Here is a 45,917-nt window from a genome sequence, read left to right as displayed (position 1 = left end):
GTGAGACACGTCGAGGTCCTCGTGATGGAACAGCAGTTGGCGCTACTGATCCTCGGGGACCTCGACCCCTACCCACCGACCATCACCCGGCGAGCCTCACCCCCACCAAATGTCCGAAGAGCCGGATTGAGTCCCAGCTCCGGGATCGGCAGAGGGTTCTCACCGGGGTCGAGCTCTGCGATCTGCTCGTCTGACAGCGTCACGCCGCGAGGGAACGGCTCCGGCTCACGCCACGCCTTGTAGACGAGCTCATCCGGGGGATGTGACGTCGAAAGAGTCCCGCAGCGCGAGGACGCTCATTCCAGCGAAGGCTGTGTATTCGGCTGTCAATGCGGGCACGCGAAGGGTGCTGGACCAGTTCGGTGCGAGATTCGTCCCGGGTGTCCAACCCGCGGACGCTAGCACCCCGGCGCTCTTGGAAGTGTGAGGATACGCGCCGGAGGCTTCAGCGTAGATGCGGTCGTTTTCACCTGCGAACTGCACGTATCGGAGCTCGTCTTCGCGGGCGCTAATGATGAGCAACGAGCGCGCGGACAACCCGCGGAACGTGCTGACCAGTCTGTCAGCGAAGGACTGCCAGGTCACAGCTTCAGAGTCCAAGGCGAGCAGCCTCCCGATCAAGTTCGACAGACTGCGGAGTGGCGTAACTAACACTGATTGAACGCCGATTTCGCCGAATGTCCAGTCGGCCACGAGAATCGGTCAGCCAACTTGCGGACTCCCTATCTCCGCTTCGCTCAAACGATGCAGGCCCCAACCGAGCCTCCGCCTCACGCACGAGGGTAGTGAAGTAGTCGCCAAGTTCCGCTTCACCCGTCCGGCTTCCGTCGGGAACCACATCGCACGCACGGAACGAGATCGAGCTCGTTTCCGTATCCGTGCCGACGACAACAACACCTGAGACCGACAACCCGGAGACCGAGTTCCGAACGTAGGTCTTCCCATTCTCCTGATAGGTGGTCCAGCCGAACTGTTCCACGCCCAGAAGCTTCACCTCATCCGCCGGCAACGGCCACGGCTGAGCGAACCAAAAGTCCACGATGTCGAGCACCTCTGCGGGGGGGGCATAGTCTTCCACGTCGGCGACGGCAAAGTACTCGATTCCTCAGTCGTGACGGAGTGCGCCATGTCCGACTCGCTGGACTCACCGCGCCGTCGATTCCAGAACGCCATCACCAGGCCCCCTTATCAAGGCCTCAACTGTACTCTCACCCATCGGAAGGAAGGAGCCCTTCAGAACTTCGGTTTCCCCTCTGGGGTGTACCCGAAACTGGGCTCCGCCGTGGGATGCTCCATTGGCGCGTGGGGCTCGATATCCTCCCATCTCGGATCCCCGGGGTTCTGGAGATCGTAGATCACCGCCCAGTCGCCGGGCTCGCAGGTGGAGTCGAGGTAAATCGTGGTCGAGTCGTAGAGCTCGCCGGGGCTGATGTCGACCGTGATGTGTCCGACGTGCGAGTCCGGCTTCTCTGCTTCGACGACGACATCGGCGATCCCGTCACTGTAGGTGCGGGTCGTGATCTCCGACCATCCGTTTTCGTTCAACCAGTCCGCGAGACGCTGAGCCGCCTCGGCAGGGGTGCCGTCGATCTTCCACTCCGGCGGCGTGGAACGCCCGAACGAGAACTCGTAACCGCCAGCCCCGCACTCGTCTGGGGAATCCCCGTAGTTATCGACCACCCACTCGCCGTCGAAGATCTCGAGCTGCACCTCTGCGACTGCGGATCGGTAATCCAGGTACACCGCTCGTGCTTGATCAAGAAGTTCTTCGCCCGTCATCGCGGGACCTCCGCATCCGGTTGCACTCAACATCGTGCCAAGACAGAGCGCCCCAGCCACGACCCGTACCTGCGCTCTCATCACCGTGCTCTCGTCGTCTCACTCAGCGCATGAATCAGGTCGATAACGGTTTGCTTGAAAGACTGAGAACGAGGATCAAGGTATCCAACGGATTCATCGTCCATGGTGAAAGTGTATGTGGGCGCACCGGTCGACGTGGAGGTCCCCTGCAAGTCCTCGATAAGGTAGTACCACTCGGTGCTCGCCTGAGAGTTGTGTCCTTCAGTGCGTTCACCATAGTTTCCACCGGGTATGTCACTGTACCCGTCGACCACTCCGCCATCAGATTCGAACTCATCGACGCCATAAATGGTTCGCGGGTCGACGGGATGCTCCGACACCGGCCAGCGCCCGATAGGTGCGATCATATCGTCCGTCGCGTGTGTGACGTTCACCGAGATCTGATGATTCCTTATCATCTCTTCGAGCTTCGCGGCAGTCTCCTCGGTGACTCCGGCTGACCCGTACAACCAGACGTTGTCAACAAGGTCAGGATTGTCGACGATCATCTGCGTGCCCGCCGTCGTTCCCAAAGAGTGCAGTCCCAAGTTGCGTTGCCCACCAGGGTTCGTGAGTTCGAAACCTCGTAGCAGTTGAGCCAGTCTCTCTGCCCCAGCGTCAGGACGCTCGATGTTCCAGACGTTGCTTGGGTCGCCGGATTCCCATTCGAAGAACAGCACGGTTGCTGTGGTTGCGCTTGACCCGCTCTTTCCGAGGAGTCGGTCGAGATTGCTCTTGAGGTTGGTCGCACTATCCGACCATTCGCCGAGGCTGCTCATGTCCGTTGCAATACCGTGTGTCAGCGTCGTGATCTGATCCGCGGTATCGACATCACCGAAGCCCACACTCGCGCGCGGGCTCCAGTCATCTGTCGTGTTCAAGAACAACGAGAGGAGAGAGACGTCCAGGCCAGCTTTCTTGGCGTCCTTGAGCACCTTCTTTAGCTGCTCCAACTGTGATCTCTGCGTTTCCGTCAGGTCGCCTTCGAGAAGGTTCTCGAGCGTCTTTCGATTGAACTCGTTCTTCACCGTCGCAGGGATGCCATTGAGATTACCGATCGCTGCTGGTGCGAATGCGAGCAGCGTTGCGAGAGGCCCCAGGTACCATGTGCCGTCTTCCCCGCGAACCGACTCGTTCTCAAACTTCTCGAACAAGTGCCGTGCCCGCTCCGGGTCGACAAAGCCAACTGAAGCTGCGAAGTCCGGATGTGCAAGCAACCACTGTTGTGCGGCACCGCCGTTGGTTGCGCTGAGCCATTCGATCCTGCGAGCCACCGCGTCAGAGATGTTGTCGCGCAAATGCTCTGCGAGTCCCGATCTGGTGACCGGCCCTCCGGGGTACGCAGCGTCGGCTTCGCCCCAGAAAGTCTGCGAGGTGTGAAGCTCGTCACCCCACGCACCGCGGACCACATCCCCGCCTGAGATTCGGCCCAGTTCTCCCGCGATCCATGACTCTTCGGTGTCGATGTCGGATCGGAGCTGTTCGATCTCGCGCCGCACGTCCGATAGTTCCGCGTTCGCTGCTTCGAGGGCATCCGATGCTCTGCTCCGATCGTCCGCAGCGGCGGACGTACCGTCTGAGTCAGGATCGTCCCGGTACTCCGCCCAATAGGCGGAGGTGGCCTCTTCAGACGCAGACACAGCATCGGCGTGCTGCTGATTCACTGTCGCGATACGTTCGATGAGCGCGTCGCGACGAGTCTTCAGCGCGGGCAGCGTGTTCATCGACGCATCGCTGAGGACGCGACGGGCCTCGAGCATCGCCGTGACGAACTCGCTCGCCGCGCCTCGCGCGGGATCGAGCATCGCCGCTGCTCCTTCTGCGCCGCTGACATCGAACACTTCAGGAAGGTGCTGCCATCGATCGCAAGCACTCGCCATCGTCGTTTCTAGGAGACTTGCTGATGTGACGACGCTATCCCCGAGGCTCTCGACAAGCGACGCGTCCAGGACGTTCGGAACCGTCGACGGATCAATCGCACTCATAGTGGCGTGGACACCCCACTTGTGAAGTAGGCCGAAGAGGGAGCAATGCCCCATTCGTCCTCGGCATGCGCCTGCGCTGCTTGTGTGTCCGCGCTCATTTCCTCGTCGCCTGCAACGATTGCCGTTGTCGCCGCTCCGACTCCTGAAGCGGCGGCACTGACCGCGTACATGATCTTCCCTGGCACGAGCGCGCGAGCTTCCATGAACGCGTCCCACGCGTTCGACAGGGTCGTGCGACCGTCAACGGTCAACGTCGATCCGGAGGACGCTGCCTCACTGATTCCGGTCTGCACCGTTTCGAAGTCCGGCCCGAGCTCGTCGATTCCCGCCAGCACCCCGAGTACCCCGTCCGGGGCCACCCACCAGTGGCTCATCAGATGGGGAGTGAGGCGCGGGCCTGGGTGAGGGCCCGCAGCGCGACGTCATCGTTCTGCTCGAGCGCGCCGCGGATCGCGCTGATCACACTGCGAACCTGCGCGCCAGCGGTGTTCCACTGCTGCTCGAGGGCAGCGTACTCGTCGGATACTCCGTCGGCCTGGTAGTCGGCGAGTGCTGCCTTGACGTCCTGGTCGCGGCGCTGCAGCGCGGCTTCCAGACGTGCGGCTGCGTTCTCGAAGTTGGACTGCGCGGACTGGGAAGCCCCGACGCTGTAGTCGTTACGGTCGATCTGGTTACCACTCATGATGAACCCTCCGTGGTCTTCGTTCGTGTCTGGGCTCAGGCGCTGGCCTGGCCGGAGATCCTTGCAAGAACGGCTTCGCTACTGAAGTCCGCGGAACCCTGTGCGGAGTCGTGAGCAGCTGCTCCGTCCTCGGCCGCCGTGACGAACGCGAGGTTCTGGCCGGCGATCGAGCCGACGATTCCCGCGAGCGCGTTGTTCAGCGCTGTCGCGATGTCATCCGTCTTTCGGTGGTCCCTCGTTGGAAAGTTTCACCATCGATAACGCGCGTTCCGAGTGTAGAGTTTCCGCCCTTGAGGTCTCAGCCCGACGCCGTGACGGCGCCGCCTTCGAAGTTCTGGGTGCAGGTGCCGTCGGCGCAGGTCATCGCCGACGTCGGCCACCCGTACCGGCCCGCCGCACCGCCCGCAGCGAAGTACGCATCACGCACCGAGCCGGTCACCGGATACGCCGCCCCCACCCCCGGCTTGTAGAAGATCGCACCGTTGGCGAAACCCTCCGCGAACCCTCCACCGTTGTACGAGTAGTAGAGGAACAAGTTCGTCCGCGCACCCAACGACCCGCCCGCACCGCCCGCCGCCGCATACGCCGCATCGATCGCCGGATCCCCGATCCGCGCACCACCAGCCGACGTCCACAGCACCCATCCGAACTGGAACTGCTGCTGACACGTCGACGCGTTCGCGCACTGCTGCGCACCCGACGGGAAGCCCAGCGCACCGGCCGCACCGCCCTGTGCGAAGTAGCGATCCCGGATCGGACCCGAGACGTGATACACCGCCCCGTCGGATCGGTAATACGCCGAACCGTTCGCGAACGCCTGCCCGAACCCACCCCCGAAATACGGCAACGCCATCAACCCCGACACCGGCACACCCCAAGATCCCGACACCCCGCCAGCGGCATCGAACGCCGCACGCACCGGATCCGTCACGGCGAGCGCACCGCTCGCGGTCACGACGATTCTGCCGCCTTCGAAGTTCTGGGTGCAGGTGCCGTCGGCGCAGGTCATCGCCGACGTCGGCCACCCGTACCGGCCCGCCGCACCGCCCGCAGCGAAGTACGCATCACGCACCGAGCCGGTCACCGGATACGCCGCCCCCACCCCCGGCTTGTAGAAGATCGCACCGTTGGCGAAACCCTCCGCGAACCCTCCACCGTTGTACGAGTAGTAGAGGAACAAGTTCGTCCGCGCACCCAACGACCCGCCCGCACCGCCCGCCGCCGCATACGCCGCATCGATCGCCGGATCCCCGATCCGCGCACCACCAGCCGACGTCCACAGCACCCATCCGAACTGGAACTGCTGCTGACACGTCGACGCGTTCGCGCACTGCTGCGCACCCGACGGGAAGCCCAGCGCACCGGCCGCACCGCCCTGTGCGAAGTAGCGATCCCGGATCGGACCCGAGACGTGATACACCGCCCCGTCGGATCGGTAATACGCCGAACCGTTCGCGAACGCCTGCCCGAACCCACCCCCGAAATACGGCAACGCCATCAACCCCGACACCGGCACACCCCAAGATCCCGACACCCCGCCAGCGGCATCGAACGCCGCACGCACCGGATCCGTCAGCGGGTACACACCGGCGCTCGAAGAGATGACGGCGCCGCTCTGGAACGATTGTCGGCACACGCCCGAGGCACAGCTCTGATCACCCGTCGGCCATCCGAGAGCGCCTGCGGCCCCGTTCAGCGAGAAATAGCCCCCCCGCAGCGGTTCACGGACGATGAACGTGCCGGCCGGTCCCGCGTACAGCGAGCCGCCCGAGAACAGCTGGGCGACGCCGCTTCCGGAAGCCACGTTCAGCGACTCCTGGTTGAGGATCGGCCACCCCATGTCTCCGTCGGCGCCCGATCGTGCGAAGTAGTAGTCCTGCAACGGCCCCACCCGCACCGTCTTCGCACCGGAGCTGTAGTTCCAGTAGATCGAGCCCTTCTCATATGCCCGACCGAAGCCCCCGCCGTTCTGATAGAGCGTGGCGACCGAAGACGTCGGCGCGCCGAGCCCCGAGAGCCCTCCCTGCGCCTGGTACTCCCACTCGATCTCGGCGACCGGGTCGCGTTGCGTCGACCCGAACCAGTCCGTGAAGTAGTTGTAGAAGTTGCGGTTCCCGTAGGCCGAGCACCCGTCGCCTTCACCGTATCCAGCTCGCAGCGCAGCTGCGTTCGGCTGGTACGGCGTGTAGTAGTACAGGTTCGCGGTCGCCTGGTTCTGGATGAACACGGGCGACGAACCGCATCCCTCGTTCGGGTTGTACCGGACGTTCCAGGTGCGGCCCGGCGCATACCACGTGAAGTACTTGCTCGTGCCCGGCGGGTTCCCGTAGCGCTTGAACTGCCAGGCGGCACCCATCACCTGATTGAAGAAGCCGTAGTAGCGTTCGTCGCAGGCCGCGGTGTCGGGGCATCCCTGGCCCATCGCGATCGTGTACCGCCAGTCGCTCGGCCAGACATGCGTGACGAGTCCCTGTTCCTTCTGCAAGGTGGCGAGGATCACCTGCGGGTTGATGCCGCAGGCCTGCGCGACTCTGTAGATGATGCGGGATGCTCGCTCCCGAACGCCGCCGGAGTACGCGCCGCACATCGCGTCGGCCGTGGTCGTGCGCGAGGTGTCGTACCAGTCCTTCAGGCACGTGTAGCCGGACTCGCAACGGGGGACCTTGGACTCGAGGAACGCCTGGATCTGGGCTTCGTCGATGGTGCCGCTGTTGAAGAAGACGGCGTCGCTGATGATGTTGCCGGCCTGGAAGTTCGAGAGGTTCGCAGTCGGCCTGATGCCGGCGGCGGTCTCAGCAAAGCTGCGGGAGGCGACCGACGCGACGGAGCTGTCGGCTGCTGCTGCGTCGGCGTCTCGTGCGGGCGCCACGAGCACTCCCCCCACGGCCACCGAAAGTGCCGCGATGAGTGAAACGAGGTGTCGACGGCGGACGAGAACCCGGCGCCGGGCGGTGCTCATGCGAACAGTGTGGCGGATGTTGTCGACTTTGCCAACCACCTGGACGCCGCATCAGAGGTCTGCGTGCAGGTGCCACACCCGGTCAGCGCAGTCCCGCCACGAGAACGCGCGCCCGCGATCGGAGGCGAGCACGGCGAGCCGTTCGGCCGACTGGGTCGAGCCGAGCGCGGCGGCGAGGGCGGCCCCGAGCCCGTCGGCGGCCGAGCCCGAGGCATCGGCCTGAACCAGCAGTCCGCCCTCGACGACGACCTCGCGGTGCACGCTCGACTCCACGGCCACCACCGGCACGCCGAGCGTGAGCGCATCCAGCACGCGCCACGGAAACGCCGTGCGCGCGGACGGCGCCAGGAACGTGACGGCGCCGCCGAAGACGGCCCCGCGATCCCACATATCGAGCGCGCCGCGCACGTGCAAGCGCCGCTCCGGAAGGCCCTCAGCCGCGGCGAGGTCGGCGATCGCGGGCTCTTCTCCCGCACCCGCGTCGATCACGACCACCGGCAGATCCACCCTCGAGCGCACGACCGCCGCGAAGCCTTCCGCAAGGCCGTCGGACGGCGCGGTCCCGCCGGACAGCAGCACATACCCCTCGGGCAGGCCCGCCGCGCGCCGGCGCCCGATCTCGTCAGACGGCACCGCGAAACCGGTCGGGGCTGCGCCGGGGATCACGCGGAGCCGGTCGGCGAGCGGCCCGAGCTCGGCCAGACGCTCGGCCATCGAGTGCGTCGGCACGACGACGGCATCGGCGTGCTTGACGGCGCGTTTGAGCATGGCGCGCTGCCACGCCGTCTCGGTGCGGCCGAGCTCGTCGGGAGCCTCCCATGCGCGCAGGTCCCACACGGTGACCACGGTCTGGTCATGGTCGTGCACCCTGCTGTGTCGCACGAGCGGGGCGAACAGCGACGGCGCGTGGATCATGCCCGCGCCCGCCCCCGAGGGAAGCCCCAACTGCAGGGCGGCCGAGAGCTCGCGGCGGGGCAGGCCCGCCCGCTGCACGCGCGCGACCCCCGCCAGGAGAGTGTCGAGATCCTGCGCGGGGCCCGAGGGCACGACCGCCTCGACCTCGCATCCCGCCGGGGCGGCCACGACCAGGGAGCGGGCGAGTTCGGCGGACGCCTCGGCGAGTCGGTGATCGGTCGGCGCAACGACCTGGTCCAGCATCACTCGCAGCGTCACGGTCATGGATTCGAGGGTACCGGGGCGGCGACGGGGCACCGTGACGGCGCGGTGTCGTGCGAGCGCGATAACCCGCGCGCGCACGCGCAGCAGACCGAGGCGCGTCACCCGGCCGGCGCGGAGGGCTCCGGAGTCGGCGGGTGCAGCGCGTCGCGGACGATCTGCTGCACGTAGGCGAAGTCCGGCTCGTATTCGTCGATGCCCCCCTCGGGGGTGAGCTCGATCTTCGTGACGGGCTGCTCCTTCGCCTTGAGGGCGAGGTCGACGAAGTACGGCAGGAGCGACTGCGGAAGGTCGGTCTCGACGATCGCGGCACCGGCGCCGGCGACATCCTGGAAGCGGGTGAGCACCACATCGGGCGTGAACTGCGCGAGGATCGCCTCCTGCAGCTCTCGCTGGCGCTTCATGCGGTCGAAGTCGTTGGTGGTGTAGCGCGACCGCGCGTACCACTGCGCGGTGTCGCCGTCCATGTGCTGGGGCCCGGGCTCGATCCACCCGATCGCCCATTCCACGGCGGGCTGGCCGTCGTAGGTCGGCCCCCATCCTTCGGGCAGGCTCTCTTCGACCGTGATGTCGACGCCGCCGAGCGCGTCGATGAGCGCGGCGAACCCGTGCATGTCGAGGAAGACGTAGTACGGGATCTCGATGCCGAGGATCCCTTCGGCCGCATCTTTGGTGGCCTCGACCGCGGGCGAGGAGCCGTTGGCGACGGCATCCGGATACAGCGCGGCGCCGTCCTGGCAGACTTCGACCTCGGTGCTCAGCTGGTTGATGCCGCTCCCCCATCCGCAGGTCTCGTCGTCGTGGCTCTCGTGCCCGTTCGGGTAGCGGTCCTGCATGGGGCCGGGGGCGAACGGGAAGCCCGGCATGTCGCGCGGGATGCCGGTGATGGTGACGGCACCGGTGTCGGCGTTCACCGAAACGACCGAGATCGAGTCGAACCGCATCGAGTCACGGCCTTCGCCGCTGTCGGCGCCCAGCAGCAGGATGTTGTAGTACCCGTCGGAGGGGGCCACGGGCGGCCCGCTCTCGCCGAAGACGATGTCGATCGTGTTGCGCAGCACGCCGACCGCGTTCGCCGCGTACGCCGTCGCGCCGCCACCCACCACCAGCAGCGCCACCGAGGCGAGCGCGATCCCGAACCGCGCGAAGGCGCCGGTCCTCACCAGTCGGACCAGCCGCAGCGTGTCGAGCGTGAGCACCGCCCACAGCACGATGTACGCGAAGAGGACGACCTGGATCACCGTGAGGGCGAACCAGTTCGTCGCGACGGTGACCATGGCGCTGCGCCACAGGGTGGCCCCGAGCACCGCGAGGATCGCGAGCACCCACATGACCAGCGTCGCTGCGAGCCCGAGCTTGCCGAGGCGACGGCCTCCGGCCACGGCCTGCGCCGAACCGGGGATCAGGAAGTTCAGGACGACGAGCCACCAGCCGCGGCGCGTCATCATCGGCCGCGACGACGCGTCCGGGTAGCGCAGCGGACGCTCCTCGACGACGCGCGCCCCCGCCCCCGATCCGAGGGCGGTGCGGGGCGGGCTCGCGACGCTCACAGCGAGTCCTTGAGCCGCCGGTTCTTGTCTTCGACCTGCTCTTCGAGAGAGCGGGCGTAGGCCTCGACACGGTCGGCGACGGCGGCGTCCGCTGCGCCGAGGATGCGCGCCGCGAGCAGACCCGCGTTCTTCGCGCCGTTGATCGACACGGTCGCGACCGGGATCCCCGCGGGCATCTGCACGATGCTCAGCAGCGAATCGAGCCCTTCGAGGGTCTGAAGCTGCACCGGCACGCCGATCACGGGAACCGCCGTGACTGATGCGAGCATGCCCGGCAGGTGCGCGGCGCCGCCTGCGCCGGCGATGATGACACGGATGCCTCGACCCCGCGCTTCGCGCCCGTAGCGGATCAGCTTGTCGGGCGTGCGGTGGGCCGAGACGACCTCCACCTCGTGCGGAATGACGAAATCGCTCAGGATCTGCGAGGCGTCGCTCATCACGCGCCAGTCGGAGTCCGAGCCCATGACGACGCCGACCAGCGGCGTCAGGGAGGAGTGGAGGGGGCGGGTCACCCGTCAAGGCTATGGGTGCAGGCTGGAAGTTGCCCGCAACGGCACGGTGCTCGCGCCGGTCGGGGGCGTCAGTCCCCGAAGAACGATGCCGCGGCCCGCGCCTGGTAGGCGACGTCGTCGAGATCCTCGCCCGAGACGTTGACGTGGCCGACCTTGCGCCCCGGGCGGGGATCCTTGCCGTAGGTGTGGATCTTCGCGGCGGGGTGCTCGGTCATCGCGGCGGCGAAACGGGCGTCGAGCGAGTCGCTCTTCGGCCCGCCCAGGATGTTCACCATCACCGACCACGCCGCGCGCGGCGAGGGGTCTCCGAGCGGAAGGTCGAGCACGGCCCGCAGGTGCTGCTCGAACTGGCTCGTGACGGCCCCCTCCTGCGTCCAGTGGCCGCTGTTGTGCGGGCGCATCGCGAGCTCGTTGACGAGCACGCGCTCGTCGGCCGTCTCGAAGAGCTCGACCGCGAGCATCCCGGTGATCTCGAGGCCCTCGGCGATGCCGATGCCGATCTGGGCCGCGACGGCCTCGAGCCGCTCGGCCGTGTGCGGCGCGGGCGCGACGACCTCGGCGCAGACGCCGCCCTGCTGCACGGTCTCCACGACCGGGTACGCGCGCACCTCGCCCGAGGGGCGACGGGCCACTTGCTGCGCGAGCTCCCGACGAAAGTCGACGAGCTCCTCGGCGAGCAGCGCTCCCCCGCGTCCGTCCTCGGCGAGGGTGGTGAACCAGTCCTCGGCCTCGGTCGCGGCGCGCACCACCCGCACGCCCTTCCCGTCGTAGCCGCCGCGCGGGGTCTTCACCACGGCGGCGCCGTCGTGGTCGTCGAGGAAGGCCTGCAGCTGTTCGGCGTCGGTGACCGGCGCCCAGTCGGGCTGCGGCATCCCGAGCTGGCTGAGTCGCGCGCGCATCTCGAGCTTGTCCTGCGCGAAGCGCAGCGCATCGGGGCCGGGGCGCACGGCGACGCCCGCATCGACCAGCGCCGCCAGCACCTCCTGCGGCACGTGCTCGTGGTCGAACGTGATCACATCGACGTCGCGCGCGAACGCGAGCACCGTGTCTGCGTCGCGATAGTCGCCCACCGCCGTCGCCGCCAGCGCCGCGGACATGCCGGGCTGCTCGGCGAGCACCCGCAGTTCGATGCCGAGTTCGACCGCCGGCGCGATCATCATGCGGGCCAGCTGCCCGCCGCCGACGACTCCGACTCGCAACGCCATGGGGTTCCTTTCGTCACCCCCATCATTCCAGTCGGCCGGACGGCGCGCGTCCGCACCGTCAGCCGGCGCCCCCCTCGGCGTCCTGCACGAGCGGGAGTGACTGCGCATCGCGGTGCGCGAGGATCTGGTTGACCTCGACCTGGTCGACGAGCGCTTCGTGCACGAGCATCGCGCTGGGCACGTTCACCAGTTGCAGCGGCTCGTCCACGCCGTTGGCGAGCGTGAGCGTGCCGGCACCCCACATGCGCTGCAGGATGCTGCGGCGCAGCCCGATCGAATACCCGCGGACATGCTCGTACTCACGCCGGCGCTGCCCGAACATTCCCGAACGCACGATGACCCGGCGCGTGGTGATGAGGTAGGTGCGGGTCCACCACGACACGAACGGCCACACGACGGCGACCAGCACGATCGCTCCCGCGGCGGCCGGCAGCACCCAGTTCTCGAGTCCCGCAGGGGGGTTGCCGAAGAAGTAGCCGACCGCGCCCGCGGCCGCCATCAGCACCAGCGCCGACCAGAACAGCCCCCGCGCATGCCCTCGGAACCGCGCCACCCGCAGTTCGGGAGTAGGCGCGCCCGCGGCCGGGGCGATGGGCCGCCCGCCGTACGCGATCGGCTGGGTCATGCATCCATTGTGGGGCGGGGCGCCGACATCGCCGCTCTCACCCGCCGTTGTGTTACGTGCCCGCGCGCGGGCGCGAACGACGATCGATGCCGCATCCCGGCCGCGCTCGCGCGCTGACCACCGCCCGGGGCCTTCGGTCAGCGCACGTGCACGACGTCCCCGGCGGCGACGGCGGTCTCGCCCAGCCCCGCGACCACGACCAGGCGTCCCTCGGTGTCGATGCGCTGCGCCCGGCCGCGAAGCTCGGTGCCGTCCGGCAGCGACACCACGACGTTCCTCCCGAGCGTCGCGCACAGCGCCTCGAGCTCGCCGAGCACGCCCGCGGCGGCGGCATCCCCGCCCGTCGCCGTCAGCGCGCGCAGCTGCTCGTCGAGCGCGGCCACATAGTCCGCGAGAAGCCGGTCGGAGTCGACCTTGAGGCCGGCGAGCGCGAACGAGGTCGCCGTGGCGACCGGCAGCTGGTCGGCGGTCATGGCGGTGTTGACCCCGGCCCCCACGACGATCGCGTCGGAGGTTCCCGCGACGGCTTCGGCGAGGATGCCGCACAGCTTGCCGCCGTCCAGCAGCACGTCGTTGGGCCACTTGAGCCCCACCCCGTGCGCCGAGCCGGCGACCTGCGCGGCGACCGCGCGCGTGAGCGCCGCCCCCGCCACGAGCGGGACCCAGCCGCGGGCTCGCGGCGGGATGCCGCCCACGCGCACGAGCACCGACACCGCCAGCCCCGAGCCGGCGGGCGCCTCCCACGAGCGGTCGAGGCGCCCGCGACCCGAGCGCTGGTCGTCGGTGACGAGCACCGACAGGTGCGGCCACGCGGCGGGGTCCTGCGACACGGCGCGCACGAGGTCGGCGTTGGTCGACCCTGTCGACAGGACCGCCTCGAGACGTGCGGCGACAGAGGCGGTCAGGGGCAGATCGGCGGCGACGAGCGGCATGGCCACACCTTACGCGGCATCGGTCCGCCAGATCGCGAACAGCGGATGCCCCGACCCCTTGTGCAAACCCTCCAAGGCGCGGGCGAGGCGCGCCGATAGGGTGGAACGCGTGACCGAAGCGCCCGACCTCTCCACGACCGCCGGCAAGATCGCCGACCTGCGCGCGCGCTACCAGGAGGCGGTCCTCGATGCCGAGGCCGCCGCGCAGCACAAACAGCACGCGAAGGGCAAGGGCACCGCGCGCGAGCGCATCGAACTGCTCGTGGACCCGGGCAGCTTCGTCGAGCTCGACGAGTACGTCCGGCACCGCACGAGCGCGTTCGGCATGGATCGCTCGCGTCCGTACGGCGACTCGGTCGTCACCGGAGTCGGCACGATCCACGGCCGCACCGTCGCGGTGTACTCGCAGGACTTCTCGACCTTCGGCGGGTCGCTCGGCGAGGTGGCCGGCGACAAGATCATCAAGGTCATGCAGTTCGCGCTCAGAAGCGGCATCCCCATCGTCGGAATCCTCGACTCGGGCGGCGCCCGCATCCAGGAGGGCGTGGTCGCCCTCGGCAAGTACGGCGAGATCTTCCGCCTGAACACGCAGGCCTCGGGGGTCATCCCGCAGATCTCGATCATCATGGGTCCGGCCGCGGGGGGCGCGGTGTACTCCCCCGCCCTCACCGACTTCGTCGTGATGGTCGACAAGACCAGCCAGATGTTCGTCACCGGTCCCGACGTGATCAAGACCGTCACCGGCGAGGACGTCGGCATGGAAGAGCTCGGCGGCGCCTACACGCACAACACCCGCTCGGGAGTCGCCCACTACCTCGCCGAAGACGAGGACGACGCGATCGACTACGTCCGCACGATGCTCGGATTCCTGCCCGACAACAACATGGCCGAGCTCCCGGTCTATGAGACCGGGTTCGAGTTCGAGACGACGGATGCCGATCGCACGCTGAACACCGTCATCCCCGACTCCCCCAACCAGCCCTACGACATGCACCAGGTGATCCGCGGCATCGTCGACGCCGAGGACTTCCTCGAGGTGCAGCCGCTGTTCGCGCCGAACATCGTCATCGGGTTCGGCCGCATCGAGGGCCGCTCGGTGGGCATCATCGCCAACCAGCCGTCGCAGATGGCCGGCACGCTGAACATCGAGGCCGGCGAGAAGGCGAGCCGCTTCGTGCGGTTCTGCGACGCGTTCTCGATCCCGATCGTGACCCTCGTCGATGTGCCCGGCTACCTTCCCGGCACCGACCAGGAGTGGACCGGCGTCATCCGCCGCGGCGCGAAGCTGCTGTACGCGTACGCCGAGGCGACCGTGCCGCTGGTGACGGTGATCCTGCGCAAGGCGTACGGCGGCGCGTACATCGTGATGGGCTCCAAGCAGCTCGGCGCCGACATCAACCTCGCCTGGCCCACGGCCGAGATCGCCGTGATGGGCGGCCAGGGCGCGGTGAACATCCTCTATCGCGGCGAGATCAAGCGAGCAGAAGAGGCGGGAGAGGATGTCGCGGCCGTGCGCACGCGGCTCGCCAACGAGTACACCTACAACGTCGCCTCCCCCTTCCTCGCCGCCGAGCGCGGCGAACTCGACGGCATCATCGAGCCGGCGCAGACCCGCGTGTCGGTCGCGAAGGCGCTGCGGGCCCTGCGCGGCAAGCGCGCGAGCCTGCCGCCCAAGAAGCACGGGAACATTCCGCTGTGACCGTCGTCGAGCCGCAGGCGACACCTGATGCGATCTCGGTCGAGGTGCTCAAGGGCGACCCGACCGAGGAGGAGCTGGCCGCACTGGTCGCCGTGGTGTCGGAGTCCTATGCCGCCGAGGCGGGCGACGCCGTCGCCGACGAGACGACGGCCGTATCGGCGTGGGCGGTGACGCAGCGATCGATGCGCCAGCCGCTCGCCCGCGAGCTGGGCTGGGTCCGCGGCGCCACGTCGTGGCAGGGCTGAACGCTCTCACAGCATTCTCGGGGGATTTGTCCCCCGAAATACCTACATACGGGCGCGTTGAGAACGCTCATACTTGAACTGCTGGAACGCTCTGCGTTCGGCTGACCTGCCCACCGAATCTCGGTGACGGTCAGGTTCGGCCACCGCGAATGGTTTTCGGGTAACCATTCGCAGGCGAGGGGCGGGCGGCTTCGCCGCCCCTCGCCCTTTAGACTTCCGGTTCTCCGCTCCCCGTCCTCGGCTCCCCTCCCCCGCCGGGACGGGGAGCGCGGGCGCGCGGGCTCAGCTTGCCCGTTCAGGCCGGTTGGTCGCAGCCCGGGAACGGGATCTCGAGCCAGAGGTCGACGGCATCCTCGTCCGAATGCCCGTCGGCGACCGCCGACCTGCCGACGACCGTCACCGCGACCCGCTCGTGCGGCGAGGTGCGGATGTAGATGCGGTCCGAGCGGGCGGTGGCGAGCGTCTGCGCGAGCTGGGCGCGGATCTGGGCCAGCCCGGCCTCGTCCACGCCGTCCAGCCCGCCCTCGTCGAGCAGGGTCACCGTCGCGCCGCGACGGCGCGCGCGCTCGAGCTCGGCGTGCACGTCGTCGTCGAGCAGTCGCGGGCCGCGCATCTCGTCGCGCAGCCGCCCCTCGGCCAGCCGCGCCTGCAGCCGCTCGTTCTCATCGAGGTCGCCGGCCGTCGCAACCGCGCGCATGAGCACGGGACCGGCGACCACGAGTGCCCGCTGCACCTGCACGCGACGCTCGCGCCGCCGCCCCGCGTGCGAGGCCTGCCAGGCCGAAGCGGCGCGCTGCAGCGCCGCCAGACGCGAGGTGTCGCGCGCGGCCCGGTCGATCGACCCGAGAAGCAGCTGCGCGGCCCCCACCCACAGGATCGAGCCGGTGAGCCCCAGCAGAAACGCGTCCACGGTTCCCAGCCAGGCAACTGACCCCACGACCAGCGCGAGCGTGCCCAGCCACGCGAACCACGGCTGGCGGCGCACCATCACGATCGTCATGAGCGCTCCGATGCCGCCCAGATACCACGTGGTGAACGAGGCGGACACCAGATGCTCGCCGGCCGCGAGCGATACCGCGCTCGGGACGGCGAGGGCGCACACCAACGCGGCGAGCGCGGCCCACATCGGCAGCTTGGAGGGGCCGCGACCCGTCAGCGACGTGTTCTCGTAGCTCTCCTGCGCCGCCGGCCTTTCGTCGCGCGGGCTCGACTGGAGGAAGATGCACAACCAGGTGACCACGAGGTACACCGCGAAGGCGAGCACCATCAGCACGGGCCAGCGGATCGGCTCCGACCACACCAGGCCCCGCACCGCGAGGTAGGCGGTGAAGGCCACGCCCAGTCCCGCCAGAACGTTGCGCACACTGATCACGGCGCGCCCTCCGCCGGCCAGTCCAGCCGCACCCTCGTGCCCGAGGAGTCCGACGCGATCTCAGCGATGCCCCCCACCGCGCCGACCCTCGCAACGACCGAGCCTCGCAGACCGAGCCGGTCGGCCGGGACCAGGTCGAGGTCGAAGCCCGCTCCGGTGTCGCTCACCTCGATGTGCACGCGACTGGGGGCCGCCGACGCCTGCACCGAGACCCTGAGGCCGGCCGCGCCCGCGTGCTGCGCGGAGTTGGCGATGGCCTGCGTCGCCGCCAGCGACAGCGCCCGGGCGACCCGGCCCGGGATCGTGCCGGCGTGGGCGTCGATGCGCTGCTCGACGAGGACATCCAAGCCGAACTCCACCAGCGCCGCGTCGATCTCGGCGACGATGTGCAGCGCGTCCCACGGCGCGTCCGCGCCCTCTTCGACACCGGACTCGGTGTTCGCCAGCCGGGTCAGCGCCTCGCGGGCCATCGTCGCGGCCAGCCCCCGCTCGCGCGGCGACCGGGCGCGCTCGACCGCGATGAGGGCGGCCAGGACGCTGTCGTGCATGAGCGCCGCCACCGCGACGCGCTCCTCTTCGGCCGCATCCGCCGCCGCCGCCTCGGCATAGGACGACACCGCCCGCTCCCGCGTCTCGTCGACGTGCGACGCGATGGCCCGAAACAGCCACCCGAGGGTGACGAGCATGCCGCCGAGGATCAGCGCGAACGACACATCGAGCCCGACCGTGAGCACGCTGCTCAGATCGCCCCGCGCGGTCACCACGCGCACGATCCCGAACAGCAGCGGGACCAGTGCCGCCCACGCGATCTGCAGCGGAAGGGGAAACGCGAGCGCCGCCGACACGGTCGCGACGTTGACGAGATACCAGATCCACGGCTCCGCGCCGTCCGACACGGTCGCGCCGGAGGCTGCGGCCGGCCACAGCATCAGCAGCACGACGTACGCGACGGCGAACGTTCCCGCGAACGCCCGCACCGCGCGTCCGACCGCGCACGCGGTGAGCATCATCACGAGCGGCACGAACGCGATGATCACCAGCGGAACGCGCCAGGAGTCGGTCATGTCGTCAGAGACCAGGGCGGCCAGGAACGCCTGCAGGCCGAGGGCGAGGCATCCGAGTGCCACGACCAGCGACATCGCGCGATTGATGCGCCGGCGGGTGAACGAGCCCAGCCCCGAGGTCGATCCGTGCGCGGACGGGATCTGGCCCCACGCGCGGTCGAGCGCCCCGCGAGAGCTGTCAGCCACGGAGCGGGTCCGCGCCCGAGCCGTCGACGGCGTCGCTGAGGATGCCGTCCTCCATCGCCCGTCGCAGCAGGTCGACCTTGGTCGGGGCGGGGCGTCCGACCTCGACGTACTTCACGCGCACGCGGGTGATGTTCTCTTTCGCCGTCGAGTACGCCACGCCGAGGCGATCGGCCACGGCCTTGAGCGGGAGTCCCGCCGCGTACAGGCGCAGCACATCGCGCTCGCGCGCCGACAGCTGCGCGTCGGCGAACGCGCGGTCGCCTTCGACGGCGCTGGCCCACTCGACGTTGTTCAGCGGCTCGCCGAACGCGACCGTGCGGATCGCCGCGATCACGTCGTCGATGGGCGACGCCTTGCTCACGATGCCCGCAGCCCCGGCCGCGAGCGCCTCACGCACTGCCGCGGGCCGGTCGGCGACGCTGTGGATGATGACGCTGGACCCGTCGGTGACCACGCGACGCACGTTCTCGGTCACCGTCGTGCCGTCGCCGAGGGTCAGATCGAGCACGACCACGTCGGCGGGAGGAGCCGCGTTCGACACGCGCCAGCCCAGGTAGGCGGTGACCGTGCTGCCCGAGAACACGACGTTCGTCGTGGGCTCTCGCAGGCACGCCGCTTCGAGCCCGAGTCGCACGGACTCGTGGTCGTCGATCAGGGCGACCCGCGTCATGCGCACAGCCTAGCGATCGGCGTGCGCGCGGGAGAGCACCGCGACGGCCTCCATATGGTGCGAGTTCGGAAACAGGTCCACGGCGTGGACGGCGGGCGTCTCGTACCCGGCCTCACGGAAGGTGGCAAGATCCCGCGCGAGCGCCACGGGGTCGCACGCGACGTACACCACGGTGTCGGGCCACAGCGACGCCACACCCTCGACGACATCGCGTCCCGCGCCGGTGCGCGGCGGGTCGAGCACGACGACACCGCGCGACAGCCGCTCGCGTTCGGCGACGGATGCCTCGGCCCCGAGCCGCGCGATCCAGCGGTCCACCCGCCCGGTCTCGGCGCGCGCGCCGACCCATTCGGCGAGGTTCTCGCCGGCGTGCTCGGTCGCGCGCGGGTCGGACTCGACGCTCGTCACGCGCGTCGAGGCGCCGCCGAGGTCGCCGAGGGTCGCGGCGAACAGTCCGACGCCGCCGTAGAGGTCGAGGTGCCACGCGTCGGGGTCGATCGCCGGCCCCTCGGGGCGGGCCTGGCGAAGGAGCGACGCCACCAGCGTGGAAAGAGTGTGCGCGGCGAGGCGGTGCACCTGCCAGAAGCCGCCCGCGTCGAGGCGGAACTGGCGATCGTGGACGCGCTGGCGGATGACCTCGCGCGCCGGATCACGCCGCGCGGGGATCGTCGCGGGGACCGTGGACCGAGGCACACGGCCGCCCTGGCGCCCGTGCCGCTTGTCGCGCGGGGCGCGCTCCGGGCGCTCGATCACGCGAACCGGTCCGTCGGAGGGCTGCACCAGGTCGATGCGGCCGGGTTTGGCATCGCGCAGCTCTCGCGCGATGCGCTCCACCTCGCTCGTGGCGAGCGGATGGCCATCGACCTCGACCACGCGGTGGCTGCGCGCCGCGTACGGACCGATGCGGCCGTCTGCGTCGACGTGCAGGCTCACCCGCGTGCGCCACCCCGTGCCGTCAGCAGACTCGTGGGCGACGACGCCCGCGCCCGACTCCTCGGAGAACGCCGGACGCATGGTGACCGGAACCTGCAGCCGGCCGATCCGCTCCAGGGCGTCCCTCAGCACCTGCGTCTTCAGGTCGCGCTGCGCGTCGAGCCGGATGTGGCCGAAGTCCGCGCCGCCGGGGCGCTCTTCGGGCGCGACGTCGATGTCGGCCTGACGCCACACGTGCCGCTGGCGATCGGGCGAGGCATCCAGCACCTCGAGGGCCTCGGCCCGCCAGAAGCGGCGCGTGTCGCCGGGGGCTGCATCCGTCAGTCTGGCTCGCACGCGCTCGCCGGGGATCGCGTCGGGGACGAAGACGACCCTGCCCTCGTGGCGGGCGACGAACACGCCGCCGTGCGCGACGCCGGTGATGTCGAGGTCGAGGTATCGGTCGGATGTCACCGTCCTACGATCCCACACGGCGCTGGGCCGCCCCGTGCCGAACTCAGGATCGGCGGCGACCGGCTCACCTGGCCGCCGCGACTTTCCGCGGGCGTGGGGCGCCCACCCGCGGATCGGTCCTGAGAACGGCACGGAGCCCGCGGGATAACGTGGGGGCATGCGTGTGTGCCTCGCCTCGACCTCTCCCGCCCGCCTGATGCTGCTGCGGCAGGCGGGCGTGGACCCGCTGACGGTCGCACCGGACGTCGACGAGGATGAGGTGGTCGCCGCCGTCGAGGCCGGCGAAGGGCGTACGCTCCGGCCCGACGAGCACGTGCTCCTGCTCGCGCGGCGCAAGGCCGCCGATGTCGCGGCGCGCCTGGCCGACGACGACCCCGGCTTCGACGGCGTCGTGATCGGCGGGGACTCCATGTTCGCCTTCGAGGGGGCGATCCTCGGCAAGCCCTACACGCCCGAGGTCGCAAGCGCGCGCTGGCGGGCGATGCGCGGCCGTTCGGGCGTGCTGCACTCCGGTCACGCGGTCGTGCGCGTGAGTCCCGGCGAGGCCGCGCGCGAGGCGCACGCGGTGGCCGAGGCATCGGTCTTCTTCACCGCTGACATGACGGATGCCGAGATCGACGCGTACGTCGCGACGGGTGAGCCCCTGCAGGTCGCGGGGGCCTTCACGATCGACAGTCTCGGCGGGCCTTTCATCGAGCGCGTGGAAGGGGATCCCTCGACGGTCGTCGGGATGTCGCTGTCGGCGCTTCGCCGACTCGTGCGCGAGGTCGGTGTGGACTGGACGGCACTGTGGCGCAGCGACGCCGAGGGCTCGGCGTCCGCGTCCGCCTAAGCATCCGCGATGAGCACCGAGCTTGTAGTTGGACGCCCACGTTTCTCGCGGCATCTTGTGCGATGCGGCCAAAGTCGCGGGGAGCCTGCTCGGTAGGCTGACACTCATGCCCGCTATCGCCAAGGTGCTCGTCGCCAACCGCGGCGAGATCGCCGTCCGCATCATCCGTGCCGCCCGCGACGCGGGCAAGCTCTCGGTGGCCGTGTACGCGGACCAGGACCGCGACGCGCTCCACACGCGCCTGGCCGATGAGGCGTTCGCGCTCGACGGCGCCACGAGCGCCGACACCTACCTGTCGATCGAGAAGATCCTCTCGGTCGCCCGCCGCTCCGGCGCCGACGCCGTGCACCCCGGCTACGGCTTCCTCGCCGAGAACGCAGGCTTCGCCCGCGCGGTGATCGCGGCGGGCCTTACCTGGATCGGCCCGTCGCCCGAGGCGATCGAAGCCCTCGGCGACAAGGTGACCGCGCGCGCCGTGGCCGAGAGGGTCGGCGCACCGCTCGCGCCGGGAACCCCCGGCCCCGTCGCCGGTGCCGCCGAGGTCGTCGCGTTCGCCTCCGAGGTGGGCCTGCCCATCGCGATCAAGGCCGCGTACGGCGGCGGCGGGCGTGGGCTGAAGGTCGCGCGCACGATCGACGAGATCCCCGAGCTGTTCGAGTCCGCCACCCGTGAGGCGATCACCGCTTTCGGCCGCGGCGAGTGCTTCGTCGAGAAGTATCTCGACAAGCCGCGTCACGTCGAGACGCAGTGCCTGGCCGATGCCGCGGGCACGGTCGTCGTCGTCTCGACGCGCGACTGCTCGCTGCAGCGCCGACACCAGAAGCTGGTCGAAGAGGCCCCCGCGCCCTTCCTCACCGACGAGCAGAACCGCATTCTGTACGAGGCGTCCAAGGCGATTCTGCGCGAGGTCGGCTATGTCGGAGCGGGCACGTGCGAGTTCCTCATCGGCGCCGACGGCACCATCTCGTTCCTCGAGGTGAACACGCGCCTGCAGGTCGAGCACCCGGTGTCCGAGGAGATCACCGGCATCGACCTCGTGCGCGAGCAGTTCCGCCTCGCCGAGGGCGGCTCGCTCGACGGCGACGACCCGACGCCCGAGGGCCACTCGATCGAGTTCCGCATCAACGGCGAGGACCCCGGTCGCGGGTTCCTCCCCCAGCCCGGCCCGATCCATGTGTTCAAGACGTTCGGCGGTCCCGGCATCCGCCTGGACTCCGGCGTCACCGCCGGCGACACCGTCTCGGGGGCCTTCGACTCGCTGCTCGCGAAGATCATCGTCACCGGCCGCGACCGCGCCGAGGCGCTCGAGCGCGCCCGCCGCGCGCTGGACGAGTTCGAGGTCGCGGGCCTTCCCACGGTGCTGCCGTTTCACCGCAAGGTCGTGCGCGACCCCGCCTTCACCGCCGAGGACGGCCGGTTCGGTGTGTACACGCGGTGGATCGAGACCGAGTTCGACAACGACATCGCCCCGTGGGACGGCGAGCTCGAGGCGCCCAAGCCCGCCGAGACGCGTCACACCGTGGTCGTCGAGGTCGCCGGTCGCCGGCTCGAGGTGAGCCTTCCCAACCGCATCGTCACCACGTCGGTCACCGCCGGGCGCCCCGCCGTGGTGCCGCCGTCGCGGCGCTCGCACACCACCGTCGCCACCGCGGGCGCGTCGGGCGACGCTGTGAAATCGCCCATGCAGGCCACGATCGTGAAGGTCGCCGTCGAGGAGGGCCAGCAGGTCGTCAAGGGCGACCTGGTCGTCGTGCTCGAGGCGATGAAGATGGAGCAGCCGATCCAGGCGCACAAGGACGGCGTGATCGGCACGATCGACGCCGACCCCGGCACGACCGTGTCGGCCGGGCACCAGCTGCTCACGATCTCGTAGTCGAGACCGGTGGCCGGGGCATCCGGTCTCTTCCCGCTCGCGCCGCTGCCCGCTGCGCCCCGCGCCGCATCTCATGTCGAGTACGCGGTCTCTCGCCGAGACACCGCGTTCTCGACGGGGATATCGGGGTTGCTCGGCGAGGAACCGCGGTTTCGACGAGGGATGCGTGCGCGCGGAGAGGGCGGGGAAGCGGGAGGGCCCGCACCCGGGGTCAGCCGCCGTACACCGTGTGGTCCACGACGTGCATCGCGCGCGCGGCATCGGTGATGCTGCCCGACAGAGACGGGTACACGGCGAACACGCGCGAGACCTGGTCGACGGTGAGGCGACGCTCGACGGCGATCGCGATCGGATAGATCAGGTCGGATGCCCGCGGCCCGACGATGACCCCGCCGATCACGGTTCCGCTGCCCTCGCGCGCGATGAGCTTGACGAAGCCGTCCTTGATGCCCATCATCTTCGCGCGCGGGTTCGCGGTGAGCGGCAGCTTGTGGCAGACGCCGTTGATGAGGCCGTTCGCGATGTCCTTCTCCTGCCAGCCGACCGTGGCGATCTCGGGAGCGGTGAAGATGTTCGACGTGATGCGCCGACGCTCGAGGGGGATCACGATGTCGCCGAGCGCGTGGAAGATCGCCGTGCGGCCCTGCATCGAGGCGACCGACGCGAGCGGCACGAACGTCGTGCAGTCGCCGGCGGCATAGATGTTCGGCACCGACGTGCGCGCGACGCGGTTCACCTGGATGTGCCCCGACTCGGTGAGCTGCACGCCGGCGGCCTCCAGCCCGATGCCTGCCGTGTTGGGGATCGAGCCGACCGCCATGAGGCAGTGGCTGCCCTCGACGGTGCGGCCGTCCGAGAGGGCGACGGTGACGCCGCCGCCGGTGTTCTCGACCTTTTCGGCACGCGACTTCGAGAGCACCGTCATGCCGCCACGCTTGAAGACCTTCTCGAGCACGGCCGCGGCATCCGCGTCCTCGCCGGGCAGCACCTGGTCACGGCTGGAGACCAGCGTGACCTTGGCGCCGAGGTTCATATAGGCGCCGGCGAACTCGGCCCCCGTGACCCCCGATCCGACCACGACGAGGTGCTCCGGAACCGCCGACATGCCGTACAGCTGCGTCCACGTGAGGATGCGCGCGCCGTCGGGCTTGGCGGTGGAAAGCTCGCGCGGCGAGGCGCCGACCGAGACCACGAGCGTGTCGGCCTCGATGCGATCGAAGTCGGTTCCCCCCGGGCCGGTCGAGACGACGACGGCGTTCTCTCCCTCGAGGCGGCCGTGCCCGGGGATGATGCGCACGCCGGCCTCGACGAGCGCGGCGCGCATGTCGTCGGACTGCTGGCGCGCCAGCGACAGCAGCCGCTTGTTGACGGCCGACAGGTTGATCGCGATCTCGGGCTTGAGGGGCTTGCCCTCCTTGCCCTTGGCGAACAGCTGCACGCCCAGGTCGCTCGCGCCGGCGATCGCGACCGCGGCGTCGGCGGTGGCGATGAGCGACTTCGACGGCACGACGTCGGTGATGACCGCCGCGCCGCCCACTCCGGCGCGCTCGACGAGCGTGACCTCGGCGCCGAGCTGCGCGGCGGCCAGTGCCGCCTCGTAGCCGCCCGGGCCCCCACCGATGATCGCGACGGACTGGGCGCGCTCGAAGCTCACTGACATGCCTCCATTCTCCCAGTCCGAGCGGCGGATGCGGCATCCGTGGCCCGTTCGCGCGCGCGGCGCTAGCGTGGGGGGATGCCGAATGCCATCGACAACCCCCTGAACGATCCCGCCGCCGACCCCTTCGAGGTCGCACAGCGCGCCGCGGAAGACATCGCGCGGCTCACGCACGTAGACCAGCACGACATCGCGCTCACCCTGGGCAGCGGCTGGGGGAAGGCCGCGGAGCTCATCGGCCAGACGACCGCCGAGATTCCGGCGACGCAGGTGACCGGCTTCGGCGCGGCCGCCGTCGTGGGTCATGCCGGAACGCTGCGCAGCATCCTGACCCCGCGCGGCAAGCGCGTGCTGGTGATCGGGTCGCGCACGCACTTCTACGAGGGCCACGGCGTGCGCCGCGTGGTGCACAGCGTGCGCGCCGCCGCCGCCACGGGCGCGCGGATCATGGTGCTGACCAACGGCGCCGGAGGCATCAAGACCACGTGGGGTCCGGGTCAGCCGGTGCTGATCAGCGACCACATCAACCTCACCGCAGCCACCCCGCTCGAAGGCCCGCGCTTCATCGACCTCACCGACCTGTACTCCACGCGCCTGCGCGACCTGGCCCGCACGATCCAGCCGGCGCTGGACGAGGGCGTCTACTGCCAGTTCTCGGGCCCCCAGTACGAGACTCCCGCCGAGGTGCGCATGGCCAAGGCCTTCGGCGGCCACATCGTCGGCATGTCGACGGCGCTCGAGGCGATCGCCGCGCGCGAGGCGGGCATGGAGATCCTCGGCCTCTCGCTCATCACGAACCTCGCGGCCGGCATCCAGACGACCCCTCTCAGCCACAAAGAGGTGATCGAGGCAGGCCACGCGGCCGAGCCCGTCATCTCGGGGCTGCTGGCCGGGATCGTGGGGGCGATGTGAGCGAAGAGTTGCTCGGCCGGGCGCGGGCATGGCTCGCGCAGGACCCCGACGGCCAGACCCGCGCCGAGCTGCGCGAGCTCATCGAACGCGCCGAGGCGGGCGACACGGATGCCGCAGCCGACCTCGACGACCGGTTCCGCGAGCGACTGCAGTTCGGCACCGCGGGGCTGCGCGGAGCGCTCGGCGCCGGCAGCAACCGCATGAACCGCGTGCTCGTCGCTCAGGCGGCGGCGGGCCTGGCGGCGTACCTGCTCGAGAAGGATGCCGCCGCGGCGGACGCCGACGGCGACGACGACGCCGCAGGTCCGCTCGTCGTGGTCGGCTACGACGGACGCCGCAACTCCGACGTGTTCGCCCGCGACTCGGCGGAGCTGTTCGCCGGCGCGGGGCTGCGCGTGGCGCTGCTGCCCAGACTGCTGCCGACTCCCGTGCTCGCCTTCGCGGTGCGACACCTGGATGCCGCGGCCGGCGTCATGGTGACGGCGAGCCACAATCCCCCCGACGACAACGGGTACAAGGTGTACCTCGGCGGCCACGACGACGGGTCGCAGATCGTCCCGCCCGCCGACGCCGCCATCGCCGCGCACATCGAGCGGATCGCCGCGGAGGGCGACATCAGCGCGCTGCCCCGCTCGGTCGCGTACGAGACGGCCCCGGAGTCGCTCGTGGACGCGTACGTCGAGGCCACCGCGCAGGTCGCGCCCGCGCCCGCGGGAGCCGAGGGTCTCACGTGGGTGTACACCGCGATGCACGGCGTCGGGTGGGAGACCCTGTCGCGCATCGTCGAGCGCGCCGGGTATCCGCAGCCGGCGACCGTGACGGCCCAGCTCGAGCCGGACGGCGCGTTCCCGACGGTGTCGTTCCCGAACCCCGAGGAGCCGGGGGCGATGGATCTGTCGTTCCAGACGGCCCGGGCCGCAGGCGCCGACCTCGTCATCGCCAACGACCCGGACGCCGACCGCCTCGCCGTCGCCGTACCCGACCGGGAGGCCGAAGGCGGCTGGCGACGGCTGACCGGCAATCAGGTCGGGCTGCTGCTGGGCTGGCGGGCCGCGCGGCGCGCCGCCGAGGAAGGCGCCGCCGAGGGCGCGTCGCTCGCGTGCTCGCTGGTGTCCTCGCCCGCCCTCGAGGCGGTGGCGGGCCACTACGGGCTGGACTTCCACGCCACGCTCACCGGATTCAAGTGGATCTCGCGCGCCCCCGGGCTCGTCTTCGGCTTCGAAGAGGCGCTCGGCTATCTCGTCAACCCCGGCACGGTGCGCGACAAGGACGGCATCTCGGCCGCCGTGGCGATCCTGGGGATCGTCGCCGAGGCCCGCGGCCGGGGCGCGACGCTCGATGACCTGCTCGCCGAGTTCGATGGGACCTTCGGCGCGTACGCGAGCGACCAGGTGTCGCTGCGCGTCGACGACGTGTCGACGATCGGCCGGATCATGTCAGCGCTGCGGGAGCGGCATCCGTCCTCCCTCGGTGGGATCGAGGTCGAGCGCGTCGACGATCTCGCCGCCGGGCTCGAGGGACTGCCGCCCACCGACGCGCTGAGCCTCGGCCTCGCCGGCGGCTCCCGCGCGATCGTGCGCCCGAGCGGCACCGAGCCCAAGCTCAAGGTGTACCTCGACGTGCGCGGCGATTCGCACGACGACGCCGCCGCCCGCGTGGCCGCGCTGGCTCAGGGCGTGCGGGACCTCCTCGACGATCTCGCCGGCAGGTGACCGGCGCCTCATGACGGCAGGCGCCGACGGGGGCAATAAGGTCGAACAATGCTGCTGACCGAACCGGTGACCCTCGCGAACGACCACGTGCGGCTCGAACCGCTCCAGTCCGGCCACGCCGCCGACCTCGCCGAGGCGACCGTGGGCCTCGAACACGCCTGGTACACGTCCGTGCCCATCGCCGACGGGATCGACGCCGATATCGCGCAGCGCCTCGCCTGGCAGAGCGAAGGGCACATGAACGCGTTCGCGGTGCGACGCCTCGACACCGGGCGCATCGTCGGCGAGACGACGTTGTGCAACATCGACCAGGCGAACCGGCACGTCGAGATCGGCCACACCTGGCTCGGCGTCCAGGCGCAGCGCACCTCGGTCAACACCGCCGCGAAGCTGCTCCTGCTCACCCACGCGTTCGAGACGTGCGACGCGATCGCCGTGGAGTTTCGCACCCACTGGCACAACCGCCAGTCGCGAGAGGCGATCGAGCGGCTGGGCGCCAAGCAGGACGGCGTGCTGCGCAACCACCGCCTCGGCCCCGACGCCACCCTGCGCGACACGGTCGTCTTCTCGATCCTCCCCCACGAGTGGCCCGCGGTGCGCCGAGGCCTGCAGGAGCGTCTTCGCCGCGGCTGAGCCCGCAGGAGCGTGCTCGCAGCGCCTGAGCCCGCAGGCGCGACACCACGCGAGGCACCCGGCATCCGTCACCGGCGCAGCACGAGCGCGGGCGTGCCGCACCACCACGACCGCCGCCCGCCGCTAGCGTGAGCGCAGGGGGCACGCGTTCGTCCGACCGTGCGCGCCCGTCGGCGATCTCGTCCCGCGCCGGCGCGGGGGTAGCGCGGACGGAGCGGGATCGCGACAATGGCGGCACAAGGAGGGCGATCGATGAGGATCCTGGTGGTCTGCGGTGCGGGGGCGTCGAGCACCTTCGTCGCGCAGCGGGTGCGGCACGCCGCCCAGGCGCACGGACTGCCCTACGTCGCGTTCGCCGGCACCGAGCGGTCGCTTCCGATCGACCTCGACGCCGCCGACGTCGTCCTGGTCGGCGCGCACCTGGCCGACGTGGTGCCGCGCATCGAGCGCGACGCCGCCGCACGCGGCACCACGGTCGTGGTGCTGCCCGCCGACATCTCGGACGATCTCGACGGCTCGCGCACCCTTGCGCTCATCCGCGCGGCGGTCGGAGACTTCGGGGGGACGCTTCCGGCGAACACTCCCTCACCCACGTGAACACGACGCATACCAGAGAACAGAGGAAGGCCTTTCATGACCGAGATCTCACGCACCGTCCGCATCGGCTCGTCGCACGGACTGCACGCCCGCCCCGCGAAGCTCTTCACGCAGGCGGCGAAAGATGCCGGCATCCCGATCACGATCGCCAAGGACTCGGGCACGCCCGTCAACGCGGCGAGCATCCTCGGCGTGATCTCGCTGGGCGCCGAGCACGGCGACTACGTCACGCTCACCGCTGACGGCGACAACGCCGAGGCCGTGCTCGACTCGCTCTCGGAACTGCTCACGACCGATCAGGACGAGGCGTAGCGCGATGCCCGAGGTGAGAGGAGTCGGGATCGGCCTGGGCGTGGCCCAGGGGCCGGTCGCCCGCATGGCCGAACACCTCCCGGAGCCGCCCGACGAGCACAGCGCCATCGGCGCCGTGGCCGAGATCGCTCGCGTGCGCGAGGCGGTCACGGCCGTGGCCCGCGAGCTCGAGGCGCGCGGCGCCGCGGCCGGCGGAAACGCGCAGGACGTGCTCGAGGCTCAGGCGATGATGGCCGAGGACCCCACGCTGCAGGAGCAGATCGACGCGGCGCTCGCACAGGGCAAGACCGGCGAGCGGGCCGTGTTCGAAGCGTTCGCGAGCTTCCGCGACCAGCTCACGGCCCTCGGCGGATACCTCGGCGAGCGCGCGGCGGACCTTAACGACGTCTCGCAGCGCGTCATCGCACACCTGCGCGGGCTTCCCGCTCCGGGCGTGCCCGATCCGGGGCATCCGTTCGTGCTCGTCGCGAAGGATCTGGCGCCCGCCGACACGGCCCTGCTCGACCTCGACAAGGTGCTGGCGGTCGTCACCAGCGACGGCGGGCCCACCTCGCACACCGCTATCCTCGCGCGCGGCAAGGGCATCGTCGCGATCGTGGGCGCAGCCGGCGCCGAAGATCTCGCCGACGGAGAGCTGGTGATCGTGGATGCCGCCTCCGGGGTGGTCACGACCGAGCCCACCGCCGACGAGCTCACGCGCGCGCAGAACCGCGCCCACGCGCGCGCGGCCGCGGCATCGGCCCCCATCACACCCGGCGCGCTCGCCGACGGCACCGCGGTGCCGCTGCTGGCCAACCTCGGCAACGCCAAGGGCGCGGCCGAGGCGGTCGCCCTCGGCGCCGAGGGCGTGGGCCTGTTTCGCACCGAGTTCCTCTTCCTCAGCGCGAGCCAGGCGCCCACCGTGGCGCAGCAGCGCGAGGCGTACGAGGAACTGCTCGCCGCGTTCCCCGGCAAGAAGGTCGTCGTGCGCGTGCTCGACGCCGGCGCCGACAAGCCGCTCGCGTTCCTCAACGACGCCCACGAGGAGAACCCCGCGCTGGGCCTGCGCGGCATCCGCGCCCTGCACGCGAGCGAGGACATCCTGCGCGAACAGCTCACGGCACTGGCAGAGGCCGATGCCGCCGCCCGCGCCGCGGGCGAAGGCGCCGACCTGTGGGTCATGGCGCCGATGATCGCGAACGTCGAGGAGACCGAGTACTTCACGGGGCTGGCCCGCGAGTACGGCATCCGCACCGCGGGGGTCATGGTCGAGGTGCCGTCCGCGGCGCTCATGGCCGATCGCATCCTCTCGGTCACCGACTTCGCCTCGATCGGCACGAACGACCTCACGCAGTACACGATGGCCGCCGACCGCCTGCTCGGATCGGTCGCGTCGTTCCAGGACCCGTGGCATCCGGCGGTGCTGAAGCTGATCCGATCGGTCGGCGACGCCGGCCGGCTCAACGGCAAACCCGTGGGCATCTGCGGCGAGGCGGCTGCCGATCCGCTCCTGGCGGTCGTGCTGGTCGGCCTCGGCGCCACGAGCCTGTCGATGGCTCCCACAGCGCTCGCCGACGTACGCGCGAGCCTGCTCGCGCACACCCTCGGCCAGGCGCGGGCGATCGCCGAAGCGGCCCTCGCGACCGACAGCGCCGCCGAGGCCCGGGCTGCCGCCCAGCACGCGGCATCCCCCACCAACTCCGCCGTGGCATAACAGGCCACGACGCGCGAGTAAGGAGACAAGCAATGTCAACTGCATCAGCACCAGCAACGGGCACCAGCAGGGCACGAATAGGAGTCCAGCGTTTCGGCACCTTCCTGTCCGGCATGATCATGCCGAACATCCCCGCGCTCATTGCGTGGGGCATCATCACGATGTTCTTCATTCCTGTCGGCTTCACTCCGAACGCGGACCTGTCCACTCTGGTCTTCCCGTTCATCCACTACGCCCTGCCGCTGCTGATCGCCTACACGGGCGGGAACATCGTCTACGGGGTCCGCGGCGGCGTCGTCGCCTCGATCGGCGTGATGGGCGCCATCGTGGGCTCGGACGTCCTGGTCGACAAGTTCAACGCGACCCTGCCGGAGGGCTCCGATCCGCTCGGGTACGTGCACATGTTCATCGGCGCGATGATCATGGCACCGCTGGCGGCGTACACCATGAAGTGGCTGGACGGCCTGTGGGAAGGCAAGATCAAGGCCGGCTTCGAGATGCTCGTCAACATGTTCTCCGCCGGCATCTGGGGCTTCGTCATGGTGATCATCGGGTTCTACCCGATCGCGTGGCTGGTCAACGGCATCATGCAGGTGCTCGGGAACGCGGTGAGCTGGCTGGTCGAGATGAACCTGCTGCCACTGACGAGCATCGTCATCGAACCGGCGAAGGTGTTCTTCCTCAACAATGCGATCAATCACGGCGTGCTCACCCCGCTGGGCCTGCAGCAGGCCGCGGACGAGGGCTCGTCGATCCTCTTCCTGCTCGAGGCGAACCCCGGACCGGGTGTGGGGCTGCTGCTCGCGTTCACGTTCTTCGGGATCGGTGCGGCACGCGCATCGGCGCCGGGAGCGGCGCTCATCCAGTTCGTGGGCGGCATCCACGAGGTGTACTTCCCCTACGCGCTGATGAAGCCGATGCTGATCCTCGCGCTCATCGCCGGCGGTGCGACGGGCGTCACCACGAACATGCTGCTCGGCGGCTCGCTCGCCGCTCCTGCCGCACCGGGGAGCATCATCGCCGTCACGGGGCAGGCGGTCAGCCCCGCCGCCGGCGGCGTGGGGAACCTCATGGTCGTGTACCTCTCGGTGTTCCTCGCGGCGGCGGTGACCTTCGTCATCTCGTGGGTCATCCTGCGGGCCTCGCGCAAGCGCGACCTGGCTGCGATGGCAGCCACCGACGACGCGTTCGGCGCGGCGATCACGCAGACCGAGGCGGCCAAGGGCAAGTCCTCCGACGCGCTCTCGGGCCTGCGCGGCGCCGCTGCGACGGCGACGGGGGCGGGCATCGAGCCCGCGACCATGACCGAGCGCGAGATCAAGAGCATCGTGTTCGCGTGCGACGCCGGAATGGGCTCGTCGGCGATGGGCGCGAGCGTGCTGCGCAACAAGATCAAGAAGGCCGGCATCGAGGACGTCACGGTCGTCAACAAGGCGATCGCGGCGCTGGATGCCTCGGCCGACCTGGTCATCACGCAGAACCAACTCACCGACCGGGCGCGCCAGAAGACACCGGACTCGATCCACGTGTCGGTAGACAACTTCATGAACTCCCCCCGGTACGACGAGGTCGTCGACCTCGTGCGCACCCAGCACGAGACGGGCGAACAGACGCCCTGACCCGAGACCGCCGCGAGGCCGGGACGGCGAGAGGCCCCCGGCCCCGCGGCCCTCGGGCAGCGGCATCCGCCCCACCCCGCTCAACAGAAAGGCAATCGACATGGCACGTGAGGTCCTCAGCATCGGACAGGTGCGGATCCACTCGGCAGGCGCGACGCGCGAGCAGGCGATGAAAGAGGCTGCGGACATCCTCGAGGCGGCGGGAGCGGTGACCTCGGCGTACTTCGACGCGATGCAGCAGCGTGAGGTGACCGTGTCGACCTACATGGGCAATGAGCTGGCCATCCCGCACGGCACGAACGAGACGAAGGACACGATCCTCGACTCGGCATTGTCGTTCGTGCGCTACGACGGCGGGGTCGACTGGGGAGGCGAACCGGTCACGTTCGTCGTGGGCATCGCCGGCAAGGGCGACGAGCACCTCGAGATCCTGTCGCGGATCGCGATCCTGTTCTCGGACGAGGACGAGGTCGAGAACCTCAAGACCGCGCAGACGCCCGAGCAGCTGTACGCCCTCGTCCAGGCGGCGGGCGTGTGATGAAGGCGGTCCACTTCGGGGCCGGCAACATCGGCCGAGGCTTCGTCGGCCTGCTGCTGCACGAGGGCGGGTACGAGCTGGTCTTCTCGGATGTCGTGGCCCCGCTCGTCGACGCGATCAACGCCGCCGACTCGTACACCGTGCACGCGGTGGGCGACGGCGGGAGCGACACGATCGTCACCGGTTTCCGCGCGATCAACAGCGCAGAGCACCCGGACGAGGTCATCGAAGAGATCGCCGGGGCGAATGTCGTCACGACCGCGGTGGGGCCCGCCGTGCTGCGGTTCGTCGCGCCGCTGGTGCTGTCGGGACTCGCTCTGCGAGATCCGTCGTCGCCGCCGCAGCAGATCATGGCGTGCGAGAACGCGATCGGCGCAACCGACACCCTGCGGGACGAGATCCGCACGCGGGCCGGCGACGCGTGGGACGCTCTGGCCAGCCGCGCGGTGTTCGCGAACACCGCCGTGGACCGCATCGTGCCGGCCCAGCCCGAGGGCGGCGGGGTCGACGTGACCGTCGAGCCGTTCTTCGAGTGGGCGATCGAGCAGGTCCCGTTCGGCGACGACCTGCCGAACATCCCCGCTGCGCACTTCGTCGACGACCTCGCGCCGTACATCGAGCGCAAGCTCTTCACGGTCAACACCGGCCACGCCACGACGGCGTATTTCGGCGCGCAGGCCGGGGTCGAGAAGATCTCGGACGCCCTCGCCGACGAGGCCATCACGGCGCGCGTCGAAGCCGCGCTCGCAGAGACCTCGGCGCTGCTGGCGGCCAAGCACGGGCTCGACCCCGCCGCCCTGGCCCAGTACCGGGCGACGATCCTGAACCGGTTCCGCAATCCCGCGCTCCCCGACACGGTATGGCGGGTGGGACGCCAGCCGCTGCGCAAGCTGTCCCGCAACGAGCGGTTCGTGGGCCCGGCGGCCGAGGCGGCCGAGCGCGGGCTGGCGGTGGACGCCCTGGTGGCGGCGATGGGCGCGGCGCTCGCGTTCGAGGACGACGAAGACGCCCAGTCAGTCGACCTGCAGCGGCTGATCCGCGAGCGGGACGCGGCATCGTTCACCACCGCCGTCATGGGGCTCGAACCCGACCATCCGCTGTTCGCCCAGGTGCGCGACGTCGTCGCAGCCCGGCAGGAGGAGCTCGGCGTGGCCGGTTGAGGCGGCCGACGCGGTGCTTCCGGTCGACACGGGCTAGCATCGTGTCACCGCAACGGCGCGGACCCGAGACGCCGTGCGAGGAAGCACATGACGACCAACACCTACGCCATCATCGGCGCCGGCCCGTCGGGCCTGTCCGCCGCGCGCGCCCTGCAGAGGGCGGGCATCGCCTTCGACGGCTACGAGGCCTCCCGCGGCGTCGGGGGCCTGTGGGACATCGAGAACCCGCGCTCGACGATGTACGAGTCCGCGCACCTGATCTCGTCGCGCACGACGACAGAGTTCGCCGAGTTCCCGATGGACACGACAGCCGACTACCCGAGCCACCGTACGCTGATCCGGTACTTCCGCGACTTCGCGGACCGCTTCGGGCTCGCCGAGCGCTTCGCGTTCGACACGAAGGTGGTGGGTCTTGCCCGCGCCGATGACGGCGGGTGGATGCTGCGCGCCGACGGCCCCGACGGTGAGATCGAGCGGCGCTACGCGGGCGTCATCCTCGCCAACGGCACACTCGCCGAGCCGAACGTCCCCACGTTCCGGGGCGAGTTCGCGGGCGAGATCATGCACACCTCGGCCTACAAGACGGCCACCCAGCTCACCGCGAAGCGCGTGCTCATCATCGGCGCGGGCAACTCCGGCTGCGACATCGCGGTGGACGCCGTGCACCACGCGGCATCCGTCGACCTGAGCGTGCGGCGCGGCTACTACTTCGTGCCGCGCTACCTGTTCGGGCGCCCTTCCGACACCCTCAACCAGGGCCGGCCGCTGCCGGCTCGCCTCAAGCAGTTCGTCGACGCGCGCGTGCTCAAGGCGTTCACCGGCGACCCTGTGAAGTTCGGCTTTCCGAAGCCCGACTACAAGATCTACGAGTCGCACCCGATCGTCAACACACTGATCCTGGGCCACCTGGGGCAGGGCGATCTGTCGATCCGGGCCGACATCGACCGGTTCGACGGGAGCACGGTGCGCTTCCGCGACGGATCGTCGGGCGAGTACGACCTGGTGCTGCTGGCGACCGGCTACACCCTCGACTACCCGTTCGTGGCGCGCGAAGACCTCAACTGGACGGGCTGGTCGCCGAAGCTCTTCCTCAACATCTTCCCGCCGCCGGTCGACGGGGCCTTCAACGGCCTGTTCGTGATGGGCATGCTCGAGGCATCCGGAATCGGCTGGCAGGGTCGTTACGAGCAGGCCGAGCTCATCGCCGCCTACCTGTCGGCGTCGCCCGACCGCCGGGCCCGGTTCCGCCGCCGCATCGCCGACGAGCCGTGGCCCGACCTGACCGGCGGGTACCGGTACCTGGGTCTTGAGCGCATGTCGTACTACGTCAACAAAGACGCCTACCGCAGCGCTGTGCGCGAGGCGACGGCTTCTCTGCGGGCGGATGCCACCGCTCGCGGCATCCGTTCGTCGTCGTCTTCGCGCCGGGGGCCCGCCGCGTCCACAGAGAGGACCCCCGCATGAACCCCGACGACGTCGTGCTGAGCTTCACGCCGGGCACGCTCGTGATCCTCAATGTCGTGCTCGGGCTCATCATGCTCGGGATCGCGCTGGACACCACGCCCGACGACTTCAAGGTCGTGCTGCGAAAGCCGAAGCCGTTCGTGATCGCGATCCTCGCGCAGCTCGTGGCGCTGCCGGCGGTGACGTTCGGGCTCACGCTGATCCTGCCGGTGACCCCCTCGATGGCGCTGGGCATGATCCTCGTGGCGTGCTGCCCGCCCGGCAACATCTCGCAGGTGCTGACGCACCGCTCGGGCGGGAACGTCGCCCTGTCGGTGTCGATGACGGCCGTTTCGAACGTGATCTACATCTTCATGCTGCCGCTGTCGGTGGCGTTCTGGGGATCGCTGCACCCGACCGCGTCGCAGCTGCTGAAGGCCGTGTCGCTCAACCCGTGGCAGATGCTGCTCGAGATCGTGCTCATCATCGGCGTGCCGTTCGCCGTCGGCCTGTTCGTGCGCGCGCGGTTCCCGAAGCTCGCAGCGAAGGTGCAGCCGTTCGTCAAGTGGTTCTCGCTCATCGCGCTGCTCGGCTTCATCGTGGCGGCGCTCGCCGGCAACTGGGTCTACTTCGTGGCGTTCCTGGGCATCATCGTGCTCGTCGTGACGATCCACGACGCCGTCGCGCTCGCGATCGGCTACTCGACCGCGGTCGTCGGCGGACTCGGCACGCGCGAGCGCAAGGCCATGACGTTCGAGGTCGGCATCCGCAACGCCGGGCTCGGCCTCGGCCTCGTCTTCACGTTCTTCGGCGGACTCGGCGGCATGGCCATCGTCGCCGGCTGGTGGGGCATCTGGGACATCATCGCCGGACTCATCGTCGCGGCCCTGTGGGCGCGTCACACGAAACGCCGAACCGGGTCGGCCACCGGCGACGCCTCGCGGCACGCGAGGGCTGCGGATGCCTCGGCCGAGGCATCCTCGTGACGGAGTCGATCGGCGCAGGTGCCGGTGACGGGGTCCGCGTGCTCGTCACCGGCGGCGCCGGATTCCTCGGCACGCACGTCGCCTCGGCCCTGGCGGCGCACCCCGGGGTCGGGCTCGTCGTCGCAGGTGACGTGCGCGGGCCGTGGACCCACGCTCCCGAGGCTCCGCCCGGCGCGAAGCGACGCGGGAAGAGGCGTGGCGAGGATCCGATCGCCGGTGTCGCGTACGAGCAGTGCGACGTCACCCGGCCGGATGCGCTCGTTCCGTTGCTGAGCCGGCACCGCATCGACGTGGTCGTCCACCTCGCCGCGATCGTGAACCCCGGGCGCGACCACGACCTCGAGTACCGCGTCGACGTCGACGGCACGCGCCACGTGCTGGAGGCCTGCGTCGAGGCAGGCGTCCGGCGCATCGTCGTGTCGTCGTCGGGCGCCGCGTACGGCTACCACCCCGACAACCCGGAGTGGCTGCGCGAGAGCGACCCCGTGCGCGGCAACGACGAGTTCGCGTACGCCAAGCACAAGCGGCTCGTCGAGCAGATGCTCGCGGGGTACCGCCTGGCGCACCCCGGGCTCGAGCAGGTCGTGTTCCGCATCGGAACGATCCTGGGGCCGACGGTGGCCAACCAGATCACCGCGCTGTGGGACGGCCGGCGGGTGCTCGCGATCCGCGGCTCGGACTCCCCCTTCGTCTTCGTGTGGGTCGACGACGTCGCCGGCGCCATGGTTCGCGCCGCGACCGACGGCCCGCCTGGCGTCTACAACGTCGCCGGCGACGGCCGGGTGACGGTGCGCGAACTGGCCGCGCGACTCGGCAAGCCGGTGCTGACCGTCTCGCCCGGGGTGCTCGGCTGGGCGCTGCGGGCCGGGCGCGCGCTGCGGCTGACGGCGCACGGCCCGGAGCAGGTCGGCTTTCTGCAGTACCGTCCCGTGCTCGCGAACGACCTGCTCAAGCGCGACTTCGGCTTCACCCCCGCGAAGACCTCTGCCGACGCGTTCGAGGCCTACCTCGAGACCCATCCGGGCGTCGCGCGCTGACATCCCCCGCCTTCGCCTCCGGCGTCTGCGACCTGCGCGAGCCGCTCGCCCGGCTCAGACCTGCGTGTTCGGCTCATCTCGTGAGCCGAACACGCCAGGGTGAGCCGACGAACGGATGCTGCGGGACGAGCTGGGATCAGTCGCCGAAGCCCTCGGCGATGAGGTCGATGAGCTCTTCGCGCTGCTCGACCGGGAGGAAGGCGCCCGCGGCGGCATTGAGTTGGAACTCCTCGAGGTCATCGAGCGAATAGTCGAAGGTCTCGGCCAGCAGCGCCAGCTCGCGAGTGAGCGACGTGCGACTCATCGTGCGGTTGTCGACGTTCACCGTGACGGCGAAGCCGAGCTGGTACAGCAGGTCGAACGGGTGGTCGTCGAGGGTCGTGCCCCACGCTGCGATCGCACCGGTCTGCAGGTTGGACGACGGCGACAGCTCGAGCGGGATCTCGCGATCGCGCACCCACCGCGCCAGGTCGCCGAACTGCACGAGCACCTCTTCGCCCTCGCGCGAGACGATCTCGAGGTCTTCGGCGATGCGCACGCCGTGGCCGAGGCGCAGCGCACGTCCGTCGATCAGTGCTGAGCGGATGGAGTCCAGCCCGGCTGCCTCTCCGGCGTGCACGGTCGCGGGGAAGAACTCCGACGCGAGGTATGCGAACGCCTCGCGGTGGTTCGAGGGCGGAAAGCCCTCCTCAGGGCCGGCGATGTCGAAGCCGACAGCGCCGCGTGAGCGCCACGACACCGCGAGCTTCGCGATCTCGAGCGACCGGTCGGTGTGGCGCATCGCCGTGATGAGCTGACCCACCCGGATGTCGTGGCCTGCCGCGGCGGCGGCCTCCTCACCCTCTTCGATGCCCTCCTGCACGGCCTCGACGACCTCGTCGAGCGACAGCCCGCGCGCCAGGTGCTGCTCGGGAGCCCACCGCACCTCGCCGTAGATCACGCCGTCTGCGGCGAGGTCCTCGACGAACTCGCGCGCGACCCGCGTGAGACCCTCACGGGTCTGCATGACCGCCGTGGTCAGGTCGAACGTCTTCAGGTACTCGACCAGCGAACCCGAGTCGCTCTTGTCGGCGAACCAGTCGGCAAGGGCCGCCGCCTCGGTCGTGGGAACCTCGTGGCCGATCTCGTCGGCGAGCTCGATGATCGTCGCCGGGCGCACAGCGCCGTCGAGGTGGTCGTGCAGCGAGACCTTCGGCAGGCTCCGGATCGAGACGCCGTCGAGAACCGCGTCGCCGTGCTGATCGATGGGCATGTGGTGCTCCTTGGTGTCTTTCGGGTGCCGGGGGCGTGCGCCGCAGTCGACGCTACTGGATCGGACGGCAGGGGCGCGCCCCTGCCGTCAACCGCTGATCCGCTCGCGGACGATCGGTGCTGCGGCCGGGGCATCCGTCCCGACCTCCCACGCGCCGTCCACGGCGTCCAGCGCACGCGCGAACCGCGCCTCATCATCGGCGAGCAAGGTGAACAGCGGCTGTCCGGCGGCGACCTCGTCGCCCGGTTTCACGTGCAGGTCGATGCCCGCCGCGTGCACGACGGGGTCCTGGGCGCGGGCGCGTCCGGCGCCCAGACGCCACGCGCCGACTCCGAACGCCAGGGCGTCCATGCGCGTCACGACCCCCGCGGCGGAGGCGGTCACGGTGTGGGTCTCGCGAGCCACGGGGAGCGGGGCATCCGGATCGCCGTCCTGCGCGCGGATCATCGCGCGCCACGTGTCCATCGCCCGTCCGTCGGCGAGCGCCGCCTCGACGTCGGCGTCGGGCTTGCCGGCGAGTGCGAGCATCTCGCGCGCGAGCGCGACCGTGAGCTCGACGACGTCGGCAGGTCCGCCGCCGGCGAGCACCTCTACCGACTCGCGCACCTCGTTCGCGTTGCCGATCGCAAGCCCGAGGGGCGTGTTCATATCGGTCAGGAGCGCCGTCGTGGCCACGCCCGAGTCGGTTCCGAGAGCCACCATCGTGCGGGCGAGCTCGCGCGCGCGATCGAGGTCGCGCATGAACGCGCCCGAGCCGAACTTGACGTCGAGCACGAGCGCGCCGGTGCCTTCGGCGATCTTCTTCGACATGATGCTCGACGCGATGAGCGGGATCGCCTCGACCGTGCCGGTGACGTCGCGCAGCGCGTACAGCCGCTTGTCAGCCGGGGCCAGGCCCGTGCCGGCCGCGCAGATCACCGCGCCGACGCCCTGCAGCTGCGCGAACAACTCGTCGTTCGAAAGCGCCGCCCGCCAGCCCGGGATCGACTCGAGCTTGTCGAGCGTGCCGCCGGTGTGGCCGAGGCCGCGCCCCGACAGCTGGGGCACGGCGACGCCGAAGGATGCCACCAGCGGCGCGAGCGGCAGCGTGATCTTGTCGCCCACCCCGCCCGTGGAGTGCTTGTCGGCCGTCGGCTTGCCGAGGCCGGCGAAGCTCATGCGCTCGCCCGAGCGGATCATCGCGTCGGTCATGACGCGGATCTCATCGCGGGTCATGCCGTTGAGCAGCACCGCCATCGCGAACGCCGCCATCTGCGGGTCGGTGACGTACTCGCGTGTGTAGGCGTCGATCATCCATCGCAGGGCGTCCTCGGGCACGGTCTCTCGGTCGCGCTTCGCGCGGATCACGTCGACCGCGTCGAACGGCTCGACTCCGGATGCCGCCGCCGATGCCCGGCGCGCAGGCTCGGGGGCCGTCATCGCGCCGCCTCCTCGAGATCGCGCGGGCCGAAGGCATCCGGCAGCACCTCGTCGATGGTGCGGATGCCCGACACCGTCTCGAGCAGCATCCCGGGGATCGCGAACTCGAACAGCAGTTGCCGGCAGCGTCCGCACGGCATGATGGTCTGCCCGTCGTTGTTGACGCACACGAAGGCGACGAGGTTGCCGCCGCCGGAGTTGTGCAGCTCCGACACGAGGCCGCATTCGGCGCAGAGCCCCACGCCGTACGACGCGTTCTCGACGTTGCAGCCGGTGACGATGCGCCCGTCTGTCACAAGCGCCGCAGCCCCGACGCGGTAGCGCGAGTACGGCGCGTACGCGCGGGTCATCGCGTCGGTCGCGGCCGCGCGAAGCTCATCCCAGTCGATGTCGGTCACAGACAGCCGTCCTTCCGGTCGTCGTCATCCCTTGATGTACGGTTTGCCGTCGGCCGCGGGTGCGCGGGACTTTCCGACGACGCCGGCGACGACGAAGATCGTCACGAGGTAGGGAACCATGAGCATGAACTCGCTGGGCACCGGGGATCCGATCACGCTGAGGGTGTTCTGCAGGTTCGACGCGAAGCCGAACAGCAGCGCCGCCAGCGTCGCCTTGATCGGGTCCCACTGCCCGAAGATGACGGCGGCCAGCGCGATGAAGCCGGCGCCGGCGGTCATCTCTTTGTTGAAGGCGATGCCGTTGCCGATCGTGAACACCGTGCCGCCGAGGCCGGCGACGGCCCCCGCGAGCAGCACGTTCCAAAAGCGCGTCGAGTTCACGTTGATGCCGACCGTGTCGGCGGCCTGCGGGTGCTCGCCGACCGCGCGCAGGCGCAGGCCCCAGCGCGTGTGGAACATGCCGATGTACACGAGCGCGACGGCGAAGTACATGATGTAGACGATGATCGTCTGCCGGAACAGCACCGGTCCGAGGATCGGGATGTCGCTGAGCAGCGGGATCGCGACCCGATCCAGGCGCACCGGGGTGTTGAGCAGGGCCGCGTTGGGCTGGAGCACCTGCGAGAAGAGGAACCCGGTCAGCCCGATCACCAGCACGTTCAGCACGACGCCGACGATCACCTGGTCGACGAGGTATTTGATGGCGAACGCCGCGAGCACGGCAGCGACGAGCACGCCCGCGAACGCCGCCGCGAACAGACCGAGGATCGGCTGCTGCGTGAGCGACGAGACGACGGCCGCGGTGAACGCCCCCGCCAGCAGCTGGCCCTCGATCGCGATGTTGACCACACCCGCCCGTTCGCCGATCACGCCGCCCAGAGCGCCGTAGATGAGGGGAACGGCGAGCGCGAGGGATCCTGCCAGCAGCCCCGTCACCGGGATCGTCGCGCCGGCTGCGGCCCACGTCAGGAACCCGACGACCGCGACGACGACGAACACGATCACGATCCACAGCGGCGTGCGTGCGGCGGCCCGCACGAAGTAGGCCGATGCCGCGGCCAGCAGCGCGAGCAGCAGGAAGCAGATCAGCGTGGTGAGGAACACCGGCACCGACACGTCGGCGAGCTGGATCGCCTCGGCCCCCGACGTCAGCCGGAAGTTCGTCTCACCGGCCCGCGGCGCGAAGAACACCAGCAGACCGAACAGCACGGCGAAGATGCCCAGCGCGATCGGCGCCTTCCAACTGCGCAGCTCCGCCTTCGGGGCTGCGACCGGGGCCTCGGGCATGAGCCCCGCGGTGTCGACGTGCGGCGCGCTCACTTCGCGGCTCCTTCGAGTTCGGGCTCAGCGGTCTCGGCGGCGACCCTCGCCTTGAGCGCCTTCTTGCGCGCCTTCTCGGCGCGGCGGCGATCGCGCTCGGGCGACGGCAGGAAGAAGATCGTCCGCACGAGCGGCGGCGCGGCGATGAACAGCACGATCAGCGACTGCACGACCGTCACGATCTCGATCGGGATCTGCTGGCCGGCCTGCATCGCGAAGCCGCCCGCCTTGAACGCGCCGAACAGGATTCCGGCCGCGAACGTCCCCCACGGGGTGGATCGGCCCAGAAGCGCGACGGTGATCGCGTCGAAGCCGATGCCTGCGTCGATGCCCGCGGTGAAGCCCGTCGTGATCGTGCCGAGCACCTGGGTGACGCCCGCCAGGCCCACGAGGGCGCCGGAGATCAGCATCCCGTAGACGTACATGTTCTTCACGTCGATGCCGGCCACGCGCGCGGCGTTCGGGTTCTCGCCGACGGCGCGGAACTTGAAGCCGAGGTTCGAGCGGCTGAGGATCCACCACACCAGCACGGTGGCGCCGATCACGAGGATGAAGCCGAAGTGCAGGTTGTACTGCGGGCCGAGCAGCTCCGGGAACACCGCCGTGTCTTTCATCGGGGGCGTCTTGGGGTTGCTCGATCCCGGCGCCTGCAGCAGGCCGGGGGTGCGCAGCATCCACGAGATGAGGTAGAACGCGACGTAGTTGAGCATGATCGTCACGATCACCTCGTGCGCGCCCGTGCGGGCCTTGAGGAAGCCGGCGATCCCGGCCCACAGGGCCCCCGCGAGGATGCCGACCACGAGCGCGACGATCATGTGGAGGCCCCACGGCATGTCGAACCCGAACGCGATCCAGCCGGCGCCGGCCGACGCCAGGAGCATCTGCCCGCGACCGCCGATGTTGAACATGCCGATGCGGAAAGCGAGCGCGACGCCGAGCCCCGCCGCGATGAGCGGGGTCGCGAAGGTGAGCGTCTCGGTGAGCGGACGGATGCCGCGGGCGAAGTCCGGCGCGCCGAAGTTGTAGATCGACCCGCGGAACAGGGCCGCGTACGCCCCCGAGACGGATTGCCAGATCGCGGCGAAGGTGTCGCCGGGCCGTGCGAAGAAATACCCCGACGCCGCCTGCACGTCTTGGTCGGTCGCGGCGATCATGATGCCGCCCACGATGAGCGCGAGCACGACGGCGAGCACCGAGATGATGAAGCTGCCCTGCGTGATCCGCAGGAACATCTCGTGCCACTTCGACGGCGGCGCCTCGGCGGACGCGAGGGGTGCGGATGCCTGGCTCACGCGGCGGCTCCTTCGGAGTCGGGCGTGACGCCGGCCATCATGAGGCCGAGCACGTCACGCGGGGTGTCGCCGGGGACAATGCCGACGATCCGGCCGCGGTACATGACCATGATGCGGTCGGCGAGCGCGGTGACCTCGTCGAGCTCGGTCGAGACGACCACGACGGGGATGCCCGCGTCGCGGGTTTCGACGATGCGCTTGTGGATGAACTCGATCGAGCCGACATCGACGCCGCGGGTCGGCTGGGCGGCCACCAGGAGCTTCAGGTCGCGGCTCAGCTCGCGTGCCAGCACCACCTTCTGCTGGTTGCCGCCGGACAGCGACGAGACGGGAGTGTCGACACCCGGTGCGCGCACGTCGAACTCGGTGAACTTCTCTTTCGCGAACCGGTCGAGCACACGCCGCTGCACGTTGCCGGACTTCACGAACGGCGCGCCGTTGGCGCGGTCGAGCATGAGGTTCTCGGAGATCGTGAACGCGCCGACGAGACCGTCCTCCTGACGGTCCTCGGGCACGAACCCTACGCCGGCGTCGAGAATGTGACGGATGCTGCGCCCCACCAGCTCCTCGCCGTTGAGCGAGATCGACCCTCGCACCTGCGGCTGGAGCCCGACGAGCGCCTCGGTGAGCTCGGTCTGGCCGTTGCCCTGCACGCCCGCCACCGCCAGCACCTCGCCACCGCGCACCTCGAAGCTCACGTCGTTGACGGTGATCTGCCCGCGCGGGTCGAGCACGGTGAGCCCGGCGACTGCGAGGGCGCTGTCGTTGGGCTTCGGGGGGCCCTTGTGCACGGTGAGCTCGACCGCCCGTCCCACCATCATCGAGGCGAGCTCTGCGTTCGTCGCCGACGGGGACGCCTCGCCGACGACCTTGCCGAGACGGATCACGGTGATGCGGTCGGCGACCTCGCGCACCTCGCGCAGCTTGTGGGTGATGAAGACGATCGAGGCGCCGCTCTCGCGCAGCTGTCGCATGATCTGCATGAGTTCATCGGTCTCCTGCGGCGTGAGCACGGCGGTCGGCTCGTCGAAGACGAGCACCTTCGCGTCGCGCGAGAGCGCCTTGATGATCTCGACGCGCTGCTGGACCCCCACGGGAAGGTCCTCGACGACGGCGTCGGGATCGACGTCGAACCCGAACCGGGCCGAGATCTCGCGCACGCGGGCACGGGCCTGCTCGAGGTTGAGGAGCCCGGCGAACTTCGTGGACTCGTGGCCCAGCATGACGTTCTCGGCGACGGTGAACACCGGCACGAGCATGAAGTGCTGGTGCACCATGCCGATGCCGGCACGCATCGCGTCGCCCGGGCCGCGGAAGTTCTGCACGTGGTCGTCGAGCAGGATGACGCCTTCGTCGGCCTGATACAGCCCGTACAGCACGTTCATGAGCGTGGACTTGCCGGCGCCGTTCTCACCCAGGAGGCTGTGGATCTCGCCGGGCCGGACCACGAGGTCGATGTGGTCGTTGGCGACGAGGCTCCCGAAGCGCTTGGTGATGCCACGGAGTTCGAGCTTCATGGTGCTGATCCTAGTGAGCGGGGTGCGCGAAGCGCAGGACTGAGGATGCCGCGAAGACGGCTGTGGGGAGGCCGGCCGCGCCGACCTCCCCACGATGGGCGGGACTCAGCCCGCGAGGTAGGACTCGACGGGGATCGAGCCGTCGATGATGCCCGCCGCGATGTCGTCGAGCTCGCCCTGCAGGTCAGGCGAGACCCTGCTCTCGAAGTCGTGGAACGGAGCCAGGCCCACGCCGCCGTTCTCGAGCGTGCCGACGAACGGGGTCGGGTCGAAGTTGCCCGCACCGGCGGCCAGCACGGCCTCTTCCACACCCACGTCGATCAGCTTGCGGATCGAGGTGAGCAGCAGATCGGCGACCGAGGGGTCGGTCTCGAACACGTCGGCGTCGACACCGACGAGCGCGATCTCACGACCGGACGAGCGGATGACCGACGCGGCGCTCTGGTAGATCGGGCCGCCGACGGGCAGGAGCACGTCCACGCCCTGGTCGACGACGCTCTGCGCGGTGTTGATCGCGTCCTGGTTGGCATCGAAGCCACCGGTGAACACGCCGTCCTGAGCCGCGCGGTCCCAGCCGATGACCTGCACGTTGTCGCTCTTCTGGGTGTTCCAGAACTCGACGCCCTGGGCGAAGCCGTCCATGAAGATCGTCACGGTCGGGAAGTTCATGCCGCCGAAGGTGCCGACCTTCTTGGCCGTCGAGAAGGATGCCGCGGCGTAGCCGCCGAGGAACGCCGCCTGGGCGGTGTCGAAGACGATCGGCTTGATGTTCGGCGCGTCGGTCTCGCCGTCGAAGTCGTTGTCCACGACGTCGTCGATCGACACGAAGTCGATGTCGGGGTTGGCGATGGCTGCCTCGCCGGCGGCGGCGGCCAGCGCGAAGCCGACCGTGATGATCAGGGAGCAGCCCTGGTCGACGAGGCTCTGGATGTTCGGCGCGTAGTCGGACTCGGAGCTGGACTCGACGGCCTTGAAGTCGACGCCGAGCTGGTCGGCGGCGCGCTCGAGGCCCTCGTAGCCGAGCTGGTTGAAGGACTTGTCGTCGAAGCCGCCCGCGTCGGAGACCATGCAGGGCAGGAAGTCGCTCGCCGCCGCATCATCGGTCGACTCGGTGTCTTCGGGCGCCGACGCACAGCCGGCGAGTGCAACGAACATGCTGGCGGCGACAAGGCCCCCGAGCAGTCGCTTGGTGGTGGGACTGGTCAACTCAACCTCCACAGGAGAAGGCCCGCGGACCTCGCGGGTACAGATACAGAAGTTACCGACTGCGACCGAGCCGCCGCGCCGCGCGACAGGTTCTGATCGCGAAAGGTTACAAAGACGCAATATGCGGCGCCACGGATGCCTCGCACCGCCGCCTCGACCACCGCGCAGCGCCGCACGGGGTCGGCTCCGAGGGTGCGCGGGCCGGGGCATCCGCAGCTCAGAGCACGTCCCCCTGGCCGCTCAGCTTGAGGGCGTCCACGACCCCCTTCACCCGCTGCGCGTGCTCGCTCGTGGTGACCAGGAGGGCGTCGTCGGTGTCGACGACGACGATGTCCTTCACCCCGATGAGGCTGATCACGCGGGAGGTCTGGCTCACCACGATGCCGCTCGCGGCGTCGGACAGGATGCGCGCGTTCGCCCCG

At 69.9% G+C, this 45,917-nt stretch carries 42 protein-coding genes (1 of these 42 cut by a window edge); 16 read left to right on the top strand and 26 right to left on the bottom strand.

Annotated elements, in window-relative coordinates; genetic code table 11:
* Positions 1-249: 249 nt before the first annotated feature.
* The 13 genes from AB1K54_RS02670 to AB1K54_RS02610 form a co-directional block, all read right to left on the bottom strand.
* Positions 250-585, bottom strand: coding sequence for a hypothetical protein (locus AB1K54_RS02670; RefSeq protein ID WP_371201144.1), 336 nt, complete (start codon positions 583-585; stop codon positions 250-252).
* 4 nt (positions 586-589) lie between these two features.
* Positions 590-1,078 carry a DUF6301 family protein gene (locus AB1K54_RS02665; protein ID WP_371201143.1) on the bottom strand — a complete coding sequence of 163 codons (489 nt, stop codon included), beginning with the start codon at positions 1,076-1,078 and terminating at the stop codon, positions 590-592.
* Positions 1,079-1,233: 155 nt separating this feature from the next.
* Positions 1,234-1,779: a hypothetical protein gene (locus AB1K54_RS02660; protein WP_371201142.1), complete on the bottom strand. Its 546-nt coding sequence runs from the start codon at positions 1,777-1,779 to the stop codon at positions 1,234-1,236.
* Between the two features lie 80 nt (positions 1,780-1,859).
* Positions 1,860-3,824 (bottom strand): alpha/beta hydrolase, encoded by a 1,965-nt coding sequence (locus AB1K54_RS02655; RefSeq protein ID WP_371201141.1) that lies wholly within the window; start codon positions 3,822-3,824, stop codon positions 1,860-1,862.
* The gene (locus tag AB1K54_RS02650; RefSeq protein ID WP_371201140.1) at positions 3,821-4,198 is read right to left on the bottom strand and encodes a DUF6507 family protein; all 378 of its coding nucleotides are present in this window, start codon (positions 4,196-4,198) and stop codon (positions 3,821-3,823) included. The genes AB1K54_RS02655 and AB1K54_RS02650 overlap by 4 nt, the downstream gene beginning before the upstream one ends.
* Positions 4,198-4,506, bottom strand: a complete 309-nt coding sequence (locus tag AB1K54_RS02645; protein ID WP_371201139.1) for a hypothetical protein — start codon at positions 4,504-4,506, stop codon at positions 4,198-4,200. The genes AB1K54_RS02650 and AB1K54_RS02645 overlap by 1 nt, the downstream gene beginning before the upstream one ends.
* Positions 4,507-4,804: 298 nt before the next feature.
* Complete coding sequence (locus AB1K54_RS02640) at positions 4,805-7,465, bottom strand: LGFP repeat-containing protein (RefSeq protein ID WP_371201138.1); 2,661 nt, start codon at positions 7,463-7,465, stop codon at positions 4,805-4,807.
* 51 nt (positions 7,466-7,516) lie between these two features.
* Complete coding sequence (locus AB1K54_RS02635) at positions 7,517-8,644, bottom strand: glycosyltransferase (RefSeq protein ID WP_371201137.1); 1,128 nt, start codon at positions 8,642-8,644, stop codon at positions 7,517-7,519.
* 98 nt (positions 8,645-8,742) lie between these two features.
* Complete coding sequence (locus AB1K54_RS02630; RefSeq protein WP_371201136.1) at positions 8,743-10,191, bottom strand: LCP family protein; 1,449 nt, start codon at positions 10,189-10,191, stop codon at positions 8,743-8,745.
* Complete coding sequence (gene purE / locus AB1K54_RS02625) at positions 10,188-10,655, bottom strand: 5-(carboxyamino)imidazole ribonucleotide mutase (RefSeq protein WP_371201163.1); 468 nt, start codon at positions 10,653-10,655, stop codon at positions 10,188-10,190. The genes AB1K54_RS02630 and purE overlap by 4 nt, the downstream gene beginning before the upstream one ends.
* A 116-nt stretch (positions 10,656-10,771) precedes the next feature.
* Positions 10,772-11,908, bottom strand: a complete 1,137-nt coding sequence (locus AB1K54_RS02620) for a 5-(carboxyamino)imidazole ribonucleotide synthase (RefSeq protein WP_371201135.1) — start codon at positions 11,906-11,908, stop codon at positions 10,772-10,774.
* A gap of 58 nt (positions 11,909-11,966) precedes the next feature.
* The gene (locus tag AB1K54_RS02615; protein ID WP_371201134.1) at positions 11,967-12,533 is read right to left on the bottom strand and encodes a PH domain-containing protein; all 567 of its coding nucleotides are present in this window, start codon (positions 12,531-12,533) and stop codon (positions 11,967-11,969) included.
* Between the two features lie 137 nt (positions 12,534-12,670).
* Entirely contained in the window at positions 12,671-13,465 is a 795-nt protein-coding gene (locus tag AB1K54_RS02610; protein WP_371201133.1) for a biotin--[acetyl-CoA-carboxylase] ligase, read from the bottom strand.
* Between the two features lie 100 nt (positions 13,466-13,565).
* Here AB1K54_RS02610 and AB1K54_RS02605 point away from each other — a divergent pair, with 100 nt between their 5' ends.
* Together AB1K54_RS02605 and AB1K54_RS02600 are read left to right on the top strand one after the other, a co-directional pair.
* Entirely contained in the window at positions 13,566-15,164 is a 1,599-nt protein-coding gene (locus tag AB1K54_RS02605; RefSeq protein WP_371201132.1) for an acyl-CoA carboxylase subunit beta, read from the top strand.
* The gene (locus AB1K54_RS02600) at positions 15,161-15,409 is read left to right on the top strand and encodes an acyl-CoA carboxylase subunit epsilon (protein ID WP_371201131.1); all 249 of its coding nucleotides are present in this window, start codon (positions 15,161-15,163) and stop codon (positions 15,407-15,409) included. Before AB1K54_RS02605 ends, AB1K54_RS02600 begins: the two co-directional genes overlap by 4 nt.
* 295 nt (positions 15,410-15,704) lie before the next feature.
* Here AB1K54_RS02600 and AB1K54_RS02595 read toward each other — a convergent pair whose 3' ends face one another.
* The 4 genes from AB1K54_RS02595 to AB1K54_RS02580 are packed head-to-tail and all read right to left on the bottom strand — an operon-like array spanning position 15,705 to position 20,087.
* Positions 15,705-16,781 (bottom strand): hypothetical protein, encoded by a 1,077-nt coding sequence (locus tag AB1K54_RS02595; RefSeq protein WP_371201130.1) that lies wholly within the window; start codon positions 16,779-16,781, stop codon positions 15,705-15,707.
* Positions 16,778-18,031 (bottom strand): sensor histidine kinase, encoded by a 1,254-nt coding sequence (locus AB1K54_RS02590; RefSeq protein WP_371201129.1) that lies wholly within the window; start codon positions 18,029-18,031, stop codon positions 16,778-16,780. The genes AB1K54_RS02595 and AB1K54_RS02590 overlap by 4 nt, the downstream gene beginning before the upstream one ends.
* Entirely contained in the window at positions 18,024-18,701 is a 678-nt protein-coding gene (locus AB1K54_RS02585; protein WP_371201128.1) for a response regulator, read from the bottom strand. The genes AB1K54_RS02590 and AB1K54_RS02585 overlap by 8 nt, the downstream gene beginning before the upstream one ends.
* Positions 18,702-18,710: 9 nt before the next feature.
* On the bottom strand, positions 18,711-20,087 hold the full coding sequence (locus AB1K54_RS02580; RefSeq protein ID WP_371201127.1) for a class I SAM-dependent RNA methyltransferase: 1,377 nt from the start codon (positions 20,085-20,087) through the stop codon (positions 18,711-18,713).
* Positions 20,088-20,244: 157 nt separating this feature from the next.
* On the opposite strand from AB1K54_RS02580, the gene AB1K54_RS02575 reads away from it, so the two are divergent.
* Both AB1K54_RS02575 and AB1K54_RS02570 read left to right on the top strand, forming a co-directional pair.
* Positions 20,245-20,919 carry a nucleoside triphosphate pyrophosphatase gene (locus AB1K54_RS02575; RefSeq protein WP_371201126.1) on the top strand — a complete coding sequence of 225 codons (675 nt, stop codon included), beginning with the start codon at positions 20,245-20,247 and terminating at the stop codon, positions 20,917-20,919.
* A 106-nt stretch (positions 20,920-21,025) separates the two neighbouring features.
* Positions 21,026-22,792, top strand: coding sequence for a biotin carboxylase N-terminal domain-containing protein (locus tag AB1K54_RS02570; RefSeq protein WP_371201125.1), 1,767 nt, complete (start codon positions 21,026-21,028; stop codon positions 22,790-22,792).
* A 211-nt stretch (positions 22,793-23,003) separates the two neighbouring features.
* Here AB1K54_RS02570 and AB1K54_RS02565 read toward each other — a convergent pair whose 3' ends face one another.
* A complete protein-coding gene (locus AB1K54_RS02565) occupies positions 23,004-24,452 on the bottom strand; it encodes an NAD(P)H-quinone dehydrogenase (RefSeq protein ID WP_371201124.1) in 1,449 nt (482 codons plus the stop codon).
* A gap of 75 nt (positions 24,453-24,527) precedes the next feature.
* On the opposite strand from AB1K54_RS02565, the gene AB1K54_RS02560 reads away from it, so the two are divergent.
* From AB1K54_RS02560 to AB1K54_RS02505, 12 genes are all read left to right on the top strand, one after another.
* On the top strand, positions 24,528-25,361 hold the full coding sequence (locus AB1K54_RS02560) for a purine-nucleoside phosphorylase (protein WP_371201123.1): 834 nt from the start codon (positions 24,528-24,530) through the stop codon (positions 25,359-25,361).
* Complete coding sequence (locus AB1K54_RS02555) at positions 25,358-27,073, top strand: phospho-sugar mutase (protein WP_371201122.1); 1,716 nt, start codon at positions 25,358-25,360, stop codon at positions 27,071-27,073. Before AB1K54_RS02560 ends, AB1K54_RS02555 begins: the two co-directional genes overlap by 4 nt.
* 48 nt (positions 27,074-27,121) lie before the next feature.
* Positions 27,122-27,706 (top strand): GNAT family N-acetyltransferase, encoded by a 585-nt coding sequence (locus tag AB1K54_RS02550; protein WP_371201121.1) that lies wholly within the window; start codon positions 27,122-27,124, stop codon positions 27,704-27,706.
* Positions 27,707-27,958: 252 nt separating this feature from the next.
* Complete coding sequence (locus AB1K54_RS02545; protein WP_371201120.1) at positions 27,959-28,303, top strand: PTS sugar transporter subunit IIB; 345 nt, start codon at positions 27,959-27,961, stop codon at positions 28,301-28,303.
* Between the two features lie 36 nt (positions 28,304-28,339).
* Positions 28,340-28,615 (top strand): HPr family phosphocarrier protein, encoded by a 276-nt coding sequence (locus AB1K54_RS02540; protein ID WP_371201119.1) that lies wholly within the window; start codon positions 28,340-28,342, stop codon positions 28,613-28,615.
* Between the two features lie 4 nt (positions 28,616-28,619).
* Positions 28,620-30,308 (top strand): phosphoenolpyruvate--protein phosphotransferase, encoded by a 1,689-nt coding sequence (gene ptsP / locus AB1K54_RS02535; RefSeq protein WP_371201118.1) that lies wholly within the window; start codon positions 28,620-28,622, stop codon positions 30,306-30,308.
* 32 nt (positions 30,309-30,340) lie between these two features.
* Complete coding sequence (locus AB1K54_RS02530) at positions 30,341-31,927, top strand: PTS mannitol transporter subunit IICB (RefSeq protein WP_371201117.1); 1,587 nt, start codon at positions 30,341-30,343, stop codon at positions 31,925-31,927.
* 100 nt (positions 31,928-32,027) lie between these two features.
* A complete protein-coding gene (locus tag AB1K54_RS02525; RefSeq protein WP_371201116.1) occupies positions 32,028-32,465 on the top strand; it encodes a PTS sugar transporter subunit IIA in 438 nt (145 codons plus the stop codon).
* Positions 32,465-33,625 carry a mannitol-1-phosphate 5-dehydrogenase gene (locus tag AB1K54_RS02520; RefSeq protein ID WP_371201115.1) on the top strand — a complete coding sequence of 387 codons (1,161 nt, stop codon included), beginning with the start codon at positions 32,465-32,467 and terminating at the stop codon, positions 33,623-33,625. The genes AB1K54_RS02525 and AB1K54_RS02520 overlap by 1 nt, the downstream gene beginning before the upstream one ends.
* An 87-nt stretch (positions 33,626-33,712) precedes the next feature.
* Positions 33,713-35,089: a flavin-containing monooxygenase gene (locus tag AB1K54_RS02515; protein ID WP_371201114.1), complete on the top strand. Its 1,377-nt coding sequence runs from the start codon at positions 33,713-33,715 to the stop codon at positions 35,087-35,089.
* On the top strand, positions 35,086-36,054 hold the full coding sequence (locus AB1K54_RS02510) for a bile acid:sodium symporter family protein (protein ID WP_371201113.1): 969 nt from the start codon (positions 35,086-35,088) through the stop codon (positions 36,052-36,054). Before AB1K54_RS02515 ends, AB1K54_RS02510 begins: the two co-directional genes overlap by 4 nt.
* On the top strand, positions 36,051-37,091 hold the full coding sequence (locus AB1K54_RS02505; protein WP_371201112.1) for an SDR family oxidoreductase: 1,041 nt from the start codon (positions 36,051-36,053) through the stop codon (positions 37,089-37,091). Before AB1K54_RS02510 ends, AB1K54_RS02505 begins: the two co-directional genes overlap by 4 nt.
* A 136-nt stretch (positions 37,092-37,227) precedes the next feature.
* Here AB1K54_RS02505 and AB1K54_RS02500 read toward each other — a convergent pair whose 3' ends face one another.
* The 8 genes from AB1K54_RS02500 to AB1K54_RS02465 all read right to left on the bottom strand — a co-directional run.
* The gene (locus AB1K54_RS02500) at positions 37,228-38,343 is read right to left on the bottom strand and encodes an adenosine deaminase (protein WP_371201111.1); all 1,116 of its coding nucleotides are present in this window, start codon (positions 38,341-38,343) and stop codon (positions 37,228-37,230) included.
* An 87-nt stretch (positions 38,344-38,430) separates the two neighbouring features.
* Complete coding sequence (locus AB1K54_RS02495) at positions 38,431-39,762, bottom strand: thymidine phosphorylase (RefSeq protein WP_371201110.1); 1,332 nt, start codon at positions 39,760-39,762, stop codon at positions 38,431-38,433.
* Positions 39,759-40,160 carry a cytidine deaminase gene (locus AB1K54_RS02490; RefSeq protein WP_371201109.1) on the bottom strand — a complete coding sequence of 134 codons (402 nt, stop codon included), beginning with the start codon at positions 40,158-40,160 and terminating at the stop codon, positions 39,759-39,761. Before AB1K54_RS02490 ends, AB1K54_RS02495 begins: the two co-directional genes overlap by 4 nt.
* A 24-nt stretch (positions 40,161-40,184) precedes the next feature.
* A complete protein-coding gene (locus AB1K54_RS02485) occupies positions 40,185-41,447 on the bottom strand; it encodes an ABC transporter permease (protein WP_371201162.1) in 1,263 nt (420 codons plus the stop codon).
* Between the two features lie 29 nt (positions 41,448-41,476).
* A complete protein-coding gene (locus AB1K54_RS02480) occupies positions 41,477-42,712 on the bottom strand; it encodes an ABC transporter permease (protein WP_371201161.1) in 1,236 nt (411 codons plus the stop codon).
* A gap of 56 nt (positions 42,713-42,768) precedes the next feature.
* The gene (locus AB1K54_RS02475; protein WP_371201108.1) at positions 42,769-44,289 is read right to left on the bottom strand and encodes an ABC transporter ATP-binding protein; all 1,521 of its coding nucleotides are present in this window, start codon (positions 44,287-44,289) and stop codon (positions 42,769-42,771) included.
* 105 nt (positions 44,290-44,394) lie between these two features.
* Positions 44,395-45,495, bottom strand: coding sequence for a BMP family protein (locus AB1K54_RS02470; protein ID WP_371201107.1), 1,101 nt, complete (start codon positions 45,493-45,495; stop codon positions 44,395-44,397).
* Positions 45,496-45,712: 217 nt separating this feature from the next.
* A protein-coding gene (locus AB1K54_RS02465) for a mannose-1-phosphate guanylyltransferase (RefSeq protein ID WP_371201106.1) crosses the window boundary here: on the bottom strand, positions 45,713-45,917 show its 3' portion. It continues 911 nt past the right edge of the window; only the last 205 of its 1,116 coding nucleotides appear in the window; the start codon falls outside the window, past its right edge; it ends in the stop codon at positions 45,713-45,715.

It is taken from the genome of Microbacterium sp. BWT-B31, assembly GCF_041379855.1.
Classification (GTDB): Bacteria; Actinomycetota; Actinomycetes; order Actinomycetales; family Microbacteriaceae; genus Microbacterium.
Note: the sequence above shows the minus strand (reverse complement) of the source record. Positions and strands in the feature narration are given on the sequence as shown.

Bases quoted from the DNA above. Each gene is read 5' to 3' on its own strand.
- AB1K54_RS02540 (WP_371201119.1), top strand. From the start codon at position 28,340: ATGACCGAGATCTCACGCACCGTCCGCATCGGCTCGTCGCACGGACTG.
- AB1K54_RS02565 (WP_371201124.1), bottom strand. From the start codon at position 24,452: ATGTCAGTGAGCTTCGAGCGCGCCCAGTCCGTCGCGATCATCGGTGGG.
- AB1K54_RS02495 (WP_371201110.1), bottom strand. From the start codon at position 39,762: ATGACGGCCCCCGAGCCTGCGCGCCGGGCATCGGCGGCGGCATCCGGA.
- AB1K54_RS02620 (WP_371201135.1), bottom strand. From the start codon at position 11,908: ATGGCGTTGCGAGTCGGAGTCGTCGGCGGCGGGCAGCTGGCCCGCATG.
- AB1K54_RS02615 (WP_371201134.1), bottom strand. From the start codon at position 12,533: ATGACCCAGCCGATCGCGTACGGCGGGCGGCCCATCGCCCCGGCCGCG.
- AB1K54_RS02610 (WP_371201133.1), bottom strand. From the start codon at position 13,465: ATGCCGCTCGTCGCCGCCGATCTGCCCCTGACCGCCTCTGTCGCCGCA.
- AB1K54_RS02520 (WP_371201115.1), top strand. From the start codon at position 32,465: ATGAAGGCGGTCCACTTCGGGGCCGGCAACATCGGCCGAGGCTTCGTC.
- purE (WP_371201163.1), bottom strand. From the start codon at position 10,655: ATGGGCTCGGACTCCGACTGGCGCGTGATGAGCGACGCCTCGCAGATC.
- AB1K54_RS02585 (WP_371201128.1), bottom strand. From the start codon at position 18,701: ATGACGCGGGTCGCCCTGATCGACGACCACGAGTCCGTGCGACTCGGG.
- AB1K54_RS02485 (WP_371201162.1), bottom strand. From the start codon at position 41,447: ATGCCCGAGGCCCCGGTCGCAGCCCCGAAGGCGGAGCTGCGCAGTTGG.
- AB1K54_RS02645 (WP_371201139.1), bottom strand. From the start codon at position 4,506: ATGAGTGGTAACCAGATCGACCGTAACGACTACAGCGTCGGGGCTTCC.
- AB1K54_RS02525 (WP_371201116.1), top strand. From the start codon at position 32,028: ATGGCACGTGAGGTCCTCAGCATCGGACAGGTGCGGATCCACTCGGCA.
- AB1K54_RS02560 (WP_371201123.1), top strand. From the start codon at position 24,528: ATGCCGAATGCCATCGACAACCCCCTGAACGATCCCGCCGCCGACCCC.
- AB1K54_RS02635 (WP_371201137.1), bottom strand. From the start codon at position 8,644: ATGACCGTGACGCTGCGAGTGATGCTGGACCAGGTCGTTGCGCCGACC.
- AB1K54_RS02570 (WP_371201125.1), top strand. From the start codon at position 21,026: ATGCCCGCTATCGCCAAGGTGCTCGTCGCCAACCGCGGCGAGATCGCC.
- AB1K54_RS02510 (WP_371201113.1), top strand. From the start codon at position 35,086: ATGAACCCCGACGACGTCGTGCTGAGCTTCACGCCGGGCACGCTCGTG.
- AB1K54_RS02550 (WP_371201121.1), top strand. From the start codon at position 27,122: ATGCTGCTGACCGAACCGGTGACCCTCGCGAACGACCACGTGCGGCTC.
- AB1K54_RS02650 (WP_371201140.1), bottom strand. From the start codon at position 4,198: ATGAGCCACTGGTGGGTGGCCCCGGACGGGGTACTCGGGGTGCTGGCG.
- AB1K54_RS02640 (WP_371201138.1), bottom strand. From the start codon at position 7,465: ATGAGCACCGCCCGGCGCCGGGTTCTCGTCCGCCGTCGACACCTCGTT.
- AB1K54_RS02500 (WP_371201111.1), bottom strand. From the start codon at position 38,343: ATGCCCATCGATCAGCACGGCGACGCGGTTCTCGACGGCGTCTCGATC.
- AB1K54_RS02480 (WP_371201161.1), bottom strand. From the start codon at position 42,712: ATGTTCCTGCGGATCACGCAGGGCAGCTTCATCATCTCGGTGCTCGCC.
- AB1K54_RS02660 (WP_371201142.1), bottom strand. From the start codon at position 1,779: ATGACGGGCGAAGAACTTCTTGATCAAGCACGAGCGGTGTACCTGGAT.
- AB1K54_RS02655 (WP_371201141.1), bottom strand. From the start codon at position 3,824: ATGAGTGCGATTGATCCGTCGACGGTTCCGAACGTCCTGGACGCGTCG.
- AB1K54_RS02575 (WP_371201126.1), top strand. From the start codon at position 20,245: ATGCGTGTGTGCCTCGCCTCGACCTCTCCCGCCCGCCTGATGCTGCTG.
- AB1K54_RS02545 (WP_371201120.1), top strand. From the start codon at position 27,959: ATGAGGATCCTGGTGGTCTGCGGTGCGGGGGCGTCGAGCACCTTCGTC.
- AB1K54_RS02475 (WP_371201108.1), bottom strand. From the start codon at position 44,289: ATGAAGCTCGAACTCCGTGGCATCACCAAGCGCTTCGGGAGCCTCGTC.
- AB1K54_RS02515 (WP_371201114.1), top strand. From the start codon at position 33,713: ATGACGACCAACACCTACGCCATCATCGGCGCCGGCCCGTCGGGCCTG.
- ptsP (WP_371201118.1), top strand. From the start codon at position 28,620: ATGCCCGAGGTGAGAGGAGTCGGGATCGGCCTGGGCGTGGCCCAGGGG.
- AB1K54_RS02530 (WP_371201117.1), top strand. From the start codon at position 30,341: ATGTCAACTGCATCAGCACCAGCAACGGGCACCAGCAGGGCACGAATA.